This window comes from Streptomyces sp. NPDC002851 (assembly GCF_053591935.1).
Window position 1 is genome coordinate 56280 of sequence record NZ_JBSFUT010000002.1, and the last position, 55791, is coordinate 112070.

A 55791-nucleotide genomic window follows, 5' to 3' on the forward strand; every position below is an offset into this window, starting at 1 on the left:
CGGCCGGCCGCCCGGCCCAGCCGCGACCCGTGAGGGCCGCGACCAGGCGGGAGGCGGTGGGGAAGTCGGCCGTATCGAACCGCACGACCTCGATGCCCCGGCGGGTCAGCTCCTCGATCACCGGGTCACACGTGGCGTCCGACCGGTTGGTGACCACCAACACCGTCCCGTCGGCGGCTACCACAGGTCGGTACCGTCCCCGTCCGTGCCACTGCCCGAACCGTCCGGGGTGGTCTCGGTCTTGGTGTCCCCGTCGAGCAGCGCGTGCCAGGGGTTGCCCTCGGCGGTCACGCTGATCTGCAGGGCATCGCTGTAGCCGCCGGATGCGGGCGGCACGAACGGTGGCGCTTCCGGCGGCGTGAGGAAGCGCATCCCGAACGGGGTGGCAAGTTCGGTCGTGGTCATGCTCGTACCTCCGTCATTTCTGTTGGCCAGGAACGCTCTGGACGGCATCACGCTGTGATGATTTCCCGAAACCCTCGGTCACCGCGACGTCATGGAAGGCGTCCGACAGGCGTCGCTCTAGGGCGTCAATTCGGTGTCACTGAAGGGGTGTTGGGGCTAGCCTGGAACGCATGACAGTGACCGTCACGGAACCGAACGACTCCCTGCGCGCCATTCGTATAGCGATGCGCATGAGTCAGGAGGACTTCGCGAAAGCCCTGCGCCGGGCAGGTGTGGAGCTGGACGAACCCAACGAGGCCAGCAAGCGACTCGTGCAGCGTTGGGAGTCCGGCGTAAGCCGCTCACCCCGTGGGGTGTACGTCCGGGCGTTGGAGCACGTCACAGGCCGCGCCATCGAGGACCTTGGTTTCAGACTGGGAGTCATGGCACGAGTGCACGACGACGGAGCAGGTGGGCACGATATGGACCCTGGCCCGGAAGGCGTGGCCGCGGCGTCCGTGGACGCCGACGCCGCGACAGCAGCGCAGGAGCAGTACGGCGGAGTCTGGATGTCCCGGTACGAGTACTTCTCGTCGGGGCGAGACAGCATGTACGAAGGCAAGCACTACGTGGTGCTCGTGCAGACCGGTAACCGGCTCACGGTCCGGAGCCTGCCCGGAGCGAGCAGCAACCCGGACAGCCCGCTCACCATTGATCTGACATTGGAGCGGTCCGTGGTCACCGGTTCATGGACCGAGCAGACAGCATCTGACGGCTATTACCAGGGCGCCCGCTATCACGGCGCGGTCCAGATGCTCGTGGAGCCGACAGGACGGCGCATGGCCGGGAAGTGGGTCGGGTTCGGCAAGGATTTCGACGTCAACACGGGCCCGTGGGAACTGCGGCTCATGGACCCGTCGATGAGCAAGGCGACGCTGGAGCGGTACTCCCGTCCTCCGGAGTAGGCGGTGGTGCCGGGTGTCCCACGCAGCTGCGGGGCCGACCACCGGGGCGGCGATCCGCCTCGCCGAGGCGTGAGAGGAGACCCACGGTGGCAGACCATGACCTGTCCGCGGTGGCCCGGTTCCTGCACGAAGCGGGGACGCTCAAGCAGGCCAGGCGTACCGGCTGGTGGATGGCCGGGGTCCGGGACCCCGAGAGTGTGGCCGAGCACTCCTGGCGTACCGCTCTGATCGCGTCGGTGATCGCCAAGCTGGAAGGCGCGGACCCGGCGCGCGCCGCGTTCCTGGCGGTCTGGCACGACTCGCAGGAGACCCGCACCGGCGATGTGAACCACCTGAGCAAGAAGTACGCCGAGGGCGCCGACCCGAAGGCCGTCACCGCCGACCAGACGCGGGGCATGCCCGAGGTGCTCGCGTCCACCGTCCGGGAACTCGTCGCGGAGTACGAGGCCAAGGAGTCCGCCGAAGCCGTCTGCGCGCGCGACGCCGACAAGCTGGAATGCCTGCTGCAGGGCATCGAGTACAAGGCCCAGGGCTACCAGAGCGCACAACGCTGGATCGACAACAGTCGCGGGCGCCTCACCACTGAGACCGCGAACCGCCTCGCCGACGAACTGCTCGCCGTGGGGCCACTTGACTGGCTGCGTACGGCTATGGGGGAGGAGCTGCGCTGACCTGGTGCTGCGGGCCGCCCCTGCGAGAGGAGTACGCATGACCACCCCGGAGATCACCGTCGAGCTCCTGGACGGCCCCGCCTCCGCCCGAGCCGAAGCCGCGTTCCGGGTGGTGTACGCCGAGGTGTTCGCCGAGGAGCCGTACAAGGAAACGCCGGAGGCGGTGGACGCCACCTTCCGTCGTTTCGGCTCCCAAGTCCGTAAGGCGACCTTCCGCGCCGCCCTCGCCCGCACGGGCGACGGTGAGCCGGTCGGTATCGCTTACGGCCACCCGCTCAGCCCCGCCACCGACTGGTGGGACCGGCTCACCACCCCCGTACCCGACGAGCTGCGCCGGGAGGACGGGCGGCGGACGTTCGGGCTGATGGAGTTCGCCGTGCGGGCGCCGTGGCGGCGCCTCGGTGTGGCCCGGCGGCTGCACGAGGCGGTGCTCGTCGGCGGCGCGGAGGAACGGGTCCTGCTCAACGCACGGCCGGACGTCGAGGCGGCACAGGCCGCCTACCGCTCCTGGGGGTACCGGAAGGTGGGCGAGGCCCACCCGTGGGAGGGCGCGGACTTGCACGACGTGATGGTCCTCGACCTGCACCGGACGGCTCCGTAAGGCTGACCGCCCGAGCCCTCGGCCTCCGCACCGGGTACCTTCAGGCGGCGTACGTGATGCCGGAAAGAAGAAGGTGACCCCACCGTGAGCGCAATCGTGCGGCCCGCACCCGAAGGAGCCGACGCCTTCGGGACCGGAGCGTTGCGGCGGGCCGTGCTTGACGCATGGGCGGCCGCTCCGGCGCGGTTCCGGGAGGACGCCAATGCCGAGGAGGATCTCGCGCTTGGTGGCTACCGGGATCGCCTTGTCGTCGAGCTCGCGCAGAACGCCGCCGATGCCGCCGCGCGCGCCGGCGTGCCGGGGCGGCTGCGGCTCACCCTGCGGGACGGGGTTCTCGTCGTCGCCAATACCGGGGCGCCGCTCGACGCGGCCGGGGTCGAGTCGCTCAGTACGCTGCGGGCCTCTGCCAAGCGGGATGCCGAGCGTGGCGCGGCTGTCGGGCGGTTCGGTATCGGGTTTGCCGCCGTGCTTGCCGTCAGTGATGAGCCCGCCGTGCTCAGCCGTAGTGGTGGGGTGCGGTGGTCGCTCGCCGAGGCTCGCGTGCTCGCGCAGGAGGCCGCCGCCGACCGCAGCCCCGGGCTCGGTGATGAGCTGCGGCGTCGCGACGGGCATGTGCCGCTGCTGCGGCTGCCGTTCGCGGCCGAGGGGACCGCCCCGGAGTCGTACGACACCGTTGTGATCCTGCCGCTGCGGGACCAGGCCGCCGAGGCGCTGGTCGAGCGGTTGCTCGCGGACATCGACGACTCCGTGCTGCTCACCCTGCCCGGGCTGACCGAGATCGTCGTCGAGACCGCCGGGGGCACGCGCACGCTCACCCGCGATCACGACGGGCCGTACGCCCGGGTCGTCGACAGCGAGCGCGGCACCACCCGCTGGCGGACCGTCGAGCGCAACGGCGCGGTCGAGCGCGCGCTGCTCGATGACCGGCCCGTGGAAGAGCGGCTCCGCCCGCACTGGTCGGTCACCTGGGCCGTGCCTGTCGACGCCGACGGCGCGCCCGCCCGGCCGCGCACCGCGCCCGTGGTGCACGCGCCCACGCCCAGCGATGAGCCGCTCGGCGTACCGGCGCTGCTCATCGCCTCGTTCCCGCTCGACTCGACCCGGCGGCATGTGGCGCCGGGCCCGCTCACCGACTTCCTCGTGCGGCGCGCGGCCGAGGCGTATGCCGAACTCCTCGCGGACTGGCGGCCGGTGAGCACCGGCACCCTCGACCTGGTGCCCGGGCCACTCGGTCAGGGCGCCCTCGACGGCGCGCTGCGGGCCGCGGTCCTGGAACTGCTTCCTCGCACGGCCTTCCTGGCCCCGGCCGCACCGCTCGTACGGGAACTCGTAGCGGATGCGGATGAAGAAGCGCAGGCGCAGGCGGAGGCGGAGGCGCAGGCGGAGGGTGAGGACGGGGAACGGCCCGTCGCGCTGCGGCCGTTCGAGGCCGAGGTGGTCGAAGGTGCGGGCGCCGCCACGGTACGGGTGCTCGCCGAGGTCCTGCCGACGCTGCTGCCCGCCGGGCTCGAGCGCCGCGTGGAGTTGCGCACGCTCGACGTCGGGCGGGTGCCGTTGCAGGACGCCATCGACCGGCTCGCGGGCATCGAGCGGGAGCCGGGCTGGTGGCGGCGGCTCTACGACTCGCTCGCCGGGGTCGACCCGGACCGGCTCTCCGGGCTTCCGGTGCCGCTCGCGGACGGGCGGACCACCATCGGGCCCCGGCATGTGCTCCTGCCCGGCGCCGAGACGCCCGAGGGCCTGGGGCGGCTCGGCCTGAAGGTCGCGCACCCCGATGCCGCGCACCCGCTCCTGGAGAAGCTCGGCGCGCTGCCCGCCACGCCCCGCGCGGTGCTCACCACGCCGCAGGTGCGGGCCGCGGTGGCCGCGTCCCTGGACGAGGACACCTGGGACCTCGGCGACGAGCAGAACCTGGGCGCCGAGGAACTGGCCGACCTGGTCCTGACGTTGGTCCGCGACGCCGGGCTCGCCCCCGGCGACGAGCCCTGGCTCGGCGCGCTCGCCCTGCCCGACGACGCGGGCGAACCCGCCCCGGCCTGCGAACTCGTCCTTCCCGGCAGCGACTTCCACCGCGTGATGCGCGAGGGCGAACTCGGCTGCGTCGACGAGGAGCTCGCCTCCCGGTGGGGCGAGCAGCCCCTCGCCGCCTGCGGGGTGCTCACGAACTTCGCCCTGGTCCGCGCCACGGACGTGGTCCTCGACCCGGACGAACTGGAGCCGCGGGACACCGACTTCGTCGAACCCGACGACGCCGGGCTGCTCGACGCCGTCGACGTATGGTGCGAGGACATCCTCGACCAGCTGCCCGACACGCCCGTGCCGCCGGTGGCCACGGAGCTGGTCGCGGTCCGTGACCTCGATCTGGTCGACGACGACTGCTGGCCGCAGGCGCTCGCTCTGCTCTCCCGGCCGCCGCTCCGGGATGCGCTCACCCAGCAGGTACGGGTGCTGCTGCCCGACGGCACGACCGAATCCGTACGCCCCTACACCGCCTGGTGGCTGCGCGGCCACCCGGTCCTCGACGGGCGTCGGCCCGCGGGCCTGCGCGCGGCCGGGGGCGACTCGCTGCTCGCCGGGCTGTACGAGGAGGCGGACGCGACCGGCTTCGAGGACGAGCAGGTCCTTCGCGCCCTCGGCGTGCGCACCTCGGTCCATGCCCTCCTTGAGGAGCCGGGCGGCGCGGCGGAACTCCTCGGCCGCCTCGCCGACCCGAAGCTGTATGTGTCGAGCCGACAACTGCACGGCCTGTACGGTGCGCTGGCCGCCCTGGACCCGGAGCAGGTGACGCTGCCGGACGAGCTGCGGGCCGTGCGCGACGGGGTGGTGACGGTGGTCGACGCCGCGGACGCGGTGGTCGCCGACGCCCCGGACCTGCTGCCGCTGGCCGCCGGGCTCGGGCTCCTTCCGGTGGCGCCGTACCGTGCGGCGGACCTCGCGGAGCTGCTCCAGGTGCGACGGCTCTCGGAGGCGGTACCTGCGGACGTCACCTCCGGCGCGGGCGTCCTTAGGGAGGTGCCGGAGCCGGTGCGGGTCCTACTCGGGTCCGCGACCCCGTCGACGTATGTCGAGCACGGGGAGCTGACCGTCTCCGGCGGCACGGAACTCGACTGGCGCCGCACGCCGGACGGGGTCGTGCACGCGGCGACGTTCGAGGGTGTGGCCGCCGGGCTCGCGTGGGCTGCTGGGCAGTGGCCGCGGCGGTTCGAGGTGGCGGCGTTGCTCGAAGATCCTTCGCGGACCGAGGAGTTGGCTCGGGATCGGTGGTTCGACTGAGGGTTGGCACCTACGCCGGAACCCGTCGGTCCACCCACCGGAACGCGAACTCGATCGTCAGCGCCGCGACCACGGCTATCCCCACCGCGGCCCACGGCATCGTCGTCCCCACGAGGCGCAGCTTGAAGAAGTCCTGGAGCCAGGGCACCACCATCACCAGGAGGAAGCCGAAGCCCATCGTGCCGATCAGGCCGAGGCGCCACCAGGTGTACGGGCGGGCGATGATGGCCAGGACCCAGATGGCGACCAGGAAGAGCGTCAGCGTCGCCGCGCTGGTCTCTGCCGCCCGCGCGCCCGGGCCCTCGTAGTGGTGCCGGGCCAGGAGGTACGTCGCGAAGGTCGCGAGCGCCGCGACCATGCCGCCGGGGATCGCGTACCGCATCACCCGCCGGACGAAGTGCGGCTTGGCCCGTTCCTTGTTGGGGGCGAGGGCCAGGAAGAAGGCCGGGACGCCGATCGTCAGGGTGGAGAGCAGCGTCAGGTGCCGGGGCAGGAAGAGGTATTCGACCTGGGTGCAGACCACGAGCAGGGCGAGCAGGACCGAGTAGACCGTCTTCACCAGGAACAGCGTCGCCACCCGCGTGATGTTCCCGATGACCCGCCGGCCCTCCGCGACCACCGAGGGCAGCGTCGCGAAGCTGTTGTTCAACAGGACGATCTGGGCGACCGCCCGGGTGGCCTCCGAGCCCGAGCCCATGGAGACGCCGATGTCCGCGTCCTTCAGGGCCAGGACGTCGTTCACGCCGTCACCGGTCATCGCGACCGTGTGGCCGTTGGACTGAAGCGCCCCCACCATGTCCCGCTTCTGCTGCGGCGTGACCCGGCCGAACACCGCGTGGTCATCGAGGGCCTGGCCCATCTCCTTCTGCTCGGTGGGCAGCGTGCGCGCGTCCACCGTGCGGTCCGCGCCGGGCAGAGCCAGCTTGCCGGCTACCGCGCCGACGGAGACCGCGTTGTCGCCGGAGATCACCTTGGCGTTGACGTTCTGCTCCTCGAAGTACCGCAAGGTGTCCGCCGCGTCCGGGCGCAGCCGCTGCTCCATCACCACCAGGGCCGTGGCTCGGGCGTTCTGCGCTACCGCCGGGTCGTCCAGGTCCCTGAGGCCGCGGGCGAGGAGCAGCACGCGCAGGCCCTGTTCGTTCAGTGACCCGATCTCTTCGAGCGCCGGGTCGCCGTCCGGGAGCAGCACGTCCGGCGCGCCGAGCAGCCAGGTCGAGGTCTCGCCGTCGCCCTCGCTGAAGCTGGCGCCGCTGTACTTGCGGGCGGAGGAGAAGGGCAGCGACTCGATGCAGCGCCACTCCTCGCTGTCCGGGTAGGCCTCGATGATCGCCTGGAGCGACGCGTTGGGCCGCGGGTCGGACTCGCCGAGCGCGCCGAGCACCTTGCGTACGTACGTATCGTCGGCGCCGCCCACGGTGCGCAGCTCGGTGACGTCCATGCCGCCCTCGGTGAGGGTGCCGGTCTTGTCGAGGCAGACGGTGTCGACCCGGGCCAGACCCTCGATCGCGGGCAACTCCTGCACCAGGCACTGTTTCCGGCCGAGCCGGATCACGCCGATCGCGAAGGCCACCGAGGTCAGCAGTACAAGGCCCTCGGGGATCATCGGGACGATGCCGCCGACGGTGTAGGCCACGGCCTCGTTGAACTGTTCGTTCTGGGCGACCAGTTGGGAGATGACCAGGCCGATGGAGGTCGGGACCATCAGCCATGTCACGTACTTGAGGATCGTGGAGATGCCGGAGCGCAGCTCGGAGTGGACGAGCGTGAAGCGCGAGGCCTCCTCGGCGAGCTGCGCCGCGTACGCCTCGCGCCCCACCTTCGTGGCTGTGAACGCGCCGCCGCCCGCGACCACGAAACTGCCGGACATCACCGGCTCGCCGGGCCTCTTCAGGACCGGGTCGGCCTCGCCGGTGAGCAGCGACTCGTCGACCTCCAGGCTGTCGGTCTCGACGCACGCGCCATCGACGACGATCTTGTCCCCTGGCCCGATCTCGATGAGGTCCCCGAGCACGATCTCGGAGGTGGAGATCTCGGCGGCGATGCCGTCCCGGCGCACGGTGGGCTTGGCCTCGCCGATCACCGCGAGGTTGTCGAGGGTCTTCTTGGCGCGCAGCTCCTGGATGATGCCGATCCCGGTGTTCGCGAGGATCACGAAGCCGAAGAGGGAGTCCTGGATGGGCGCGACGATCAGCATGATCACCCAGAGGACGCCGATGATGGCGTTGAAGCGGGTGAAGACATTGCCGCGGATGATGTCGACGGTGGAGCGACTGCTGCGCACCGGTACGTCGTTGACCTCGCCGCGGGCGACCCGCTCGGCCACCTCGGCGGCGGTGAGTCCGCGCGCGGGCGTCGGCGGTGGCACGGGGTGGACAGGGTCGAGCTCGGCCCCGGCGTCGATGGCGGGCCCGCTGCCCCCAGGCTCGGGTCCGTCCGTGTCGATGTGTGCCCGCTGAGTCATGGTTCCGACGGTACGGGCGGAGGGACCCGTTCACCTGCCGAGTGGCCCGGAATCAGGGTGAGCTCGGGGTGCCGTCAGGGTCGGGTCAGGGGCGCGATCAGGGCTGCGGTCGCTGCGCCTCGCGCTCTGCGGCGTGCCGCTTGAGGGCGGCGTCGCGCTTGCGCACGTACCAGATGCCGACCACCCCGAGTCCGGCCCCGGCCAGGCAGGTCCAGATCCACCACGTGTGCCCGTGCTCGTCGAACCAGCCGTAGAACGGGAGCTGGACGAGGAAGAGGACAAACCAAAGGATCGTGCCGCCGGTGATGGTGGCGACCACGGGGCCCTCCAGGGGCTCCGGCGCCTCGTGCTTGGGTGATCCCGTTGAAGATCCGGTCATGGGGACAGCTTACGAGGGGGCGTTCCGGCCCCTCGTGCCGCGTACGGACTGGCTGACTCGCCAGCTGGTCTACGCGCGGAGATAGCGATTTTGCCCTGATGTATTCATACTGAATCGGCTTGACTCTGGCTGCTTTTATTCGTACGAAGACACAAGGTAACCGCTGCATGTCCGTCCCGGCCCTCGACCGCCACTTCAAGATCTCCGAGCGGGGGTCGACGCTTGCCCGAGAGGTGCGCGGCGGTTTCGCGACCTTCTTCGCGATGGCGTACATCATCGTGCTCAACCCGATCATCCTCGGCAGCGCGAAGGACATGTACGGCCACCAGCTGGACAACGGGCAGCTGGTCACGGCGACCGCGCTGACCGCCGCGTTCTCCACGCTGCTCATGGGCGTCATCGGCAATGTGCCGATCGCGCTCGCCGCCGGGCTCGGCGTGAACACCGTGGTCGCGTTGCAGCTCGCGCCCCGGATGAGCTGGCCGGACGCGATGGGCATGGTGGTGCTCGCCGGTTTCGTGGTGATGCTCCTGGTCGCCACCGGGCTGCGGGAGCGGGTCATGAATGCCGTGCCGCTCGGCCTGCGCAAGGGCATCGCCATCGGTATCGGCCTGTTCATCATGCTGATCGGGCTCGTCGACTCGGGCTTCGTCTCGCGCGTCCCGGACGCCGCGCAGACCACCGTGCCGCTGCAGCTCGGCGCCGACAACGCCCTCAACGGCTGGCCGGTCCTGGTCTTCGTACTCGGCGCGCTGCTCACGGTCTCGCTGCTCGTGCGGAAGGTGCCGGGCGCGATCCTGATCTCGATCGTGACGATGACGGTCGTGGCGATGGTCATCAACGCAGTGGCCGACGTGCCCTCCTGGGGGCTGACCACCCCGAAGTGGCCGGGCAATCCGGTGTCGGCCCCGGACTTCGGCCTCGTCGGTGAGGTCAGCCTCTTCGGCGGCTTCGAGAAGGTCGGCCTGCTCACCGGCCTTCTGTTCGTGTTCACCGTGCTGCTCTCCAGCTTCTTCGACGCCATGGGCACGATCATGGGCGTCAGCGACGAGGCCGGTCTGATCGACGAGGACGGCTATATGCCGGGCATCAACAAGGTGCTGTTCATCGACGGCATCGCCGTCGCCAGCGGCGGCGCGACCTCGTCCTCCGGCACGACCTGCTTCGTGGAGTCGACGGCGGGCGTCGGCGAGGGCGCGCGTACCGGCTTCGCGAACGTGGTGACCGGCGGGCTCTTCGTACTTGCGCTGTTCCTCACGCCGATCGCCACCATGGTGCCCTCGCAGGCGGCGACGCCTGCCCTGGTCGCGGTGGGCTTCCTGATCCTGTCCGGCTCGATCGGCGCGATCGACTGGAAGGACTGGACGGTCGCGATCCCGGCGTTCCTGACGATGGTGATGATGCCGTTCACGTACTCGATCACGAACGGCATCGGCATCGGCTTCGTCACCTTCACCGTGCTGCGGCTCGCGGTGGGCCGCGGCCGCGAGGTGCCGGTCGCGATGTACGCGGTGTCGGCGATCTTCGCCTTCTACTACCTGATGCCGGCGCTGGGTCTTACGTAAGGCCGTAGAACTTCTCGGTTTCCTCGACGGCCGTCTTGAAGCGCTCGTCGAAATCGTCGCGGATGAGCGTCCGGACCACATAGTCCTGGACGCTCATTCCTCTTTTCGCCGCATGGCCCCGGAGCCGGTCGAGCAGCTCTCCGTCTATGCGCAGGCTGAGCACGTTGGTCCCCATGTGCTCAGGGTTGCCGGAGCGCCGTCGCCGGTGTGTCACTTTCCGGAGCGGGCTCACTCATATGGGTGACTTGCGGCATGCGGGGCCTCGAAGGTGGCAAGAAAACGAGCTGGTCTTTAGCAAGGTTAATGAGGTAGTCTAACGACTATGCCGGACCTCTCCCATGGCGACAACGCAGCCGCCGTGAACTCCCTGCGCTCCGCGATCATGCGGCTCAGTCGCCGACTGAAGCACCAGCGGGTCGACGAGTCGCTGAGCCCGACCGAGATGTCGGTGCTCGGCACCCTCGCCCGCTGCGGCTCCGCCACGCCGGGCGAGCTCGCCCGCAAGGAACACGTACAGCCGCCGTCCATGACCCGCATCGTGGCGCTGCTCGAAGCCAAGGGACTGGTCAGGCTCGAGCCGCACCCGGAGGACCGCCGCCAGAAGGTGGTCAGCCAGACCGAGACCGCCGAAACGATGCTGGAGCAGAGCCGCCGCAAGCGGAACGCCTGGCTGGCCGGTCTCGCCGAGGACCTGGACGACGACGAGTGGGCGAAGCTCCGCGCCGCCGCCCCGGTCCTGGAGAAGCTCGCGCACCTGTAAGCAGCCGTACGCGCTGAAGAAGCAGCCGTACGCGCTGAAAGCCGTAAGTACTTAAGGAGGCGAACTCTTTTGAGTACGGGATCCGGAGCAGACTCCGCCCCCGCACCAGCCACCCCCGATCCGAACGACCGCCCCGACCCCGGCACCGACGCCGAAACCGCCCGCAAGCAGGGCATGTTCAGCTCCCTGAAGATACGGAACTACCGGCTCTTCTGGACCGGACAGATCGTCTCCAACACCGGCACCTGGATGCAGCGCATCGCCCAGGACTGGCTGGTGCTCAGCCTGACCGGATCGTCCTCCGCCGTCGGCATCACCATCGCGCTGCAGTTCCTGCCCATGCTGCTCTTCGGGCTCTACGGCGGCGTCCTCGTCGACCGCCTGCCCAAGCGCAAGCTCCTCTTCGTCACGCAGTCCGCGATGGCCCTCACCGGCGCCGCCCTCGGTGTGCTCACGCTCGCCGGACAGGTGCAGGTCTGGCACGTCTATCTGACCGCGTTCCTGCTCGGCCTGGTCACCGTCGTCGACAACCCGGCGCGGCAGTCCTTCGTCGCCGAGATGGTCGGCCCGGACCGGCTCGCCAACGCCGTCAGCCTCAACTCGGCGAACTTCCAGTCCGCACGCCTCGTCGGCCCTGCGGTCGCCGGTGTCATGATCACGGCCGTCGGCAGCGGCTGGGCGTTCCTGCTCAACGGCCTCTCGTTCCTCGCGCCGCTGGCCGGCCTTGCCCTGATGCGCACCTCGGAGCTGCACCGCGTGGAGCGGGCGCCGCGCGGCAAGGGGCAGCTCAAGGAGGGGCTGCGGTATGTCGCCGGGCGGCCCGAGCTGATCTGGCCGATCGTCCTGGTCGGGTTCATCGGCACCTTCGGCTTCAACTTCCCGATCTGGCTGACCGCGTTCGTGGACGACGTCTTCGGCGGCGACGCGGGCACGTACGGCCTGCTCAACACCCTGATGGCGGCCGGTTCCCTGGCCGGTGCGCTGCTCGCCGCGCGGCGCGGCGCCTCGCGCCTGCGGCTGCTCGTCGGCGCCGCGCTCGCCTTCGGCCTCCTGGAGATCGTCGCCGCGGTCGCGCCCGCGTTCTGGCTCTTCGCGGCGCTGCTCGTGGTCATCGGCATGCTGGGCCTGACGGTGAACGTCACGGCGAACTCCAGCGTCCAGATGGCCACCGACCCGGTGATGCGGGGCCGCGTCATGGCCCTGTTCATGATGGTCTTCACCGGCGGTACGCCCCTGGGGGCACCGATTGTCGGCTGGGTCACGGACACGTACGGCGCCCGGATCGGGTTCGCCGTGGGCGGGGTGATCTCGGCCCTGGCCGCGATGGTGGTCGGGCTCGTCCTCGCCCGGGTCGGTGGCCTGCGCGTGAAGGTCGGCATGCACCACGGGCACCCGCGGGTCCGCTTCGTGCCGCGGGAGCGGCTGGCCACGGCGGCGTGACGACGGCATGACGACGGCATGACGACGGCATGAGGTAAAGGCGGGCCCCACTTAAGTAGGGCCCGCCTTTAAGTCCGGCCAGTAATGGGACCGGCCTTTGGGCCCGCCTTAAATAGAGGCATGAGACTCTTCGCCGCCGTGTTGCCGCCCGCGCCCGCCGTCGCCGAACTCGCCGTCATCACCGAGGAGTTGCGGCAGCTGCCCGGCGCGGAGCGGCTGCGCTGGACCGAACCGGAGAGCTGGCACTTCACGCTGGCCTTCATGGGCGAGGTCCCGGACGACGTCGTGCCCGCGCTGTGCGAGCGCCTTGCCCGGGCCGCCCACCGCACCGAGACCTTCGGGCTCGGGCTCGGCGGTGGCGGGCGCTTCGGGGACCGGGCGCTGTGGGTCGGCGCCGACGGGCACGCCGAGGAGCTGCGACGCCTTGCCGCGCGGTCGGTCGCGGCCGGGCGCAGGGCGGGGCTCAGGATGGCGGGGAACCACCGCTTCACGCCGCATCTGACGCTGGCGCGCAGCCGTAGGGGCGGGCTGAACCTTCGGCCGTACGTCGAGCAGCTCGAGGGGTTCGTCGGTACGCCGTGGACGGTCGATGTGCTCAGCCTGGTCCGCAGTCACCTGCCGGAGAGTGGGGTGCCGGGGGAGAAGCCGCGGTACGTGGAGGTCGAGCGGTGGCCGCTGCGCGCCGCCGAGTAGCTGCCGGTTAGTCTCGATACGTGAACCCGAAGACCCGTAACCAGATCATGGCCGGTGTGCTCGTGCTGATGTTCGTCGTGGTGGCTGTGGCCTCTGCGATGGGCTGAGGTTCGTTTTCTTTCCCCAGCCCCGCCCCTTCCCGTAACTGGGGGCGCTGCCCCCAGACCCCCGCTCCTCAAACGCCGGAGGGGCTGGAATGTCAGCCCCTCCGGCGTTGGCGTCACCAGGCGAACGCCTCCGGCGACGGCCCCGGACCCGGGAAGATCTCCTCCAGGCCGGTGAGCACCTCTTCGCTCAGCTCGGTCTCCACCGCGCGCAGCGCCGAGGCCAGCTGGTCGGGGGTGCGCGGGCCGACGATCGGGCCGGTGACGCCGGGTCGGGTGAGCAGCCAGGCCAGGGCCGCCTCGCCGGGCTCCAGGCCGTGCTTCTCGAGCAGGTCCTCGTACGCCTGGATCTGCTCGCGCGTCTGCGTCTGGGCGAGCGCCTCCGCCGCCCGGCCGGACGCCCGCCGGGTGCCCTCGGCCTGCTTCTTCAGGACGCCGCCGAGCAGCCCGCCCTGGAGCGGGGACCACGGGATGACGCCGAGGCCGTACTCCTCGGCGGCCGGGATGACCTCCATCTCGGCGCGGCGCTCGAAGAGGTTGTACAGACACTGCTCGCTGACCAGGCCGACCATGCCCTGCCGCGAGGCGACCTCGTTGGCCTGAGCGATCTTCCAGCCGGGGAAGTTCGAGGACCCCGCGTAGAGGATCTTCCCCTGCTTGATCAGCACATCGATGGCCTGCCAGATCTCCTCGACCGGGGTGTCCCGGTCGACGTGGTGGAACTGGTACAGGTCGATGTAGTCGGTCTGAAGCCGCTTGAGCGAGGCGTCCACGGCGCGACGGATGTTGAGCGCCGAGAGCTTGTCGTGGTTGGGCCAACTGGGGCCGTCCCCGGCCATGTTGGCGTACACCTTGGTGGCGAGTACGACCTTGTCGCGGCGGCCACTGCCACGCGCGAACCAGTTGCCGATGATTTCTTCCGTACGGCCTTTGTTCTCGCCCCAGCCGTAAGCATTGGCGGTGTCGAAGAAGTTGATCCCCGCGCCGAGCGCGGCGTCCATGATCGAGTGACTGTCGGACTCGTCGGTGAGCGGCCCGAAGTTCATGGTGCCGAGGACGATGCGGCTGACCTTGAGTCCGGTGCGTCCTAGCTGCGTGTACTTCATGGTTGTACAGCGAACTTGGTGGAGTGCGCTCTAGGCAAGTGTCACTTGCGGTCGCGTGGGAACTTGGTGGTGTCGAGGGTGAGGTCGAGGAGGGTGTGGGTCAGGTCGATCTGCTCGCCGAAGTCGTGCTTCGATACGGCGAAGTAGTCACCGTTCCTGGGGTCGGTGTAGACGTGGCATTGGCCCTCGTACGGATCGGCGATGAGGTAGACGGGGACACCTGCCTCCGCGTACGCGGCCTTCTTGGGACCGTAGTCGTTCATCCCCGTACCGCGTGAGATGACCTCGGCGATGAACTCGACGTCTTCGTAGCGCCAGCGGTCCTCGCTGTCCGGCTCTGCCCCGTCGCGGAACTTCGCCATGTCCGGGCAGAAGCCGTTCTGGTAGCCGGGGAAGTCGATGCGCACGTCCGTCATGATCAGTGCATCCCGGCTGAACCTGTCTTCCAGCGCGTGCAGGATCCCCCGAATGTTCTGCCAGTGCACATTTCGCTGCGGCACCACGTGGATGGCCCCCTCGACGACCTCTGCCTTGTAACCCTCGGGGACCATCCGCTCGATGAGCTCGAACAACTCGTCCAAGCGCTCGGCGCTGTCGTTGGCCATCTCGATCCTGTCTTCGAGAACAGTCACTGTGGCGCTCCTCCCCGGCCACAAGCCCATTGCCTGTGCCCGCGCAGTACAACGATAAGCACGGTGACAAGGTCACGGGCGAACCGAACGCCTATGCGGAGTATGCCCCTCCAAGCCCCCAAGCCTGATGCAGCGCGTCCGCGAAGGCCCCCGCCAGCTTGTGTTCCCCAGAGGCGTTGGGATGCGTCCCGTCGTACGTGTCGACGTTGAAGTCGTACGACGGTGGGACCGAGGCGAGCAGGAGCGGGGAGCGGTCCGTGTCGAGGTCGGCGACCGCCTTGGCCAGGAGTTCGTTGAAGCGGGTGGCCTGCTCGGCGAACGAATCGTCCGTCGCCACCCGGATGTTGGGCAGCACCGGAAGGACCGCCGCCGCGATCCGCGGGTTCGCCTCGCGGGCCTCCGCTACAAAAGTACGGACGTTCGCGGCCGTCTGCTCGGCGTCCGTATAGAAGCCGAGGTCGATCAGGCCGAGGGAGATCAGGAGCAGCGTCGGGCGGTGCTCGGTGACCGTCTCGCGGATCAGCGGGGCCATGTGCAGCCAGCCCTCGCCCCAGCCCGCCAGGTGGTGGCGCGGGAAGGCCGGGTCGACGCCGGGCGCGTACTCGTACGAGACGGGGGCTTCGGCCGCCTGGTCGTAGAGCGTCTCGCGCGGGCCGACGATGCGGAACGGGGCGTCGTACGAGGCGCGCAGGTGCTGCCACATGCGGTACCGCCAGGTGTGTTCGCCGGCGCTGCCTATGGTCATCGAGTCGCCGACGAAGAGGAGCCTGAGCATCCGCTCATCATCGTCGATCCCGGTAGGGCGCCGCGCTGCCGGGCATGTGAGGCTGCCCACGTACGGCGAACGGGCCGGAGGGCGGGCTGGCAGGCTGGGGTCATGCGTTCACTTGTGGGTACGGCAGCCGCCACTGGTGTGGGTACGGCAGCCGCGGCCGCCCTCGTGCTGCTCGGCGCCGCGGGCCCGGCGGCCGCGGCCGACGACAACGAGGGGTTCGCCATCAAGGATTCCCGTATCACCGAGTCCAGCGGCCTCGCCGCCAGCCGCGCGCACCCCGGCATCTACTGGACGCACAACGACAGCGACGACGGTTCCCGCGTCTACGCCGTCGACTCCCGCACCGGCCGCACCGTCGCCACCGTGACGCTCGCGGGCGTGGGCGCCGCGCGCGACGTCGAGGCGATCTCGGTGGGCCCGGACGGGAACGTGTACGTCGGTGACATCGGGGACAACCTCGGCGGCACCTGGGACCACGTGTGGATCTACCGCTTCCCCGAGCCGAAGCGGCTCAAGGACACCACGGTCAAGGCCACGCAGTACGTGGTGAAGTACGCGGACGGCGCCCGGGACGCCGAGGCGCTGATGGTGCACCCGAAGACCGGGCGGGTGTATATCGCGGACAAGAAGAGGGACGGGGGCGGAGGGCTCTACGAGGGCCCGCGCGAGCTGTCCACCTCCGGGACCAATGTCTTCCGTCGGATCGCCGACATCGACCTGTGGACCACCGACGGCGCGTTCTCGCCGGACGGCGACCGCCTGGTGCTGCGCAGCTACTTCGACGCCAAGTCCTATACGTGGAAGGGCGGTCGGGCCGCGTACGAGGGCCGGGTCGACGTGCCGTTCCAGCGTCAGGGCGAGTCGGTGGCGTACGCCCCGGACGGAAAGGACCTGATGTTCGGGTCGGAGGGGGAGGGGAGCGAGGTGGAGCCGTTGCGGGCGCCGGGGGTCACGGAGGACGGGGGTACGGGCTCAGGGCCGGGTGCTGACTCCGGCTCCGGCTCCGGCTCTGGTTCCGGTTCCGGTTCCGGCTCGGGTTCTGGGACGGCCACACGTGGCGCGGGCGACAACTCGGGCGGCAGCAGCGGGAGTTCCGACTTCACGACCGGGGCCATCGCCCTCGGCCTGGTCGTCGCCGCGTTCCTCGGCCTGAAGCGGATGCTGCGGCGCGATAAGTCCTAGGCGCGACAGGTCCCAGGCACGACAAGTCCTAGGAGGACGTGCGGCCCTCGACCAGGCGCCCGAGCCCGTCGAGCAGCCGCTGCAGACCGAACGCGAAGTGGTCGAATTCGCTGCCGAACGTCTCCTCCGAGAGCTGGGCGAGCAGCGGGAACTCGCCGGTCTCCATGGCCTTTTCGAGGAACGGGGTCTGGCCGCCCCAGAACTCCTCGTCGCTGAGCCCGGTGTCGCGGGCCGCCTCCACCGCGTCGATCTCCATCCGCGCCATGCCGGAGGCGAAGCTCTGCACCGCCAGGATGACCGACAGCATCTCGGGGTCGGTGAACCCCATCGTGCGCAGCGGCCCCAGGCACACCTCCAGGCTGCGCAGTGAGCCGGGGCCGAGCACCGAGCGTGCCTGGTTGACCCGGAGCAGCCAGGGGTGGCGGCGGTACAGCTCCCGGTGGGCGTGGGCCATGGCCTCGACGGCGGCCCGCCAGTCCAGATCGTCCGCGGTCTCCGTGGCGTCCTCGCCGTACACCCGGTCCAGCATCAGGTCGAGCAGCTCGGCCTTGCCCGGCACGTACCGGTAGAGGGACATGGTCCCGGTGCCGAGGTCGGTCGCGAGCCGCCGCATCGACACCGCCGCCAGGCCCTCAGCGTCGGCGATCCCGATCGCGGCCGTCACGATCCGGTCCAGGGTCAGGCCGGGCTTGGGGCCGCGGGTGGGGCGCTCGCCGGTGCCCCAGAGGAGCTCCAGGCTGCGCTTGATGTCGCCGCTGCCGCTGGTCGCGGTCGCGCCGTGCGCGGCAAGTCCCTTCGCCGGTCCGCCGGATGATTCGGCCGCCGGTCCCTTTGTGCTGCTCATGGTGGCCAGCGTAGTCGCTTCCACGTTAATTGGGTACGGCGTACGCGCAATCGGGTACGCTGTACTCAGTTAGCGTCAGTGTCCGAGTGCCAGGGGGAGAACCCGTGAACGACCAGACATCCACCTACGCCGTGCGGGCCGAGGGCCTGCGCAAGAGGTACGGCGAGAAGGACGCCCTCGACGGCTTCGACCTCGCCGTGCGCCGCGGCACGGTGCACGGCCTGCTCGGGCCGAACGGCGCGGGCAAGACCACCGCCGTACGCGTCCTGGCCACGCTGATCCGCCTCGACGGCGGGCGCGCCGAGGTCGCGGGCGTGGACGTGGCCGCGCGGCCGCGCGCGGTGCGCCGCCGGATCGGTCTCACCGGGCAGTACGCCGCCGTGGACGAACTGCTCACCGGGCGGCAGAACCTGGAGATGTTCGGCCGCCTCTTCCACCTGGGCGGCCGCCGGGCGCGGCTGCGCGCCGGGGAGCTGCTTGAGCGGTTCGACCTGGTGGACGCGGCGGACAAGGGCGTGGGCGGGTACAGCGGCGGCATGCGGCGCCGCCTCGACCTCGCCGCGTCGATGATCCTCGCGCCCGATGTGCTCTTCCTCGACGAGCCGACGACCGGGCTCGACCCGCGCGGCCGCGGTGAAGTCTGGGAGTCCGTGCGGGCGTTGGTGGCGGGCGGTACGACGGTGCTCCTGACCACCCAGTACCTCGACGAGGCCGACAAGCTGGCCTCCCGTATCACCGTCATCGACCAGGGCCGGGCCATCGCCGACGACACCCCGGACGGCCTGAAGTCCGCGGTGGGCGGCGACCGGATCGAGGTCGTCGCCGAGGTGGCCGATCTGTCCGCGGTGGTGAAGGCGGTGGCCCGTGTGTCGGCGCCCGGCACCGAGCCGGAGACGGAACCGGCCGACGGCCCGAGCGGTGAGCAGCGGGTGCACGCACCGGTCGCGGACCGCGTCGCCGCGCTGACGGACGTTGCCCGCACCCTCCAGGACCAGGGCGTCGCGGCCCAGGACATCGGCCTGCGCAGGCCCAGCCTGGACGACGTGTTCCTGAGCCTGACCGGCCACCGGTCCGGCTCCGCGCCCGCCGAGCCGGAGGTGACGGCCGCATGAGCACAGTCGATCTCGGGGTGGATGCCCGGCGTGGCGCGCTCTTCTGGGCGATCGTCGACAGCTGGAACGTGGTCCGCCGGAGCCTCACCCACTACCAGCGGCAACCCTCGTACGTCGCCTGGCAGCTGGGCTTCCCGATCATCTCCGTACTGCTGTACGGCTATGTCTTCGGCGGCGCGATGAAGCCGCCGGGCGGCGAGGGCGGCGGCAGCTACCGGGACTTCCTGATGCCGGGCATGTTCGTGATGACGATGACCTTCGGCTTCATGAACACCGCGACGACCGTGGTGACGGATGCGAGCAAGGGCGTCATCGACCGGTTCCGCTCCATGCCGATGGCACCGTCCGCGGTGGTCACCGGGCGCGGGGTCACCGATCTCGTCCTGGCCTGCGCGGAGTTGGCGATCCTGGCGGCCACGGCGTTCGCGATGGGCTGGCGCACGGGCGGCTCCTTCGGCGAGGCCGCCGCGGCCTTCGGGCTGCTTCTCCTGCTCCGCTTCAGCCTGATCTGGCTGGGCGTCTGGCTCGGGCTGCTCGTACCGAGCCCGGAGGCGGCCGGGGGCCTCTACGCGGTGGTCTTCCCGGTCACGATGATCTCCAGCATCTTCGTGCCGACGGCGTCGATGCCGGGGTGGCTGGGCACGGTCGCCGCCTGGAACCCGATCTCGGCGACCGGTACGGCGGCGCGGGAGCTGTTCGGCTTCCCCATGCCCGGCGGTGGCGGGGGCGGCGCGGCCTGGCCCGAACAGCACGCACTGCTGATGGCGGTGGTGTGGCCGCTCGTACTGACGGCGGTGTTCCTGCCGCTTGCGGTGCGGCGGTATCAGGGCCTGGGCCGCTGAGGCGTCCAGGCATCCCACCCGGTCAGGATGTGTGCGGCGCACATCCTGACCGGGTTTCCGCGCCCGATGGGGCCGACTCCCTGTCAATCGTTCATTTATCAACGACACTTACCGTAATGCCGTTCATACACGACCATGGTCGGGGGGCGGCATGGCGTTGCGTATTCACTTCACGGCCGAGGACTTGGCGCGTACGACAGTGGCCGCGCGGCCGGACGTCATGTGGGAGCTGACGCTCAGCCTCCACCGGCTCCAGCTGCCGAGGTCCGCCGCCCGCTGCAGACCCTGGCTCGGACACGTACGCGACCGGCTGCGCAGACGCGATCTGCGCGGCGTACTACGGCTGCTGACCACGCTCGTGCCGCCGCGCGGCGACTTTCCGGACTTTCTCACGCCGCCGGGGCAGCCGGACTTCGGCGGCGCCCTTGAGCTGATCAGCGGCGCCGGGCGGCTGCCGCTCGCGCGGGACCTCGAGATGGTGTTCCGGCGGCGTGAACGCCCCGCATGGGTAAGACAGTTGGCCGATGGCGACCGCGAGCGCCGACGGGAGCTCGTGCGGGCGCTCACCGTGTACCACCGCGAGCTGGTCCGCCCCTGTCTCGCCGAACTGGACGAGACGGTCTTCGCGGAGCGCGCGGTGTGCGGACGGCGCGTCCTGGACGGCGGGGTCGGGCGGCTGCTCGGCACGTTGTCGCCGACGGTCCGGTGGACGTGGCCCGTGCTCAGCACCGAGTATCCGGTCGACCGGGACCTGCGTCTCGACGGGCGCGGCATCACGCTCGTGCCGTCCTTCTTCTGCGCGACGCCGGTGACGCTCATCGACCCCGGGCTGCCGCCGGTGCTCGTCTATCCGGTCACGGAGGGTGCGCCCGGGGCGCGGGCGTCCGCTCCGTCCGGCGGCGCGGACGGCCTGGCCGCGGTGCTCGGCCGCACCCGCGCGCAGGCGGTCCGGGCCCTCGCCCAATCCTGCTCGGCCTGCTCGACCAGCGAACTCGCCCTGCGTATCGGGGTGTCCGTGGCGAGCGCCAGCAGGCATGCGGCGGCGCTGCGGGATGCGGGACTGGTCACCAGTAAGCGGCAGGGCGGTGAGGTGCTGCACATCGCGACCCGGCTGGGGGAGGAACTGGCCGGAGGCGGGCGGGAGTTGACGCCGTTGTCCTAGCTCCTGAGTCCTGGCTCCTGCGGCGGAGGCAAAGGGTCCGTTTGCATCCGGGTGCAATCCCCTGTCCGGGGCGGGGGTGCCCCCTCTCCAATGGCCATGGCCACACCAAGTGGCGTACCGCAACGGGGAGGGAAAGAAGTGAAGCGACGCATAGCCGTGGTGCTGGGAGGGATCCTGGCGGCGGGCGCGCTGAGCGTGCCGACGGCCGCGGCGGAGGACCCACCGGACAACCGGCCGGACTTCAAGGCGCCGTTCTCGTGCGGCCAGACGTGGGCGATGTTCACCTACGAAGGCCACGGCCCCGGGGACGGCAGCCAGGAACAGAAGCGCGTCGACATGCAGTGGACGGAGGGCGACACGGAAGGGGCCGATGTCGTCGCTTCCGCGGGCGGCAAGGTGTCGCACGTCGAGCCCGGCGGGGTGCACATCGACCACGGTGACGGCTGGTTCACCCAGTACCTCCACATGAGCGACCGCGTGAAGGAGGGCGCCACGGTCAAGACGGGCGACTGGATCGGCACGGCGAGCAACGTGGGCACCGGAGTCGCCCACCTCCACTACCAGCAGATGTACGACTTCGACGGCAACGGTTACCCCACCGAGGGGGAGCAGACCGGCGGGCCGGACGAGCTCGTGTACCCGGTCCTCCAGGGCAAGGAGTACCGGCTCACGCCGGGCAACGGGGAGAACCTCAAAAGCACCAACTGCGACGGCGATGGCGGCGAGCCCGACCCCGAGCCCGAACCGGAGGCCACCACCCTCGCCTACACCGGCGACGAGAGCATCTCCAACGGCTCGGACGCCGAGCTCTCCGCCGTCCTGAAGACGGAGGAGTCGGACGAGCCCGTCGAGGACCGCGAGGTCGCCTTCGAGCTCGGCGACGGTGACTCCGCTCAGACCTGCGAGGGCGAGACGGACGACAAGGGCAAGGCGAGCTGCACGGTCGAGGTCGCGGACCAGAGCCTGACGGACGACGGCACGGTGCCGCTCACCGCCACCTTCGCGGGCGACGAGGCGTACCTGGAGTCCAAGGACACCGCGGACCTCAAGCTCCAGCACGTGCAGGGCCGCGCCTACGGCATCGCCGCAGAGGTCCCGCTCCCGCTGCTCCCGCTGCGCATCGACCCGAACCCGGACACCGGCACCGTCCGCACGGCGGAGGCGGAGACCAAGGGGCCCGAGTGCGCCGAGAGCGTCAACGCGGTCGTCCTGAACGCCGACGCGCTCTGCGCCGAGGTCGCCACCAAGGTCGGCCCGAGCAGCGCCGCGTCGACCGCCACCGTGGCCGACGCGAACATCGGCCTGCCCGGCCTCCCGGTCATCGGCATCTCCGGTCTGACGTCCACATCGACGAGCAGCTGCACGGCGTCGGCGGGCAGCGTCAGCCTGGAGCTGACGGTCGGCGGCACCCCCATCGAGATCCCGGACACCCCCGGCTACGAGGTCGACCTCGGCCTCGCGGGCAAGCTCGTGGTCAACGAGCAGATCCCGGTGGAGGGCGCCGACCAGGGCCTTACGGTCAACGCCGTGCACCTGACGACGCCCGCGGGTGCGGATGTGGTGATCGGCTCCAGCACGTCGAGCGCGCACGACTGCGCGTAGCGCGTTTAGCGTGTGGCACGACTGCACGTGGCACGTAGCGCCTGGCACGACTGCGCGTGGCACCTAGCCGTACGCAGGCAGAGCTTCGCCCCGCCGAGCAGCGACTCGGCGGGGCGAAACGCGTCACTCGGACGCCGCGGTCCGTACGGCTCTGTACGGGTCCTTACGGAGCCGTACGGTCAGAGCTTCTCGATGACGTAGTCGACGCACTTGGTGAGTGCCTCGACGTCGGCCGGGTCGATGGCCGGGAACATGGCGATGCGCAGCTGGTTGCGGCCGAGCTTGCGGTACGGCTCGGTGTCCACGATCCCGTTGGCGCGCAGGGTCTTGGCGACGGCGGCGGCGTCGACGCTGTCGTCGAAGTCGATGGTGCCGATGACCTGCGAGCGCTGTGCCGGGTGGGTCACGAACGGGGTGGCGTACTTGGCGTCCTCGGCCCAGCCGTAGAGGGTCCGGGAAGAGGTGGCGGTGCGGCGCACGGACCAGTCCAGACCTCCCTGCCCGTTGATCCAGTCGAGCTGCTCGGCGAGCAGGAAGAGGGTGGCGAGGGCGGGGGTGTTGTACGTCTGGTTCTTGCGCGAGTTGTCGATCGCGGTGGGCAGCGAGAAGAACTCGGGCACGTGCCGCCCGGAGGCGTGGATGCGCTGGGCGCGCTCGATGGCGGCGGGGGAGAAGACGCCGATCCACAGGCCGCCGTCGGAGGCGAAGGACTTCTGCGGGGCGAAGTAGTAGACGTCGGTCTCGGTGATGTCGACGGGCAGACCGCCCGCACCGGAGGTGGCGTCCACGAGCACGAGCGATCCCTCGTCGGCACCGGGGACCCGCTTGATGGGGGCGGCGACACCGGTGGAGGTCTCGTTGTGCGTGTACGCGTATACGTCGACGCCTGCCTCGGCCTGCGGGTCCGGGTGCGTTCCGGGCTCGCTCTGGATCACGGTGGGCTCGGCGAGCCAGGGCGCGAGCTTGGCGGCCTTGGCGAACTTGGAGGAGAACTCACCGAACGACAGGTGCTGGGACTTGTTCTCGATGAGCCCGTGGGTCGCAATGTCCCAGAAGGCGGTGGAGCCACCGTTGCCGAGGATGACTTCATACCCCTCGGGCAGCTGGAAGAGGCTCTGCACACCCTCGCGCACGCGCCCGACCAGGTTCTTGACCGGGGCCTGGCGGTGGGAGGTGCCGAGCAGGGAGGTACCGGTGGCGGCCAGAGCGTCGAGCGCTTCCGTACGCACCTTGGAGGGGCCCGCGCCGAACCGGCCGTCGGCGGGCTTGATGTCAGCGGGAATCTGGATCTCAGCCACCCCGCGAGCCTATCGGCTCGGGCCGCCGGGGGTGCTCGGGGTCCATGGTGCGAGACGGGGTGTCCGTGTGGCGCAGGGGTACGCAGAGATCAGGCCCTGTAGCCCTCCGTGCACCCCTCCGTATAACCCTCCGCCTTGAAGACACCGGAAGACGACCAGGGAACGGCGCACGGCCCTATGTGCTCGGGGTCGGGGCAGAGCAGGCGGAGGAGCGCGTCAAGCACCTCGCGCGCCTCCCGCTCGGAGACCGCGAGCCCTCCGGCACGCACCTCGTACACATCACGTCCCGCGGCATCCCGGCCGGGGTGCTCGACCCGCCATTGCTCGGGCAGCTCCTCGTACAGCTCGGCCACGGTGAACGGTTCCGCACCAGCGTCGTCGGCCGGGTCACCCGACCCCTCCGACCCCTCCGGCTCGGCCGGTTCCTGGCTCCCCACGCTGTCCAGGGTCCAGGCGGGGACCCGCTCGGCGAGTAGCTCCCCGGCCCGGGCCAGCAGAGAGTCGAGCTGCTCGCGGGTGGCGTAGACGCCTATGCGCAGCTCCCACACGTCAGGCGCGTCGGTCATCGCGGCTCCTGCTCGGTCTTGTCCTTGCAGTGAACTATCCCTCGTGTCAGGGCAGGTGAGGAACAGGAAGCGGCAGAACTCGGGGATAGATCAGGGATGCCCGTAGGAGGTAAGGCCTCCGTGCGGCAGGACCGCCCAGGTGCGGGTGGCGGGCCCGGGTTCGCGGGCCGGGCCGAAGCCCCAGTCGCCCTCGCAGGCCTTCGCTACGCAAGCCAGGACGCGGAGGGTTGCGCGGCGACGGGTTTCGCAGGCGGCGGCGAGGTGGTGGTTGGTGTGCCTGGGATGGTCGTCGTAGACGATCACGCGTAGGGCGTCGTCACGGTAGCGGAGGGACAGGTAGATCTCGGGCGTTGCCGTGAACTGGCCTGCGTAGGCGACCAGTTCGCCAACCGCTTGCAGCGCGGCGGGTTGAGCGGCTTGCAGGCTGTGGGCCGTCAGGAGCGTACGGGTGGCGGCGCGGGCGATGGCCGGGCTGGTCGGGGCGGTGGGGAGGGTGAGGCTGTAGGCGAGGGTCGCGGGACTCGGGGGCTGTGTCGTGTCGTACGCGGGTGCTGCGGGGCAGGCGGTGACGGTGGGGCCTTCGGCGGTGACGAGCGAGAGGACGGTCATGGGGCAACTCCCTTGTGTGGGGGTGAGGTTGTGACGGTGGCTCTGTCCCTGGGCAGGCCGAGGGGTGCGCTTCCGTCACGGTGTCTGTGACTGGTGCGTCACTCACTGTAGGGGGATTGGTGGTCCATGTGCTACCTGCTTCGCGTAATTAGGGGCACCGATAGACTTCCCGTGAACGTCGAGGAGGGGAACGCATGCCACCGAGGACCGCCCCAACTCAGCGCCAGAAACGGCTTGGTGCTGAGGTGCGGAAGATCCGGACGGCCGCAGGCATGTCCATCGAGACGGCCGCCGGGTTGCTCGGCATCGACCGCAGCAACATCTCCAGCATCGAGTCGGGCATCCGTGCCATCAGCCCCGAGCGCGTACGCACGCTGGCCTGCAACTGTGAGTGCTCAGACCAGGAATACGTCGATGCGCTTGCGCAGATGGCTGGTCGGAAGACACGGGGATGGTGGGAGCGCTACCGGGGCAGTCTGCCCGCAGGGCACCTCGACATCGCCGAGGCGGAGTGGCACGCCAAGCGGCTGCGCGGCGCCAACTTCGTGCACCTGCCGGGCATTCTCCAGACCAGCGATCACGCACTCGCTGTGTTCCGGACGAATGTTCCGCCGATGTCCGATCACGAGGTGGCCTTGAGGGTGGCCCACCGTGTGGAGCGGGCGCAGATTCTGGGTGGCGGCGATCCGATGCCGTATGTCGCTCTCATCCACGAGGCCGCACTGCGGATGCGCTTCGGGGGTCGCAAGGTCGCTCGTGCTCAGTTGGAGCACCTGCTCGGTGTCTCCGAGCGGGGGAACGTGACGCTTCGAGTCGTTCCATTTGAGGCCGGAGCGTTTCCAGGGGCGGGCGCGACCGTGTTCTGCGCCGAAGGGCCGGTTCCGGCTCTGGACACCGTCCAGGTCGATAGCGCCCTCGGCCCGGAATTTCTCCACCAGGAGTCACAGCTCTCCAAGTACAGGGGCCAACTTGACTGGTTGGAACGCCTGGCGCTGTCGCCTGAGGACACACGCGACTTCATCCGAACCGTTGCCGACGACTTGTGAGGGGTACCCGATGACTGAGATCAACTGGGAAGAGCCGTTCTGCGCGGAGTCCTCCGCTTGCTTCCGCCTGGGTACGGACAGCGAAGGCAACGCCTACATCGCCGTATACGGAGCCGAGGACATGTATCTCACGGACAGTCGCGATGCTCTGCGGCAGTTGATCCTCGACGTAAAGGCCGGGAAGGCCGATCACCTTCTGTAGGAGGCGCCGTGATGGCCGACATCAACTGGGAAGACTCGTTCTGCACGGAGGGCTCCAGCTGCTTCCGCCTGGGCACCGACGCCGAAGGCAATGCGTACGTCGCGGTCTCCGGGGCTGAGGATACGTATCTCACCGATAGCCACGACGCCCTGCGCCAGATGATCCGCGACATCAAGGCAGGCAAGGCGGACCACCTGCTGTAGCAGGCGTAAAAGCGATCCGGGCGTGGGCCGGGCAGGGGCCTTTCGTCATGCCCTGTCAGCGAGGGCCCGAGCCGCGTCCAGCACCATGTGCCAGGGGTACGCGTTCGGTCGTCCCTGGCCGGGCTGGTTCGGCACAAATCCGCCTTCCCCGTAGAGCACCGTCACGCCCATCTCGCGGAGCTCTGCAACGCTCCGGTCGAGGGCCCGGTGTTGCGCGTAGGCGGCGTTTACGCAGGGCATGGTCACGGTCGGGATCCGCTTGCCTATGCCCTCGGCCACCACCCCGACGACGAACTTGTCCGTGAGGCCGAGCGCCCACTGGTTGATGCTGTTGAACGTCGCAGGTGCGAATGCGACGACGTCTGCCTTCGGCCACACGTCCGGCTCTCCGGGCAACTTGTACTCGGAGCGAACCGGGTGGCCGGTCAGGGCGGCCAGGTCGTCAAAGCGCGGCGCGAGCCACCGGGCCGCGGTCGGCGTCAGGCCCAGGCACACGTCCCAGCCGCGGGCCTGCGCATCTTCAACCACCCTCGCCACGTCGAACACCGGCGGCGCAGCCGAACAGAACAAGTGCAGCGTCCTGGTCCTCGTCACTTGGCCTATCCGATCACATACGGGGCGATCGAGGTCCAGCGCTCAACGCGCGGGTACCGTTCCAGATGACGAGTCAGGAAGGGAGGCCGGTATGCCCTTTCCCACGACGAGCACACTGGCGCTCGGATCCGACGGCAGTGGAAACTCGCGCACCTGACCCAGCGACAGCTGACCCAGCGGCTGCCCTCAGGGGTATGGGCGCTGGCTGATTCAAGTTCCCGACGGGCATGTGTTCTTGACTGCTCACTGCGGCCGAGGAATCGTCATGCAAGGTGCTGCAAGCGGCGAGATGCCGGAGGTGGGCATGACGTTACGGTTCGTCGGGATTGATCCGGACACAGGGAGGCAGGGCTCCCCCACGGTGTGGGTCGACGAGGAGCGTGCAGAGTTGGTCTTCCAGGGCTGGAAACCCAGCGCTGGACTGGAAGCAGAGTGCGCGGCGACCGAAGTCCCAGGGCATGCGGTCGGGATTCCGGAGAATGAGGCCGTTGTGCGGGTCCCGGCCCGCATGGTGGCGATGATCAGGGAGGCGTGCGATGTCGCAGAGCGACGAGCCCGGCTTTGAAGAACTGCTCGCTGCTGCCCAGCGGTCCGCCTGTCACCTGGAGATGCGCGACGTCTACGGCGTCGGTGATGAATCCGAGGATTTTGAGCACTGGCGCCGTACCGGGGAGCGCGACACCGACCCCACCTCGGAGTACTGGACACCGTGGGTCGACTTGATCGGCCGCACGGTTGGCCGGGGTGTCACGGTCCGAAGGGCGCGCATCGTCTCCGAGCCGGTGAGTGAGTACATCAGGTACGAGCACGCCGGGGCCTCGGTCAACGTGCACGCAGGGGAAGACGTGCGATGGCTGCCCCGGCGGCATGCCTCGGCCATCGCACTGCCCGGCAACGACTTCTGGCTCTTCGACCGCAGCGCCGTCCTGTTCAACCACTTCTCTGGCGACGGCAATTGGTCCGAGCCGAAGTGGGAGGTACGCACCGAGCCGACTGTTGTCCAGCTCGCCGCGAGAGCCTTCGAAGCGGTGTGGGAGCGTGGGATACCGCACGAGAAGTACACCGTCTGATCCGAACGACCGAAGAGCCAGCCGCCTATGACCGCTTCGCCCTCGTCCGCTGCCCAGGCTGCCCGTGAACGCCTCGCGAAACAGCTTCGGGAGATCCGCCTGGACGCAGGGTTGACTGGTGAAGAGCTGGCTCTTCGGTGTGGTTGGAGTCCCTCGAAGCGGTCCCGGATCGAGAACGCCAAGACGCCGCCTTCAGACGCCGATGTACGGGCCTGGTGCGCGGCCTGCGGCGTCGAGAGCCAAGTTCCGGATCTGATCGCGGCCAATCGCCAGGCCGACCAGATGTATGTGCACTGGAAGAAGCTGCACCGTCACGGCATGCGCCGCGCCCAGGACGAAGTGCTGCCGCTGTACGCACGGACGCGCCACTTCCGGATCTACTGCTCCAACGTCGTCCCCGGCATCCTCCAGACCGAGGCGTACGCAACCGCCCTGCTCTCGACCATCGCCCGCTTCCAGGGCACCCCGGACGACGCTCCTGAGGCCGCCGCGTCCCGCATAGAGCGGTCCAATACGCTGCACGAGGGTGGCCACACCTTCGCGTTCCTGCTGGAAGAGACGGTTCTGCGGTACCGCATAGGCGACGCTGAGACCATGGCCGGACAGCTCGGCTACCTCCTGGCGGTCATGGCCCTGCCGAACGTCAGCCTCGGCATCATCCCGTTCACCGCACCCCGCCACATCTGGCCGCTCGAAGCCTTCTACCTCTTCGACGACCACCAGGTCAGTACGGAACTGCTGACCGCCGAGGTGAACGTCACCGCTCCCAGCGAGACGAGCGTCTACGCCCACGCATTCGCGGGCCTCTCCGAGATCGCTGTCCATGGAGCCCCGGCGCGGGACTTGATCACGAATGCCGTGGCCGCCCTCGGGTGATTCGCGTGCAATTCGATGCAAGAACATGGAGATTCAACCAGCCACGCTCCTAGCGTCGTTGGCATGGCGAGCAGCATCAGGGTCTACACGATCCGAACCGAAGAGACCTGCACCAGCGTGCGGACGCTGTACACCGGCCAGTTCTGCTACCGGTGCGACCGGACGACGGACGAGCCGGTCGTCGTCAACGTGATCCATGCGGCCAGTGGCCCCGGGCACACCGTCTACGCCTGCCCCAAGCACGCGCCGCGCGCGGCCGCCGTCGTACCCCCGGCCGCAAGGCTCGACGTCGCTGTGCGGAACGGGCCCCACGGTCGTAGGTCCTGAAGCCCCGCACCGGCCGCCATTCCCTGGCAGGACCGCGACCGGTGACGGGTGGGCCCGCAAGAGGGCCCGTGCATGTGCACGACGGCGCGAGGACGGGCCTCGTGCCGCAGAGCGCACCTGGAGGTCACCATGCGCGAGTTACGTGAGCCGGTCAAGGCCGACCCCGAGGACGACGACGGACAAGGCGGCAATGAGACCGGCGGCTGCGGCGACGGTGACGGCTGCGGCCGCAATTGATCGCCGGACAGTGAAGTAACTCCCAAGGGGCGGCGCGTCGTTGGCCGCCCCATCCTCCGCAAGTACATGCACCCGGAGAGACCCACTCTCATGCGACACCATCACGGCTACACGTGGCTCGGCACGGGTTTCGGAACGATGCGGGACGGTCCTCGCCGGGTAGGCCACCCCGAGTTCTCCTCGTCCGGGGTGCCGCCTCTGGAGCTCGCCCACTGGCTCCTCAAACCCGCCCACTTCGTGATGGGCACCTGGACCGACCCCCGGGAAGCAGCAGCGTGGTTCGGTCGCAAGGCCCGCGAGCACGTCGATGCCTTCATTGATTCCCACGACCGTAGCTCCCTTGACGCGAAGATCATCGTGGTAGCGGAGGCCGTGGCCTACGGCGAGGATGTCGCAGGCGGATGGTGGATGAGCGGACAGCGGTTTCTCGCCGTCCACCTCATCGCCTGCTCCCCGCACCGGTTTCGTCCCGAGTACGTTTGCCCGGTCCCGAACCGGGTGCCAGAGAGTAGGTAGTAGCTAGTAGAGGGAGATGACGTGGCGGAAGGTCGGAGCAAGACTTGGGAAGAGCTGCATCAAGAAGGAATGGGGCCAACCCAGGAAGCTTTTCTGGAACTTGTCGAAAGGACTCAACACACGCTGCACTACTGCCCGCAGGTGATCTGGGGAAATCTCCAGACTCCCGACTACGTGCGAGCGATGCTCCGTCTCGTCGTGGACTTCCTTGAGGTGCCGGACGACATCGAGGCCGGCGTGCGGGCCCGCACGGCACGCGCAGAGCTGATCGGTAAGGGCGATCGGACCTATCACGTCCTTCTCGGACAAGATGCGTTGCGTACGAACATCGGTGGGCCGGAGGTCATGCGCGGCCAGCTCACCCGGCTCCTTGAGGCATTCGACCTTCCTGGCCTGAAGCTCGGCATCATTCCTGATCGGGCCGAGCGGTACGTATTCCCCGGCAACTCGTTCGGCATCTTCGACGGCGTCAGGGTCGAGATCGAGCTGTTCGGTGACAGCCCGACGCTCACCGATGAGAAGCAGGTCGCGGCGTATCAGAAGGCGTTCAGGCTCTTGGAGCGGAGCGCGGTGTACGGCGCGGAGGCCAAGGCCATCGTCTCAGCGGAGTTGAACGCGCTCGGCGATCCGGACCGCGGATGGGGCCCCTGAGGCCGACACCGACGCCCCCGCGCCCCGGGCCTGACCCGGCCGACCCACAGCGCGGAACGCGCGCGGCGGTGCGCACCAGCCGCCCAACTGACCGCAAACGGGCTCGGGTACAGTGCCCGCCCGTGTCCATGACTAACTACATATGCGAGCCTGGGCAAGGGCGAACTGCCAGGTGGTGCACCTTGGGTGCGACCTTCCTGACCCTCCTGGTGATGGTCCTCCTGCCGCCGCTCCTGGTGCGGGCGGGCGTTGTCGGTGACGGCTGGTGCTTTACGGCCTTCATGGCGCACATCGCCGCCGCCACGGTCTACCTGGTGGCCACCACCCCGCGGCGGCCCGAAAGGCGGGGCAGCCTGCTGACCGCCCGCACCCTGTTCGGCCGCCGCACCGTTGACCTGAACCGGCTGACCAGGGTCCGGCACCTGATGATTCCCGGCCAAACCAGCTCCGCCTCGGTGGACTGGCTGCTGCTCACCGATGAGCACGGCGTCCGTCTCGCCGTGCAGGAGCCCCGTCTAGGCGCCAACAACTCCGTCGACAAGGCCATAGCGCGGATCGTGCTGTCGCCGTCCAGCCGCGTCCGCGTATCCCGCGGGGCCAGGGAGCGGCTGCGGCCGGAGGAATACCGCCCCGGCTCCTGCCTGGGGATGGTGGCCAAGGGCCTTTTCTGGGCCGTGCTGGTGTGTGCCGTCGTCGGTGGGGTGGGGATCGCACTGCTCATGGTCAGCATCTCGCTGGCAGGGGTGGTCTGACGGCCACGGCGGGCAGTTCACGTCAGCCCGCCGAATCAGCCCGCCGAATCAGTCCGCCGAATAGCGAGCGTGCCTTCCACGCGTGTCCCCCGCCCCTCCGGGCACCCTGTTCCGCATGGGCCTCCACGACGAGCACGAGCTTGAGCACGCACTTCGCACGGCGGTGCGCGGCGAGGTGGACTTCTCCACCACCGCCCGCGCCCTGACCACCATGGACGCCTCCAACTACCGCCGCGTCCCCCTCGGCGTGGTCGCCCCACGTGACGCCGAGGACGTGGCCGCCGCCCTCGCCGCCTGCCGGGAGCACGCCGTGCCCGTCGTCGCCCGGGGCGGCGGGACCTCCATCGCAGGGCAGGCCACCGGGGTCGGCGTCGTCCTCGACTTCATGCGGTACATGAACCGGATCCTCCACGTCGACGCCGAGGCCGGGGCCGCCGTCGTCCAACCCGGCGTCGTACTGGACGAGCTCCGCGCAGCCGCCGCGCCGCACGGCCGTACCTTCGGGCCCGACCCCTCCACCCACAGCCGCTGCACCCTCGGCGGGATGATCGGCAACAACTCCTGCGGGTCCCACTCCGTCGCCTGGGGGACCACCGCCGACAACGTGGAGCGGATCCACGTCCTGACCCCCGACGGTGCCGCCCATGATCTCGCCCGCGGGGAGGGGTGGGGCGCCGCCCCGGAGGGTCTCCAGGCCCTGGTCGAGGGGGAGTTGGAGCTGCTCCGGACCGGGTTTCCGGAGCTGCCTCGGCGGATTTCCGGGTACGCCCTCGACTCCCTCCTGCCCGAGCGCGGGGTCGATCTCGCCCGGGCCTTCTGCGGGAGCGAGGGGACGCTCGGGGCGCTCACCGAGGCGACCGTCAAGCTCGTCGAGGTGCCGGGGGCCCGGGTGCTCGCCGTGCTCGGGTACGGAGACGAGAGTGCTGCTGCCGAAGCCGCCGCTGAGCTCCTGCCATACAAGCCCCTGACCGTGGAGGGCATGGCCGTCGATCTCGTACGGGGTGCTCGAGGGCTGCCCAAGGGCGGGGCGTGGCTCTTCGTCGAGGTCGGGGGTGGCACGCCCGGTGAGGCTCGGGCCCGGGCCGAGACGCTCGTACGCGGTGCCGATGCCCTGGACGCGCTCCTCGTCACCGACCCCGCCCGGCAACGCGCCCTCTGGCGGATCCGGGAGGACGCCTCCGGGACCGCCACCCGGATGCCCGACGGGAGCGAGGCGTGGCCCGGGTGGGAGGACTGTGCGGTGCCACCCGCGCGACTCGGCGCGTACCTGAGGGAGTTCCGTGCGCTGCTCGCCGAGCATGAGCTGCGCGGCACGCCGTACGGGCACTTCGGGGACGGGTGCATTCACGTGCGGATCGACTTCGATCTGATGAGTCCCGGCGGTGTCGGGCGGTTCCGGAGGTTTTCTGAGGATCTTGCCGAGATTGTCGTCGCGCACGGTGGGTCGCTCTCCGGGGAGCACGGGGACGGGCAGGCCCGGGCGGAGCTGTTGCCGAAGATGTACGGCGATCGGCTCGTGCGGCTCTTCGAGGAGGTCAAGGGGGTGTGGGATCCGCATGATCTGCTCAATCCCGGGATGCTCGTGCGGCCCGTGCCGCTGGACCACAATCTGCGGTTCGCTTCGCTGCCGCGCGATCCCGTGCCCGTCGTCTTCGGGTACCCGCACGACGGTGGGGACTTCTCCGCCGCCGTACGACGGTGTGTGGGCGTCGCCAAGTGCCGTAATACGTCCGTCGGTTCCGGCGGTGTCATGTGTCCGTCCTTTCGTGCCACAGGGGATGAGCAGCACTCCACCCGCGGGCGGGCCCGGCTCCTGCACGAGATGCTCGCGGGCGAGGTCATCGAGGACGGGTGGCGGTCCGAGGAGGTGCGCGGGGCCCTCGACCTGTGTCTGTCCTGCAAGGGGTGCCGGTCCGACTGCCCCGTCGGGGTCGACATGGCCACGTACAAGGCCGAGTTCCTGCACCAGCACTATCAGGGGCGGCGCAGGCCCGCCGCGCACTACTCGATGGGGCGCCTTCCGGAGTGGCTGCGGCTCGCCGCGCCGCTCGCGCCGCTCGTGAACCTGGGCACACGCGTGCCCCCGCTCGCCTCGCTCGGCAAGCGGCTCGGCGGGATCGCGCCGGAGCGGGAGATTCCACGGCTTGCTCCGCGGACGTTCCGTGGCTGGTTCGGGACCCGGCGTGGGACCCGGCGTGGGGGCCGGCGTGGGGGCCTCGACGGTGCTCGGGCCACCGTGTGGCTCTGGCCCGATACGTTCACCAATCACCTCTCGCCCTCGGTGGGGCGCTCGGCGGTACGGGTCCTGGAGGCGGCCGGGATCGGTGTCGCGCTGCCACCGCGCGGCGTCTGCTGCGGACTGACGTACGTCTCCACCGGGCAGCTCGACCGCGCCCGCGAGGTCATGCGCCGCACCCTGGACCGGCTCGACCGCGTACCCATCGACCGCCAGCCCCTGGTCGTCCTGGAACCCAGCTGCGCCGCCGCCCTGCGTACCGACCTGCCCGAGCTGCTCGGCGACGACCCCCGGGCCGGGCGGGTCGCCGACTCGGTCCTCACCTTCGCCCAGGCCCTGGAGGAACTGGCCCCGGACTGGGCCCCGCCCCGCCTGGACCGCCCGGCCGTCGGCCAGACCCACTGCCACCAGCACGCCGTGCTCGGGGAGTCCGCCGAGCGGCGACTCCGTGAACGGGCCGGTCTGGAGGGCGAGTTGAGCGGCGGATGCTGCGGGCTCGCCGGGAACTTCGGGTTCGAGGACGGGCACTACGACGTCTCCCGCGCCTGCGCCGAGGAGCAGCTGTTGCCCGCGGTGCGGTCCGCGCCGGAGGGCTCGGCCGTCCTGGCCGACGGGTTCTCGTGCCGTACGCAGCTGGAGCAGCTGGCCGGGGTGCGGGGACGGCACCTGGCGGAGGTGCTTGCGGAGGGCCTGGGCGACCCGGGCGCGTAAGCTCCAAAAGGACTTTACGTCCCTGACGCTGGTCCAGTACATTGCCCGGGCAAGTCTACGGTAATGAACTTCTAGGACGGCGCCCCGTGAACGCAGGCCAGCGCATCGACGTGCCCACGACGGGGCCCGCTGCTACTCCCACGACGACGGCCACGGCCGCCACGGCCACGGCCGCCACGGCCACGGCCGCCACGGCCACGGCCGCCACGGCCACCGCTTCCACCGGCAGCGGTGGCCAAGGACTCCGCGGCGGTCTCCGCGGCGGCTCGCTCGGCCCGGTAGGACTCGTCCTCGCCGGATGCGTGTCCGTGCAGTTCGGCGGGGCGCTCGCGGTGACCCTGATGCCGCGGGCCGGGGCTCTCGGTGTGGTGACGATCCGGCTGGTCGCGGCCGCGGTCGTGCTGCTGCTCCTCTGCCGTCCGAAGCTGCGCGGCCACTCCCGCGCCGACTGGGGCACGGTGATCGCCTTCGGGCTCGTCATGGCCGCCATGAACGGGCTGTTCTACCAGGCCGTCGCCCGCATCCCGCTCGGCCCGGCCGTCACACTCGAAGTGCTCGGCCCGCTCGCCCTCTCCGTGCTCGCCTCACGCCGCGCCGTCAACGCCCTGTGGGCGGCGCTCGCACTCGCAGGCGTCGTCCTGCTCAGCGGCGGGGGCTACGGCGGGCTCGACCCCGTCGGTGCCGCCTTCGCGCTCTCGGCGGGCGCGATGTGGGCGGCGTACATCGTCTTCAGCGCCAAGACCGGGCGCCGGTTCCCGCAGGCCGACGGGCTCGCGCTCGCGATGGCGGTCGGTGCCGTATTCATGCTGCCCCTCGGACTCGCCGAGTCCGGGAGCAAGCTCTTCGTGCCGAGCACCCTCGCGCTCGGCGCGGGCGTCGCGATCCTGTCTTCCGTACTCCCGTACACCCTCGAACTCCTCGCCCTGCGCCGCCTGCCCGCCTCCACCTTCGCGATCCTGATGAGCCTGGAACCCGCGATCGCCGCGACGGCGGGTTTCCTCGTCCTCCACCAGGCGCTGTCCGTAACGGACGCCCTGGCCATCTCCCTCGTCATCGCGGCCAGCATGGGGGCGGTACGGACTCAGGTGGGCCGGGGCCGGGGCCGGGGGCGGGGGCGGGCCGAGGCGTGAGGCCGCGGGGTGCCGGGGCCCGAACGGGGGCCTGGGGCCATCTCGACCGCCGTTGTGAACGCCCCCCGTTGTGAACGCACCGCGCTGTGAACGCAAAGCAGAGCACTTTCTCCCTTTCGACGTATAACGAGCGCCGGTTGTGCGCTCCCCTATGCGATTTCACAGCATTGCGCGACCTTCGCTCCTGATCCTTTGGTCGGTGAAAGAGAAATCAGGGTATATGCGTCCTCGCCCTGCGGATAAACGCAAGGTCTTCGATGAAACGCTTCTCTTTCGATCTATAGAGTGACCGCATCTGCAATGGGTTGAGGGGCAGTTGGAATATCCGCCTCAATGGGTCAGGTATCCGTTCCCTGGACTGAGGAGAGAACCTCGTGTCTGTCCGTGCGCCCATGTCTGTGTCTGCCCCTCGTATCTCTCGTATCTCTCGTATCCCTCGTATCCTCGCCGTGGTCGCGAGCACGGCCGCTGTGTGTCTGTCGGCGTCGCCTGTCGCGGGGGCTGCCGCGCCGGGTACCGTACCGGCAGCCGCTGCCGCCGGGGTGTCGTGCCAGGCCGGCGGCCAGGCGTCCTTCTCCCCGGGGCTGCTGCCGGCGCCTCCCCGGGACACGAATGTGCAGTACACCGGGCAGGACCGCTCGTGCGCGGGTATGAGCCCGGGCGGCAGTGAGATCGCCACGGCGAGGTTCAACGGCTCGTTCAACGCGCCGATGTCCTGTGTGGTCGGCGGCGGCGATGTGCCGACCCCGGGCACCGGCACGATCGAGTGGAAGACCAAGAACGGCAAGACCCTGCGCAGCACGCTGTCGATCACCATCTCCGGCCAGATGTTCAACGAGGCGACGGTCGACGGCACCGTCACCGACGGCGCGTACGTGGGCGCCAAGGTGAACGGCAAGTTCCGGGTCGACCTGGTCAAGGAGGGCATCAACTGCGCCGCGCAGGCCCTCTTCGGTGGCCTGAAGTCCGCCCCGTTCGACGGCTCGTTCACCATCACCGGCTGACGTCCTCGGCGGCCGTCGGTCGCCTTTCCTCTCCCCTTCCTCTCCCCTTCCTCTCCGCTTCCTCTCCGCGTGGCGGGCCCGGCAGCCAGTCGGGTCCGCCACGCGGCATCCACGTATACGTGGCACCGACGGGGCTCCATGTCGGACGACAACGAATACACCGGCGACGGCCAGGGGAACGATGCGGCCGACGAAGGGGGAGAACTCGGCGAGGGGGAAGACTCAGACGGCGAAGCGATCCCTGTCGAGCGCCACCGCCGCATCTCCAAATGAAATGACCTCTACGGCGGGCTGGTTCGCCTTCAAATCTCGCAGTTGATCGGTTGGACGCCGCCCATCGAGCGCAGAAGGGTATACCGTTTCTGCTCGTAGTTATAGCGCCAGTAGGCGACCGTGAATCTTCCCGACGGGATTCCTGAGTAGTTGCTGGTCTTGTGCTCCACGTAGTACGTGGCCCACTGCCAGGTAACCAGGTTTGTGCGCCAGTTGGACGCCGTGACCTCCCCGCTGTAGAGGCCGTACCAGTCGTATTCGTCTGTGCCGGGCCCGTCCTTGTAACCAAAGGCGATGGCGCCGTGGTAACAGGTCATGTATAGGGTAGGAGCGCCTGCCCTTTGACCCGTTGCCATATACGGAGTCTTTTTCTCCTTCTCCTTGCCCGTCTCTTTCGGCTTCGGCTTCCCCTTCGGCTTCGGCTTCTCCTTCGCCGAACCGCCGTCCACCTTCTGCGGCTTTCGGCCCCCGGACGTCAGCGCCTGCTTCTCCCCGTCCTCCGCGGAGGGCTGCTGAATCTCCCCGACCTCACCGGGCTCAGCGTCCTCCTCGCCGGTAACTGGCTTCTCCTCGCCGGTAACCTCGCCCGGCTCGGCCTCCCCAGCCTCGGTTTCTCCCCCTTCCTCACCAATGATCTCGCCGGGTTCGCGGTCCTCGTCCTCGCCCTCCTCGGGCCCCTCATCCTCGTTCGTGACCTCGCCCGGCTCGGCCTCGGATGCGCCCTCGGCATCTCCTTCCGGTGGCACTTCCTCGTCACCGGGGCTCTCCGCCTCCGCCTCCGGCGCCCCGTCGCCCTCCTCCTCGGTCTCCTCGTTCTCCTCGGTTTCCTCGCTTTCCTCTGCTGGTGGTTGCTCTTCCTCTTCGGCAGCGTTCTTCTCCCCGTCGGAGTCTTCATCCGCCGGCTGGTCGTCCTCCCCGTTTATTTCGGTTTCTCCCTCGACTTCGGTGTCAGGTTCGTCCGCGTCAGCGTCTTCACCGCCTTCCCCGGTAGCCGCCGACTCGTCCTCGCTCTCCTCTGGTGGCCACTCTTCCTCGGCTTCTTGCTGCCCCTCGGGCTCGTCGACGCTCTCTTCCAGAGGCTCGTCCTCGGCTACGGCGTCCTGCTCGCCCTCGTCGCCCTCGTCGTCCTCGGCGCTCTCCTCCGGGGTGTCTCCCTCGTCGGAGCCTGCGGTCTCGGTCTCGGTGTTCTCCGCCTCGTCGACGGGGCTCTCCTCGCCCTCGTCGTTCTCCAAGTCGTCTTCGCCGTCGGCTGGTTCGGACTCGCCGGAGGCTTCCATCCCGTCGTCGGTCTCGCCCCCTTCCTCACCCTCGCCGGTGTCCTCGTCAGTCGGTTCGGCGTTCTCTTCGTCGGTGGGTGAGTCCTGGTCCGTTGTCTCGTCTACGGCCGGTTCCTCGGAGTCCGGGGCTTCCTCGGTTTCGTCTTCATCCGATTCGGCGGAAGGCTCCGCCTCACCGTCGTCGCCAACCGCCTCCTGACCCTCGTCCTCTGACAAGTCCTCGGCGCCTTGCGGCTCTTCGCCTTCGTCCGAGTCCCCGCTGTCCGGAACATCCTCTTCCTCAGGAGCATCCTCGGCGTCCGGGACGGTGTCCTGGTCTCCTGCCTCCTCACCGTCCCCTTCGTCGCTTCCGGAGAGCTCGTCGCCGGGGTCGGGCTCCTCACCTTCCGGGCCTTCCTCACCGCTCTCGTCGGAGCCCTCCGTAAACTCGTCCGCCGCCCCTTCGGCTCCCTCCTCGTCCGTGCTCTCTTCGGCCCCCTGTTCCTCTTCCGCTACCTCGGGGTCCTCTTCGCCGGAGGATGCGTCCTCGGCCTCAGCGTCCTCCGGCAGGTCTTCGTCCTCCGGCAGGTCTTCGCCGCTCTCATCCGGGGCTTCCTCCTCGGGCCCGGCTTCCTCAGGTGCCTCTTCTTCCATGAGGTCTTCGCCCTCATCAGAGGGCGGTTCGTCCAGCGGCATGTCTTCCCCGTCCTCGTCGGGGGCGGGTTCCTCTTCGTCCGCTGGTTCCTCCATTGGCTCGTCCTGCGGCATGTCCTCCCCGCCGCCTTCGTCGAACCCGCCGTCGTCGAACCCGCCGCCCTCGGGGGGCGGTTCGCCCTCGCCCTCGCTGCCGACGAAATCCCCGTCCTCGTCGGCCATGTCCTCACTGCCCTGGCCCACTTCCTCGTCCAAAGCTGCACTCCTTCCACGCCGTGCGGCGTTCTCCGCAGCGGCCCTATCGGGTCCACACCCCGAGCGCCCTCCAGGGCATCGCCGTAGAGGTGCTCGGTGTGCTCGCACGCGTGCAGTGCTTCCCGATCGCCGTGAGCCGAGTACTCGCTGAGCAGAAGGAACGTTTAGGGCTCACCTGTTGGTGGGAACTCAGCGCGCGGTCGGCATGCGGCACGAGCATGGTGGTAGCGGTACCTCCAAGCCCGTCGCCAATGGCCGCGGCTCGCCAGGCCGCTCGTCGGTCTTGCCGACTCCGATCCCGTAGTTCCGGACTGTCTGCGGGTTGTCGATCGAGTCGAGTAAGGCGTCGGCCGTCGTCCGAACGGTCAACACCCGCCCGGCCGGCAGCTCAGCTCCGGTCAACAATCCAAGCACGCTTGCTTGTTTCCGGCGGTAATGCCATGCTCCCCACACCGACGTCCCGTGTGGGGAGTGCGCCGTGTCCGACCCCGTGTCCGTGTCCGTGCTCGACGACCTTCGTGACGAATCCGCTGAAGTGGACGGTCTGGTGGGGGAGTTGAGGCCCGATCAGTGGGCCCGGCCCACCCCCGCCGAAGGCTGGACCATCGCCCACCAGATCGCCCACCTCGCCTGGACCGACCAGGTCGCGCTGCTCGCCGCCACCGACCCCGACGGCTTCGCCGGAGAGGTCGAGAAGGCCCTCGCCGCGCCCGCGTCGTTCGTGGACGACGGGGCCGCCGAAGGGGCCGCCCTGCCGCCGGACGTGCTGCTCCAGACGTGGCGTTCCGGGCGTAACCGGCTCCAGGAGGTCCTGCGCGCGCTGCCCGACGGCGCCCGGATTCCCTGGTACGGGCCCCCGATGGGCGTCGCCTCCATGGGGACCGCCCGGCTCATGGAGACCTGGGCGCACGGGCAGGACGTCGCCGATGCCCTCGGGGTCCACAAGCCGCCCACCGCCCGGCTGCGGCACATCGCGCACCTCGGCGTGCGGACCCGGGACTTCGCCTTCCGCACACACGGCCTTACCCCTCCCGCCGAGCCCTTCCGGGTCGAACTCGCCGCGCCCGACGGCGACGTATGGGCGTACGGGCCCGAGGACGCGGCGCAGCGCGTGACCGGATCCGCGTACGACTTCTGTCTGCTCGTCACCCAGCGGGCGCACCCCGATGACCTCGACGTACGGGCCGACGGACGCGATGCCGCGCGGTGGCTGGACATCGCTCAGGCCTTTGCCGGGCCGCCCGGTAAGGGGCGGACGCCCGGCGACACGGCGCCCGGCGACACGGCGGGCGGCCGGGCGTGAGCGGCGTGCTCCGGATCGGCAACGCCTCCGGGTTCTACGGCGACCGGATCGATGCCCTCCGCGAGACGCTCACCGGCGAGCCCGCGCTCGACGTCGTCACCGGTGACTATCTCGCCGAGCTGACGATGCTCATCCTCGGCCGCGACCGGCTTCGCGACCCCGGCCTCGGCTACGCAAAGACCTTTCTGCGGCAGTTGGAGGAGTGCCTGGGGCTCGCGCGGGAGCGCGGGGTGCGGATCGTCAGCAATGCCGGAGGGCTCAATCCGGCTGGACTTGCCGCGTGCGTACGGGAGTTGAGCGGGCGTGTGGGTGTGCCCGTGCGGGTCGCGTACGTCGAAGGGGACGATCTCCTGCAGCGCGGTGGCTGGGGCGATGGGGTCCTGACCGCCAACGCCTACCTCGGCGGGCACGGCATCACCGCCGCCCTGCGTACCGGGGCCGACGTCGTCGTCACCGGCCGGGTCACCGACGCCGCCCTCGTCAGCGGGGCCGCCGCCGCGCACTTCGGGTGGGGTCCGGACGCGTACGACCGGCTCGCGGGGGCCGTGGTCGCCGGACATGTGCTCGAGTGCGGGACCCAGGCGACCGGGGGGAACTATTCCTTCTTCCGGGGGCATGACGTCCGTCGCCCCGGGTTCCCGTTCGCGGAGATCGCCGCCGACGGTTCCGCCGTCATCGGTAAGCACGACGGCACCGGCGGGTTCGTCGACCCCGGCACCGTCACCGCGCAGCTGCTCTACGAGACGGCCGGCGCCCGGTACCACGGCCCCGATGTGACCGCGCGGCTCGACACCGTACGCATCGCAGCGGCCGGGCCGGACCGGGTGCGGATCGACGGCGTACGCGGTGAGGCGCCGCCGCCCACCCTCAAGGTCGGCCTCAACCGGCTCGGCGGCTACCGCAACGAGGTCGTCTTCGTGCTCACCGGGCTTGACATCGACGCCAAGGCCGCGCTGGTGCGGGAGCAGATCGAGGATGCCTTCGCGCGGTCCAAGTCGCGCCCGAGGGAGGTGCGTTGGGAGCTCGCCCGCACCGACCGCGCCGATGCCGACACCGAGGAGACCGCCTCCGCGCTGCTGCGGCTCGTCGTCCGCGACCCGGACCCCGAGGCCGTCGGCCGGGTCGTCTCCGGGGCCGCCGTCGAGCTGGCGCTCGGCAGCTACCCCGGCTTTCACGTCACCGCCCCACCCGGAAAGGGCGCGCCGTACGGGGTGTTCGAGGCGGCTTACGTCGGGCAGGGCGAGGTCGAGCATGTGGTCGTACTGCCTGATGGGCGGCGGGAGACCGTGCCCGCGCCCGCCGAGACCGCGGCTCCCGACGACCGGCCCGTGCCCGAGCCGCCACTTCCCGCGCTTCCCCCTCTTCCCTCGATCCTTGCGGCGGCCCCTACCCGCCGCGCCCCCCTGGGCGCCATCGCCGGAGCCCGCAGCGGCGACAAGGGCGGGGACGCCAACGTCGGCGTATGGGTGCGGACGGAAGAGGAGTGGCGCTGGCTCGCCCACACCCTCACCGTCGAGACCTTCCGCGAACTGCTCCCGGAATGCCGGGACTTGACCGTCGTACGTCATGTCCTGCCGAACCTGCGCGCCCTGAACTTCGTCGTCCAAGGGCTGCTCGGCGAGGGCGTCGCCGCCCAGGCGCGGTTCGACCCGCAGGCCAAGGGCCTCGGCGAGTGGCTGCGCTCCCGCCACCTGGACATCCCGGAGGTATTCCTTTGAACCCTCCCCCGGCCGAAGCAGGGGGATTCCTGGCTCACGTCGCCTGTCAGGCCGACGGCCTGCGAGGTCTTACACGATCAACACCAGCCGGGTTGGAACCAGCCCGGTTTGGTACTGCAAGCAAGGGAGTTGCTGTGCTGGCTTGGTTCTCGCTCAGCGCAATGAAAAGCCTACCGTCTGTAGCCGGAGGCGTGCTGTGACGGTGCTGCCGTCCGCCCTCGACCCCGCGAGCCCCGAGTACACCGAGCGCCGCGAGGCCATGCTCGGCAAGCTCGACGAGCTGGCCGCCGAGCATGCCAAGGCCCTCGCGGGCGGCGGCGAGAAATACGTCGAACGGCACCGGAAGCGCGGGAAGTTGCTCGCCCGGGAACGCATCGAGCTGCTCCTCGACCCCGATACGCCGTTCCTCGAACTCTCCCCGCTCGCCGCCTGGGGCAGCGCCTCCCCCGAGTACACAGTGGGCGCCGCCATGGTCTGCGGCATCGGTGTGGTCGAGGGCGTGGAGTGCTTGATCACCGCCAACGACCCGACCGTACGCGGCGGCGCGAGCAACCCGTGGACCCTGAAGAAGGCATTCCGGTCCCATGAGATCGGGCACGCCAACCGCCTGCCCTCCATCCACCTCGTGGAGTCCGGCGGCGCCGACCTGCCCTCGCAGAAGGAGATCTTCATTCCGGGTGGGGCGCTGTTCAAGCACCTCACCCAGTCGTCGGCCGCCGGGATCCCGACCGTCGCCGTGGTCTTCGGCAACTCCACCGCGGGCGGTGCGTACGTGCCCGGCATGTGCGACCACGTGATCATGGTGAAGGAGCGGGCGAAGGTCTTCCTCGGCGGCCCGCCCCTGGTCAAGATGGCCACCGGCGAGGAGAGCGACGACGAGTCGCTGGGCGGCGCCGAGATGCACGCCCGTACGTCCGGGCTCGCGGACCACCTCGCCGCCGACGAGCCGGATGCGCTGCGCCAGGCCCGCCGGGTCGTCGCCCGGCTCAACTGGCGCAAGGCGCATGCCGATCCGGATCCGGTTGCCGTACAGCCGCCCAAATACGACCCGGACGAACTGCTCGGGATGGTGCCGGAAGACCTGAAGACCCCGTTCGACCCGCGCGAGGTGATCGCCCGGATCGTGGACGGGTCCGATTTTGATGAGTTCAAGCCCTTGTACGGTTCGAGTCTCGTCACCGGGTGGGCGCGGCTTCACGGCTACCCCGTCGGGATCCTCGCCAACGCCCAAGGCGTGCTCTTCAGCGAGGAGTCCCAAAAGGCCGCCCAGTTCATCCAGTTGGCGAATCAGCGCGATATCCCGCTCCTCTTCCTGCACAACACCACCGGCTACATGGTCGGCAAGGAGTACGAGCAGGGCGGCATCATCAAGCACGGCGCGATGATGATCAATGCGGTCTCGAACTCGCGCGTGCCGCATCTGAGCGTCCTCATGGGGGCGTCGTACGGCGCCGGGCACTACGGCATGTGCGGGCGCGCCTACGACCCCCGGTTCCTGTTCGCCTGGCCGAGCGCCAAGTCGGCCGTGATGGGGCCGCAGCAGCTCGCGGGCGTGCTCTCGATCGTCGCCCGGGCGTCCGCGGAGGCCAAGGGGCAGCCGTACGACGAAGCGGCCGACGCCGACCTGCGCGCCATGGTGGAGCAGCAGATCGAGGCCGAGTCGCTGCCGATGTTCCTGTCCGGGCGGCTCTACGACGACGGGGTCATCGACCCGAGGGACACGAGGACGGTCCTGGGCCTGTGCCTGTCCGCGATCCACACGGCTCCGGTCGAGGGCGCCCGCGGCGGCTTCGGCGTCTTCAGGATGTGAGGCAAGTAACCATGATTTCCAGGCTGTTGGTGGCCAACCGTGGTGAGATCGCCTGCCGCGTCTTCCGCACCTGCCGGGATCTCGGCATCGCCACGGTCGCCGTGTACTCCGACGCCGACGCGGACGCGCTGCACGTACGCGAGGCCGATACGGCGGTACGCATCCCGGGTGCGGCCCCCGCCGGATTGTGCGGCGGCGCGAAGCGCCTCGATGAGGGGCGGCGGTCGGGTGACGGGCGGGCGTATCTCCGCGGCGACCTGATCGTGAACGCCGCGCAGGCCGCGGGCGCCGACGCGATCCACCCCGGGTACGGCTTCCTCTCCGAGAACGCCGACTTCGCGCGGGCCGTGACGGACGCGGGCCTGCGCTGGATCGGGCCGCCGCCGGAGGCCATCGAGGCGATGGCGTCCAAGACGCGGGCCAAGGAGCTGATGGGAGTCCCGTCCCTTGCGGTAGACGGCCTGACCGCCGCCGACCTGCCCGTACTCGTGAAGGCGGCCGCGGGTGGCGGCGGGCGCGGCATGCGCGTCGTACGCGAAATGGGGGACCTGGAGGGGGAGTTGGCGGCCGCGCGGGCCGAGGCCGCTTCCGCCTTCGGGGACGGAGAGGTGTTCGTCGAGCCGTATGTCGAGGGCGGGCGCCACGTCGAGGTGCAGATACTCGCCGACGCGCACGGCACCGTATGGCCGCTCGGCACCCGGGACTGCTCCCTTCAACGCCGCCACCAGAAGGTCATCGAGGAGGCGCCCGCGCCGGGCCTCGCGCCCGGGCTCGTCGAGTCCTTGTACGCGATGGCGGTACGGGCGGCCAAGGCGACGGCGTACGTCGGCGCGTGCACGGTCGAGTTCCTGGTCGGGCCGGACGGCGACGCCCAGTTCCTGGAGATGAACACCCGGCTCCAGGTCGAACACCCCGTCACGGAGGCCGTGTTCGGGCTCGATCTGGTCGCTCTGCAGCTCGCCGTCGCCGAGGGCGAGCCCCTTGCCGCGGAGCCGCCCGCGCCCCGCGGGCACGCGGTGGAGGCGCGCCTGTACGCCGAGGACCCGGCGGCCGGTTGGGCCCCGCAGACCGGCACCCTGCACCGGCTCGCGGTCCCCGGGGCCCGCCGCGAAGCGGCTGATGGCCACCTTCGGCTGGACACCGGATACACCGACGGAGACACCATCGGCGTGCACTACGACGCCATGCTCGCCAAGGTGATCGCGTACGCCCCCACGCGCGCGGCCGCGCTGCGCAAGCTCGCCGGGGCGCTTGAGCGGGCCGACGTACACGGCCCGGCCACGAACCGGGACCTCCTTGTCCGTTCCCTGCGCCACGCCGAGTTCGCCTCGGGACGCATGGACACGGGCTTCTACGACCGTCACCTCGACGAGCTGACCGCCGCCGCCCCCGACCCGCACGCGCCGCTCGCCGCCGCGCTCGCCGACGCCTGCGGCCGCTCCCGGTTCGGCGGCTACCGCAATCTGCCGTCGCAGCCGCAGGTGAAGCGGTACCGGACGGAGCCGGACGGGGCCGAGTGGGAGGTGCGGTACGCGCACACGCGGACCGGCTTCTCGGCCGACGGGGTACGGGTCGTCGAGGCCCGCCCCGGTCTGGTGGTGCTCGAAGCCGAGGGCGTACGGCGCCGGTTCGCCGTATCCCGCTACGGCTCCCGGGTGTACGTCAACGGCACCGCGCTCACCGCCCTGCCCCGTTTCCCGGACCCGGCCGCGCATCGGGACCCCGGTTCGCTGCTCGCCCCGATGCCCGGCACCGTCGTCCGGGTCGCCGACGGCCTTGCCGAAGGCGCCGCGGTCACGGCCGGGCAGCCGCTGCTCTGGCTGGAGGCCATGAAGATGGAGCACCGCATCGCCGCTCCGGTCTCCGGCACCCTCACCGCGCTCCACGCCGAGCCCGGCCGCCAGGTCGAACTCGGCGCCCTGCTCGCCGTCGTACAGGAGACCCAGGAGATCCAGGAGGACACCCCATGAGCCCTGTCGTACGTCCGGCCATCGAGACCGAAGAGCACAAGGCCCTGCGCGCCGCCGTGGCCGCACTCGGAAACCGCTACGGCCGCGACTACATGACGAACGTCGTCCGCTCCGAATCCCACCCCGACGAGCTGTGGGCCGAGGCCGCCAAGCTCGGCTATCTCGGGGTCAACCTGCCCGAGGAGTACGGAGGCGGAGGCGGCGGCATCGCCGAACTGTCCATCGTCCTGGAGGAACTGGGCGCCGCAGGCAGCCCGCTCCTGATGATGGTCGTCTCCCCGGCGATCTGCGGCACGGTCATCGCCCGCTTCGGAACCCAGGAGCAGCAGCGCGCCTGGCTGCCGGGGCTCGCGGACGGCAGCCGCACCATGGCCTTCGGCATCACGGAGCCGGACGCGGGCTCCAACTCGCACCGCATCACGACGACGGCGCGCCGCGACCAGGAGACGGGCGACTGGCTGCTCACGGGCCGCAAGGTCTTCGTGTCCGGCGTGGACATCGCGGACGCGACGCTGATCGTGGGCCGGACGGAGGACGCGCGGACGGGCAAACTGAAGCCATGCCTGTTCATCGTGGACAGGGAAGCGGCGGGCTTCCAGTTCAACCGGATCGACATGGAGGTCCAGGCCCCCGAGAAGCAGTTCGAGCTGGTCCTGGACGAGGTGCGGCTCCCCGCGGACGCGCTCGTCGGCGACGAGGACGCGGGGCTGCTCCAGCTCTTCGCCGGGCTCAACCCCGAGCGGATCATGACGGCGGCGTTCGCGGTCGGGATGGGGCGGTACGCGGTCGCGCGGGCGGTGGCGTACGCGAAGGACCGCACGGTCTGGAAGCAGCCCATCGGCGCCCACCAAGCCATCGCCCATCCCCTGGCCCAGGCCCATATAGACCTGGAACTGGCCCGGTTGATGATGCAGAAGGCGGCGTACCTGTATGACGCGGGCGACGATGTGGCGGCCGGGGAGGCGGCCAACATGGCGAAGTTCGCGGCGGGCGACGCATGCGTGAAGGCGGTCGACCAGGCGGTCCACACGCTGGGCGGCAACGGTCTGACCCGCGAATACGGCCTAGCGTCCCTGATCACGGCGTCCCGGGTGGCCCGGATCGCTCCGGTGAGCCGGGACATGATCCTGAACTATGTGTCCCATCAGACGCTCGGGCTGCCGAAGTCGTACTGAGCCCGCCCCCATCCCCCACCCCTCGGGCCCCCGCCCGCCAGAGTGGGCCGTCAGCCGACGGTCGCTCCTACCGTCCGTGCTGCGCCTCGGCGAGCTCGGGGCCGCGCTCCCTCCCGGGAGATACAGCCGTTCTCCTCGCCCCCGCCGATGAGTAGGCCGCCGAGCACCGCCTCGCGCTGTACTGAGCAAGTGGGGCCGACGGTCTATTTGCCCCTGGTTCCTGACACCGGCGTGTCGTATGACTGAGCGGTCCGTCCTGGTTCCTGCGCGCCCCGCTCACGGACGGATCAGGTCTTGCGGGGCTATCTGCTGTCCGTTGGCGGCATCGATGAAGACATCGCTGTTCCCCACGCCCATCATCCAGACGGGTCGCCATCCCTCGTGCTTGACGTTCTGGGCGAGGAGCACCGCCGCCTCGACGGACTTGCCGGTGGCCTCGTGCGCGAGTTGCGCCGCCCTGTCACGGGTGATGGTGACCGCGGGCAGCACGGGATCCTTCACGGCGCGGGCGGTGAAGTTGAGGATTCGCCCTGCGGAGGTCACGGTGACGTTCAGGCGCAGGGGCATCATGAGGCCCTTGCTGTAACGCCGGTAAGAGATCATGTAGACGGCGGTATCGCCCGTACCACTGACGCGGACGGTCCGCTTCGCTCCCCTGACCTCTTCAGAAAACCACTTCTCGGCGAATCGGGCCCCGATTACCGTGGCCTGCTCTTTTCCTAGCGGTCCGGGTTCGGCCTTGTTGTCGGTGAAGGCGGCCTGCTCCAGCTTCTTCTCGGGCCACCAGCCGGAGATCTCCCCCTGGTCGGTGATCGCCGTGACGACCCGGTGCCCGGCGCGTTTCTCGATGGCCGTCTGCTCGACCTGGACCTGATCGCCGAAGACATCCGTGGCCGCCTCGGAGATCCAGTCGTCCGCGTCGATGAGTTGCTGTTGCTCAGCGTCGAGGCCCGGCCGTTCGGACACGGGGGTGTAGGAGGTGACCTGCGACTGGAACATGACGGTCAGGGTCAGGCAGCCGACCGAGGCCAGCGCCGCGCCCCAGTAGATGTCCTTCCGCAGCTGCCACGTTCCCCGTTCAGCTCCCCGGAGCCACGCCATTGCTGCCAGCGAGCCGAGCAGGGCCCCGGTGGTGTTGGCCACCAGATCGGTTGTGCTGCAGGAGCGGCCGATGGAGCTCACGGCCTGCACGAACTCGACGGCGCCGCTCGCGACACCGGCGCCGACCGCGACCGTGAGGGGGCGCCGGAAAACGAGTACGGCGAAGAATGCGACCGGAACGAACAGGGCGACGTTCAGCCACGCGCTGGAAGACTGGAGCAGTTGGGGCCATGGCGCGCTCGCGTCGCAGATGGCTTTTTGGCCGACGGGACCGCCCTCGGTGGGAAGCAGGGTCACCGTGACGATGCCGGCGACACTCGCCGCGCACAGGACGCGTACGAGCACGGCCTTTCGACGCATCCGGGCGACCACAGCTGTGGGAACCCCGAGAATCAGGGCGAGGATGCCGAACGACAGCAGCAGGCCGGGGACGGCCCCGATGGACGCCTCGATCACGAGCGACCCTTTCACGAGGGCAAGGTAGGACCCCAGTTGGAGGGGCCCTACCTCACGAAACCACCAACTGACTCAGCAGAAAGACACGTTGGGCGTGTAGTACTTGCCCGTGGAGGCATCCAGCAGCCCAGCGGCATCGCAGTCCGGGGCCCAACGGGCAATGGACCTGGCGCCGAAGGAGTGGTCGATCGTTCTGCCCTTCGTCACCGTCTTCTTCGGGCTGCTCATCACAGCGTTCTCGGTCGACATCTTGAGGTAGGCGGTGATCTTGCTCCCGCCGGTCTTCTTGTAGCTGGTGGCGGCGTAGAAGACACTCGAGTTACCGGAGACCACGGATCCGTTTCGCGCCTCGAAGTACAGCGTCCCGTTGCTCAGCTTGGTGCTGGTCGTGCCCCCGGTGCCCGCGAAGGCGGTTCCCGCACCGGCGAATGCGAGTGCCACCGACAGGCCAGCAGCTGCCAGGCCACGGCTACGTCGAGTTGACGTGGTTCCTCCCCTTGTCCATGCGAATCGAGATGCAAGTCAGGGCAGACAGGGGTTCTGTGCGCAGGAATGGTCTTCAGCGCGCCTCGACGTCCTGGTCAAGACGTCGCGCGCAGCCCCCCGTGTGACCGACTTGTACGCCCATCGCGCCACAGCGCGTCTCGCCGGTCCGGTCCAGACCAGCAGGCGTGACGATCAGCGTAGGTCGACCGGTCGAGCCTGGATCACCCAATGACTCAACACGATCATGAAGTGGAAGGCCCCCGGGAGGGGTGTTGCACCCCGACCACTCCGCAGTAGCCGCGAAGTGGAAGGAATGCTGAAGTTGCCAGGGATAGACCGGAATGGCTTGTTCTGTTCGAATCACGCTGGCCAGGAATCCAGCAACCGCAGGCCGAAGTCTGGTGAAAATCACCGTTCGTGACCTCTTCCGCGCACGGTTGCCGGGGTGAAGCTGGACGAATCCGACGGCTGAGACCACAACTGGCGCGAATACGCCGGGCCAAGCGCGGCCGATGCGCGCCTCTCCCCGATCGACTGCGCCGCTTAACCATGCCTAGAGCAGGGCGATAAGGTCGCGCATGCGTTGCTCAGTCCGTTGATCAGCCGATCCCTGCTGAGGCGTTCCTTTGCGTGGTGCGGCGTTCAGGCGCGTGGCCCGAGGCGTGGAGCCAGCGGTGGACGGGCCCGCGACAGCAAGCAGCAGGCGGGCCCGGTACTGACCAGCACTGTCGAGAGGTGGCAGGCATTCATCGCGAGTGTGGTCGACGGGGCGTTCGGCGAGCTGTAAGCGCTGCTCGCAGGCATCCGTACCTACGATCCAGGTGCCCCCAAGTCGGATTGCTTCCGGCGCGTAAGGGGGCGCTTTCGCATGGGACACCGGTCCTCGGGCTGCCCCCTAGGGCAAGAACCATGCACGCTTGATTGCTTCCGTGTGTGCTGCGACCCTCCGGGTGGGTAGGGAGAGAACCCCACCGTCCAGCCGCACCCGCACCCGCACCCCCACCCGCACCACGCACCTCGCACGGCCCCGGCAACCCCCCCCTGGGAGGTCCCCGTGTTCAGCAGCGAGTACGCAGACGTCAGCCCCGTAGACCAGCCCATCCACGACGCCGTCCTGGGCCACGCCCACACCCGCGGCGACACCCCCGCCCTCATCGACGGCCTCACCGGCACCACCCTCACGTACCGCCAACTGGACACCCAGCACCGCCGCCTCGCCGCCGCATTTACGGACGTGGGCGTCGCGAAGGGGGATGTGCTCGCGCTGCACAGTCCCAACACCCTCGCCTTCCCCACCGTCTTCTACGCCGCCACCCGTGCCGGCGCCGCTGTCACCACCGCCCACCCGCTGGCCACCGCCGAGGAGTTCGCGCAGCAGCTGCGGGACTCGGCGGCCCGCTGGATCGTCACCGTGTCGCCGCTGCTCGATACCGCCCGTCGTGCCGCCGAACTCGCGGGCGGCGTACGGGAGATATTCGTCTGCGACCGGGCAGACGGACACCGTTCGATACCGGACCTCGTGAGCGCCGCCACCGCCGCCGCGACCCCTGAGCCGGACCTTGCCCTCGACCCGGGCACGGACCTCGCCGCCCTGCCGTACTCCTCGGGCACCACCGGCATCCCCAAGGGCGTGATGCTCACCCACCGGTCGATCGCCACCAACCTCGCCCAGCTCTACCCGATGCTGCCGCTCGGCCCGGGCGAACGCATCCTCGCGGTGCTCCCCTTCTTCCACATCTACGGCCTCACCGCCCTGGTCAACGCCCCGCTGCGGAACGGCGCCACCGTCGTCGTGCTGCCCCGCTTCGACCTCGACGCGTTCCTCGGTGCCATCGAGAAGCACCGCATCACCGCCCTGTTCGTGGCCCCGCCCATCGTCCTGGCGCTCGCCAAGCACCCGGCCGTCGCCGAGTACGACCTGTCCTCGGTCCGCCGCGTGATCAGCTCCGCCGCCCCGCTCGACGCCCGGCTCGCCGAGGCCTGCGCGCGGCGGCTCGGGCTGCCCGCCGTCGTCCAGGGGTACGGGATGACCGAGCTGTCGCCCGTCTGCCACCTCGTACCGGACGACGCGCCGAACCCGCCGCCCGGCACCGTCGGCAAGCTCATCCCGGGCACCGAGATGCGCCTCGTGTCGCTGGACGACCCCGGCCGCGACGCCGCGCCCGGCGAGCGCGGCGAGATCGCCATCCGTGGGCCACAGGTCATGAAGGGTTACCTGGGGCGGCCCGACGCGACCGCCGAGATGATCGACGCGGACGGCTGGCTGTACACCGGCGACATCGGCCAAGTCGACGACGAGGGCTGGCTGTTCGTGGTCGACCGGGTCAAGGAGCTGATCAAGTACAAGGGGTATCAGGTCGCCCCGGCCGAGCTCGAAGCCCTGCTGCTGACCCACGACGGCATCGCCGACGCCGCCGTCATCGGCGTGTACGAGCCGGACGGCACCGAGATCCCCAAGGCGTACGTCGTCCCGCAGCCGGGCAGTTCCCTGAAGGCGGACGAGGTCATGGCGTACGTCGCCGAACGCGTCGCCCCGTACAAGAAGATCCGCCGCGTCGAGTTCATCGCGACCGTGCCGCGGGCGGCGAGCGGCAAGATCCTGCGCAGGCAGCTGCGCGACCGGCCGCAGCCCGCACCGGCCGAAACCACCGCCACCGACGCTGCCGCCGAAACCACCGCCACCGATCCTGCCGCCGCCACGGCCCCTGCTCCCGAAGGGAACCCCCACGCATGACCCAGCTCCAGATGACCGAGCACCGCGGCGTCACCACCCTCACCCTGGCCGCGCCCGAGAACCGCAACGCCCTGTCCGCGGGGCTCGTCGGAGCGCTCGCCGAGGCCCTCACGGACTGCGCCAAGGACCCGGACGTACGGGCGGTCGTCCTCACGCACACCGGGAGCACCTTCAGCGCGGGCGCGGACCTGAAGGAGCCGCCGAGCCCGTACACCTTCGTGGAGCTCCTTCGGCAGCTGGTCGAGCTGCCCAAGCCGGTCGTGGCCCGGGTCGCGGGCCATGCGCGGGCCGGTGGGCTCGGGCTGCTCGGCGCCTGCGACATCGCGCTGGCCTCGCGGGAGTCGGATTTCGCCTTTACAGAAGTACGGATCGGGGTTGCCCCCGCGGTGATCTCGCTCCCCCTGCTGCCCCGTATGGACCCGCGCGCGGCCGCCCGCTACTACCTCACCGGCGAGCGCTTCGACGCCCCGGCGGCGGCCGCGACCGGGCTGATCACCGAGGCCGCGGACGACGTGGACGCGGCCGTCGAGACGGTGCTCGACGCGCTGCGCAAGGCGGCTCCGCGGGGCCTGGCGGAGGCCAAGCGCCTGGTGACGGCTAAGGTCCTGCAAGCCTTCGACGAGCACGCGGAAGACCTGGTGCAGCGCTCGGCCTCGCTGTTCGCGTCCCCCGACGCCCGCGAAGGCATGACCGCATTCCTCGAACGACGGGATCCTGTGTGGGTGCTGTGACTTGGACGAACGATGGTGTCGGACGCGATGGCCGCGAGCCCAAACAGGACCGCAGCCGCGCCACCCGGCGACGGCTCCTGGAGGCCGCCGTCGCCTGTCTGGCCGAGCACGGCTGGTCGGGCTCCACGGTGACCGTCGTCGCCGAGCGGGCCGGGGTCTCGCGGGGTGCCGCACAGCACCACTTCCCGACCCGCGAGGACCTGTTCACGGCCGCGGTCGAGTACGTCGCCGAGGAGCGGTCGAGCGCGCTGCGGGCGGTCGCCGCGCAGAGCCGCAAGGCCGTCGTGGCGGCCCTGGTCGACCTCTACACGGGCCCGCTGTTCCGGGCCGCCCTGCACCTGTGGGTCGCCGCCTCCAACGAGGACCAGCTGCACGCGCGCGTGACCGAGCTCGAGGCCCGCGTCGGACGCGAGTCCCACCGCATCGCCGTCGAACTCCTCGGCGCGGACGAGTCCCGCCCCGGCGTCCGCGAGACCGTCCAGGGCCTCCTCGACATGGCCCGCGGCCTGGGCCTGGCCAACCTCCTCACGGACGACGGGGTGCGACGCCGCCGGGTGGTGGCCCAGTGGGCGGAGATCATCGACCAGGCGCTCGACTGAGGTGCTCGACCAGCGTCCTGGAGAGAACTCCCTCAGGGCGCCAACCGCTCCACCCGCCACACAGCCTCCGCCCCTTCCCCCGCCTCCCGCACATACCGCAACCGGTCATGCAGCCGATTCGACCGCCCCTGCCAGAACTCCACGCTCGACGGCACCACCCGGTACCCACCCCAGTGCGGCGGCACCGGCACCTGTGAACCCTCCGGATAGCGCGCCTCGAGCTCCGCGTACGCCCGGTCAAGGGCCTCGCGCGAGTCGAGTACCGACGACTGCGCGCTCGCCCACGCCCCGAGCTGCGAGCCGTGCGGCCGGGTGCGGAAGTACGCCGCCGTCTCGTCCCGCCCGGTGCGCACCGCCGTACCCGTGACGATTACCTGCCGGGCGATCGGGTGCCAGGGGAAGAGCAGCGCGACCGCCGGGTTCGCCTCGATCTCGCGGGCCTTGCGGGACGCGTAGTTGGTGTAGAAGACGAAGCCCCGTGCGTCGTACGCCTTGAGCAGGACCGTACGGGAGCTGGGGCGGCCCTCGGCGTCTGCGGTCGAGACGACCATCGCGTTCGGCTCGTAGAGCGTGCCCTGCTCCGCGGCCGTCGCCGCCGCGAACCAGCGGGCGAACTGCTCCATGGGGTCCTTGGCGAGGTCCTCGTCGCTGAGGCCCTCGGCCCGGTACGCCGCCCGCATGGCGGCGGGGTCGTGGGGATCGGCGGGCAGCGCGGCGCCCGGGGCGCCGTCGTCGGGGGAAGGGCCAGGGCCGGAAACGTCACCGGAAGCGTCAACGGAGTGATCGGTCACGCCGCCATCTTGCCGCACTTGGTGGACAGTTACCGCCCCTGTGTGGCACTGAGTGCCGCTGGGGCTCCCAAAAAATGGCACTAAGGGATATCGTCGCGAGACACCCGCTGCTGGCTGGATGACCTGACGTCGCACGGGGCATCACCGGGGTACCGGTCAGGACGCCGGACCCCAGGCACTGCCGGACCCGGCCGCGGTCCGTACAAACTTCGCAAGAAGGTCCGCAAGACGGTCCGTACCAACACTCCGCAAGACCAAGGCAATTGTCTGTCGCCCTACCTCATGAGGAGCCGCCTGATGTCCGACTTCGTACCCGGGCTCGAGGGAGTCGTCGCGTTCGAGACGGAGATCGCCGAACCCGACAAGGAAGGAGGCGCTCTCCGCTACCGCGGAGTGGACATCGAAGACCTGGTGGGCCACGTCTCCTTCGGGAACGTGTGGGGCCTCCTGGTCGACGGGTCCTTCAACCCCGGTCTGCCGCCCGCCGAGCCGTTCCCGATCCCGGTGCACTCCGGCGACATCCGGGTCGACGTCCAGTCCGCGCTCTCCATGCTGTCGCCGGTCTGGGGCCTCAAGCCGCTGCTCGACATCGACGCGGCGCAGGCCCGCGACGACCTGGCCCGTGCCGCCGTGATGGCGCTCTCCTTCGTGGCCCAGTCGGCCCGCGGGCGGGGCCTGCCGATGGTGCCGCAGCGCGAGATCGACAAGGCGTCCACGGTCGTCGAGCGGTTCATGCGCCGCTGGCGCGGCGAGCCCGACCCCAAGCACGTCAAGGCGGTCGACGCCTACTGGACCTCGGCGGCCGAGCACGGCATGAACGCCTCCACGTTCACCGCCCGGGTCATCGCCTCCACCGGCGCCGATGTGGCGGCGGCCCTGTCCGGCGCGGTCGGCGCGATGTCCGGGCCGCTGCACGGCGGCGCGCCCTCCCGCGTCCTCGGCATGATCGAGGAGATCGAGCGCACCGGCGACGCCACCGCCTACGTCAAACAGGCCCTCGACAAGGGCGAGCGCCTGATGGGCTTCGGCCACCGCGTCTATCGCGCCGAGGACCCCCGGGCGCGCGTGCTTCGCCGTACCGCCAAGGAGCTCGACGCCCCGCGCTTCGAGGTCGCCGAGGCCCTGGAGAAGGCCGCGCTCGACGAGCTGCACAACCGGCGCCCGGACCGGGTGCTCGCCACCAACGTCGAGTTCTGGGCGGCGATCGTCCTGGACTTCGCCGAGGTACCGGCGCACATGTTCACGTCGATGTTCACCTGCGCCCGCACCGCCGGGTGGAGCGCGCACATCCTGGAGCAGAAGCGCACGGGGCGCCTTGTGCGCCCGTCGGCCCGCTATGTGGGGCCGGGTCCGCGCGGCCCGCAGGAGGTCGAGGGATACGAGGAGAGCACGGTCGGCGCGGCCAGCGCCGCCTGAGACGCGAGTGCCCTCTGATCAAGCCCTGAGCCTCTGAACAAGCCCTGATAGCGCTGAACAAGCCTTGAGAACGAGCCTGAGACGCAGACGACCCGCGGGCCATGGTTTCTCCGGATGCGCAGCTCGTACGCGTACGGAGAAAGCCGGCCGGACGTACCGGCGGCCCGCGGGTCGGGTGACTGCAATGGGATTGGGCCGGCTGCGCGCATCGTTCGCGCGCTGGTCCGGCACCGCACATGGTGCGACGACGGGCCGCTAGCCCGCAGTCACCTCACGCGTCCGGTTTCCATACATCTGCCGAACCACCTCCCTTCTCGTGTGCCCCACACATTAGGAACCCCCGTCGGGCGGTACAACCGATTTTTCTTTCACCAAACCCTGTGTGGGCTGCGTCACGTTCCAGTTGAATGATCCTGGCGGTACATGCCGCCAGGCGTACTCGACCTGCAGGGGGTGGCCAGGTGAGTGCTTCCCGGCACACT

Annotated in this window: 55 protein-coding genes (2 of these 55 running past the window's edge); 38 read left to right on the top strand and 17 right to left on the bottom strand. The window is 70.0% G+C overall.

Annotation, left to right across the window (positions count from 1 at the left end):
- On the bottom strand, positions 1-184 hold the 5' portion of the coding sequence (gene tgmB / locus ACWD10_RS02100) for an ATP-grasp ribosomal peptide maturase (RefSeq protein ID WP_451085995.1). The gene continues 776 nt to the left of window position 1, outside the view; the window shows 184 of its 960 coding nt (coding positions 1-184); it begins with the start codon at positions 182-184; the stop codon falls past the left edge of the window.
- Complete coding sequence (tgmA, locus tag ACWD10_RS02105) at positions 178-405, bottom strand: putative ATP-grasp-modified RiPP (RefSeq protein WP_451085997.1); 228 nt, start codon at positions 403-405, stop codon at positions 178-180. The genes tgmB and tgmA overlap by 7 nt, the downstream gene beginning before the upstream one ends.
- Before the next feature lie 170 nt (positions 406-575).
- On the opposite strand from tgmA, the gene ACWD10_RS02110 reads away from it, so the two are divergent.
- From ACWD10_RS02110 to ACWD10_RS02125, 4 genes are all read left to right on the top strand, one after another.
- Positions 576-1349 (top strand): helix-turn-helix domain-containing protein, encoded by a 774-nt coding sequence (locus ACWD10_RS02110; protein WP_451085999.1) that lies wholly within the window; start codon positions 576-578, stop codon positions 1347-1349.
- A gap of 86 nt (positions 1350-1435) precedes the next feature.
- Entirely contained in the window at positions 1436-2020 is a 585-nt protein-coding gene (locus ACWD10_RS02115; RefSeq protein ID WP_451086001.1) for an HD domain-containing protein, read from the top strand.
- Between the two features lie 37 nt (positions 2021-2057).
- On the top strand, positions 2058-2621 hold the full coding sequence (locus tag ACWD10_RS02120) for a GNAT family N-acetyltransferase (protein ID WP_451086003.1): 564 nt from the start codon (positions 2058-2060) through the stop codon (positions 2619-2621).
- 84 nt (positions 2622-2705) lie between these two features.
- Positions 2706-5894 (top strand): sacsin N-terminal ATP-binding-like domain-containing protein, encoded by a 3189-nt coding sequence (locus tag ACWD10_RS02125; RefSeq protein WP_451086005.1) that lies wholly within the window; start codon positions 2706-2708, stop codon positions 5892-5894.
- A 10-nt stretch (positions 5895-5904) separates the two neighbouring features.
- Here the strand turns inward: ACWD10_RS02125 and ACWD10_RS02130 are convergent, their stop codons facing one another.
- Positions 5905-8355, bottom strand: a complete 2451-nt coding sequence (locus ACWD10_RS02130) for an HAD-IC family P-type ATPase (protein ID WP_451086007.1) — start codon at positions 8353-8355, stop codon at positions 5905-5907.
- A 97-nt stretch (positions 8356-8452) separates the two neighbouring features.
- Entirely contained in the window at positions 8453-8734 is a 282-nt protein-coding gene (locus ACWD10_RS02135; protein WP_451086009.1) for a DUF2530 domain-containing protein, read from the bottom strand.
- Between the two features lie 167 nt (positions 8735-8901).
- Between ACWD10_RS02135 and ACWD10_RS02140 the strand changes: the two genes are divergently transcribed.
- Complete coding sequence (locus ACWD10_RS02140) at positions 8902-10299, top strand: NCS2 family permease (protein WP_451086011.1); 1398 nt, start codon at positions 8902-8904, stop codon at positions 10297-10299.
- On the opposite strand, the gene ACWD10_RS02145 is transcribed toward ACWD10_RS02140, so the two are convergent.
- A complete protein-coding gene (locus tag ACWD10_RS02145; RefSeq protein WP_451086013.1) occupies positions 10292-10474 on the bottom strand; it encodes a ribbon-helix-helix protein, CopG family in 183 nt (60 codons plus the stop codon). The two genes, ACWD10_RS02140 and ACWD10_RS02145, sit on opposite strands and share 8 nt — an antisense overlap.
- A 147-nt stretch (positions 10475-10621) precedes the next feature.
- Between ACWD10_RS02145 and ACWD10_RS02150 the strand changes: the two genes are divergently transcribed.
- The 3 genes from ACWD10_RS02150 (at position 10622) to thpR (ending at position 13192) form a co-directional block, all read left to right on the top strand.
- Positions 10622-11059, top strand: coding sequence for a MarR family winged helix-turn-helix transcriptional regulator (locus tag ACWD10_RS02150; protein ID WP_451086015.1), 438 nt, complete (start codon positions 10622-10624; stop codon positions 11057-11059).
- 69 nt (positions 11060-11128) lie between these two features.
- Entirely contained in the window at positions 11129-12499 is a 1371-nt protein-coding gene (locus ACWD10_RS02155) for an MFS transporter (protein WP_451086016.1), read from the top strand.
- A gap of 120 nt (positions 12500-12619) precedes the next feature.
- Positions 12620-13192 (top strand): RNA 2',3'-cyclic phosphodiesterase, encoded by a 573-nt coding sequence (gene thpR / locus ACWD10_RS02160; protein ID WP_451086018.1) that lies wholly within the window; start codon positions 12620-12622, stop codon positions 13190-13192.
- 220 nt (positions 13193-13412) lie between these two features.
- Here the strand turns inward: thpR and ACWD10_RS02165 are convergent, their stop codons facing one another.
- The 3 genes from ACWD10_RS02165 to ACWD10_RS02175 form a co-directional block, all read right to left on the bottom strand.
- Positions 13413-14402: an aldo/keto reductase gene (locus ACWD10_RS02165; RefSeq protein ID WP_451086020.1), complete on the bottom strand. Its 990-nt coding sequence runs from the start codon at positions 14400-14402 to the stop codon at positions 13413-13415.
- Positions 14403-14443: 41 nt separating this feature from the next.
- Entirely contained in the window at positions 14444-15034 is a 591-nt protein-coding gene (locus ACWD10_RS02170; protein WP_451086022.1) for a Uma2 family endonuclease, read from the bottom strand.
- A 91-nt stretch (positions 15035-15125) separates the two neighbouring features.
- The gene (locus ACWD10_RS02175) at positions 15126-15809 is read right to left on the bottom strand and encodes a GDSL-type esterase/lipase family protein (RefSeq protein ID WP_451086024.1); all 684 of its coding nucleotides are present in this window, start codon (positions 15807-15809) and stop codon (positions 15126-15128) included.
- Between the two features lie 102 nt (positions 15810-15911).
- Between ACWD10_RS02175 and ACWD10_RS02180 the strand changes: the two genes are divergently transcribed.
- The gene (locus ACWD10_RS02180; RefSeq protein WP_451086026.1) at positions 15912-16991 is read left to right on the top strand and encodes a hypothetical protein; all 1080 of its coding nucleotides are present in this window, start codon (positions 15912-15914) and stop codon (positions 16989-16991) included.
- A 28-nt stretch (positions 16992-17019) separates the two neighbouring features.
- On the opposite strand, the gene ACWD10_RS02185 is transcribed toward ACWD10_RS02180, so the two are convergent.
- Positions 17020-17835 carry a TetR/AcrR family transcriptional regulator gene (locus ACWD10_RS02185; RefSeq protein ID WP_451086028.1) on the bottom strand — a complete coding sequence of 272 codons (816 nt, stop codon included), beginning with the start codon at positions 17833-17835 and terminating at the stop codon, positions 17020-17022.
- Between the two features lie 104 nt (positions 17836-17939).
- Here ACWD10_RS02185 and ACWD10_RS02190 point away from each other — a divergent pair, with 104 nt between their 5' ends.
- The 4 genes from ACWD10_RS02190 (at position 17940) to ACWD10_RS02205 (ending at position 22553) form a co-directional block, all read left to right on the top strand.
- Positions 17940-18947: an ATP-binding cassette domain-containing protein gene (locus ACWD10_RS02190; RefSeq protein WP_451086030.1), complete on the top strand. Its 1008-nt coding sequence runs from the start codon at positions 17940-17942 to the stop codon at positions 18945-18947.
- Complete coding sequence (locus ACWD10_RS02195; RefSeq protein ID WP_451086032.1) at positions 18944-19789, top strand: ABC transporter permease; 846 nt, start codon at positions 18944-18946, stop codon at positions 19787-19789. Before ACWD10_RS02190 ends, ACWD10_RS02195 begins: the two co-directional genes overlap by 4 nt.
- Positions 19790-19940: 151 nt before the next feature.
- A complete protein-coding gene (locus tag ACWD10_RS02200; protein WP_451086034.1) occupies positions 19941-20951 on the top strand; it encodes an ArsR/SmtB family transcription factor in 1011 nt (336 codons plus the stop codon).
- A gap of 138 nt (positions 20952-21089) precedes the next feature.
- On the top strand, positions 21090-22553 hold the full coding sequence (locus ACWD10_RS02205; protein ID WP_451086036.1) for a choice-of-anchor P family protein: 1464 nt from the start codon (positions 21090-21092) through the stop codon (positions 22551-22553).
- 179 nt (positions 22554-22732) lie between these two features.
- Here ACWD10_RS02205 and serC read toward each other — a convergent pair whose 3' ends face one another.
- From serC to ACWD10_RS02220, 3 genes are all read right to left on the bottom strand, one after another.
- A complete protein-coding gene (gene serC / locus ACWD10_RS02210; RefSeq protein ID WP_451086038.1) occupies positions 22733-23851 on the bottom strand; it encodes a phosphoserine transaminase in 1119 nt (372 codons plus the stop codon).
- An 89-nt stretch (positions 23852-23940) separates the two neighbouring features.
- Complete coding sequence (locus ACWD10_RS02215; RefSeq protein ID WP_451086040.1) at positions 23941-24417, bottom strand: hypothetical protein; 477 nt, start codon at positions 24415-24417, stop codon at positions 23941-23943.
- 90 nt (positions 24418-24507) lie between these two features.
- A complete protein-coding gene (locus ACWD10_RS02220; protein WP_451086042.1) occupies positions 24508-25026 on the bottom strand; it encodes an ATP-binding protein in 519 nt (172 codons plus the stop codon).
- A gap of 194 nt (positions 25027-25220) precedes the next feature.
- On the opposite strand from ACWD10_RS02220, the gene ACWD10_RS02225 reads away from it, so the two are divergent.
- Genes ACWD10_RS02225 through ACWD10_RS02235 form a run of 3 tightly spaced genes read left to right on the top strand, consistent with a single transcriptional unit; the run spans position 25221 to position 26477 of the window.
- Positions 25221-26072: a helix-turn-helix domain-containing protein gene (locus ACWD10_RS02225; RefSeq protein WP_451086044.1), complete on the top strand. Its 852-nt coding sequence runs from the start codon at positions 25221-25223 to the stop codon at positions 26070-26072.
- A 10-nt stretch (positions 26073-26082) separates the two neighbouring features.
- The gene (locus ACWD10_RS02230; protein ID WP_451086046.1) at positions 26083-26274 is read left to right on the top strand and encodes a hypothetical protein; all 192 of its coding nucleotides are present in this window, start codon (positions 26083-26085) and stop codon (positions 26272-26274) included.
- 11 nt (positions 26275-26285) lie between these two features.
- Entirely contained in the window at positions 26286-26477 is a 192-nt protein-coding gene (locus ACWD10_RS02235) for a hypothetical protein (RefSeq protein WP_451086048.1), read from the top strand.
- 45 nt (positions 26478-26522) lie between these two features.
- Here the strand turns inward: ACWD10_RS02235 and ACWD10_RS02240 are convergent, their stop codons facing one another.
- On the bottom strand, positions 26523-27071 hold the full coding sequence (locus tag ACWD10_RS02240) for a flavoprotein (RefSeq protein WP_451086050.1): 549 nt from the start codon (positions 27069-27071) through the stop codon (positions 26523-26525).
- A gap of 304 nt (positions 27072-27375) precedes the next feature.
- On the opposite strand from ACWD10_RS02240, the gene ACWD10_RS02245 reads away from it, so the two are divergent.
- The 11 genes from ACWD10_RS02245 to ACWD10_RS02295 all read left to right on the top strand — a co-directional run bounded on the left by ACWD10_RS02245 (position 27376) and on the right by ACWD10_RS02295 (position 36854).
- Positions 27376-27636 carry a hypothetical protein gene (locus ACWD10_RS02245; protein ID WP_451086519.1) on the top strand — a complete coding sequence of 87 codons (261 nt, stop codon included), beginning with the start codon at positions 27376-27378 and terminating at the stop codon, positions 27634-27636.
- On the top strand, positions 27608-28141 hold the full coding sequence (locus ACWD10_RS02250) for a DUF6879 family protein (protein ID WP_451086052.1): 534 nt from the start codon (positions 27608-27610) through the stop codon (positions 28139-28141). The genes ACWD10_RS02245 and ACWD10_RS02250 overlap by 29 nt, the downstream gene beginning before the upstream one ends.
- Before the next feature lie 27 nt (positions 28142-28168).
- Positions 28169-29017, top strand: coding sequence for a helix-turn-helix domain-containing protein (locus tag ACWD10_RS02255; protein ID WP_451086054.1), 849 nt, complete (start codon positions 28169-28171; stop codon positions 29015-29017).
- A gap of 63 nt (positions 29018-29080) precedes the next feature.
- Entirely contained in the window at positions 29081-29344 is a 264-nt protein-coding gene (locus ACWD10_RS02260) for a hypothetical protein (protein WP_451086056.1), read from the top strand.
- Positions 29345-29647: 303 nt separating this feature from the next.
- Entirely contained in the window at positions 29648-30097 is a 450-nt protein-coding gene (locus ACWD10_RS02265; RefSeq protein ID WP_451086058.1) for a hypothetical protein, read from the top strand.
- 21 nt (positions 30098-30118) lie between these two features.
- Positions 30119-30748, top strand: coding sequence for a DUF5753 domain-containing protein (locus ACWD10_RS02270; RefSeq protein ID WP_451086060.1), 630 nt, complete (start codon positions 30119-30121; stop codon positions 30746-30748).
- 182 nt (positions 30749-30930) lie between these two features.
- A complete protein-coding gene (locus ACWD10_RS02275) occupies positions 30931-31500 on the top strand; it encodes a hypothetical protein (RefSeq protein ID WP_451086062.1) in 570 nt (189 codons plus the stop codon).
- A 115-nt stretch (positions 31501-31615) separates the two neighbouring features.
- Positions 31616-34447, top strand: coding sequence for an FAD-binding and (Fe-S)-binding domain-containing protein (locus ACWD10_RS02280; RefSeq protein ID WP_451086064.1), 2832 nt, complete (start codon positions 31616-31618; stop codon positions 34445-34447).
- 86 nt (positions 34448-34533) lie between these two features.
- Positions 34534-35577, top strand: a complete 1044-nt coding sequence (locus ACWD10_RS02285) for an EamA family transporter (protein WP_451086065.1) — start codon at positions 34534-34536, stop codon at positions 35575-35577.
- Between the two features lie 614 nt (positions 35578-36191).
- A complete protein-coding gene (locus ACWD10_RS02290) occupies positions 36192-36581 on the top strand; it encodes a hypothetical protein (protein WP_451086067.1) in 390 nt (129 codons plus the stop codon).
- A gap of 138 nt (positions 36582-36719) precedes the next feature.
- Positions 36720-36854 (top strand): hypothetical protein, encoded by a 135-nt coding sequence (locus ACWD10_RS02295; protein WP_451086069.1) that lies wholly within the window; start codon positions 36720-36722, stop codon positions 36852-36854.
- Positions 36855-36883: 29 nt separating this feature from the next.
- Here ACWD10_RS02295 and ACWD10_RS02300 read toward each other — a convergent pair whose 3' ends face one another.
- Complete coding sequence (locus ACWD10_RS02300; protein ID WP_451086071.1) at positions 36884-39019, bottom strand: hypothetical protein; 2136 nt, start codon at positions 39017-39019, stop codon at positions 36884-36886.
- Positions 39020-39497: 478 nt separating this feature from the next.
- Between ACWD10_RS02300 and ACWD10_RS02305 the strand changes: the two genes are divergently transcribed.
- From ACWD10_RS02305 to ACWD10_RS02325, 5 genes are all read left to right on the top strand, one after another.
- On the top strand, positions 39498-40322 hold the full coding sequence (locus tag ACWD10_RS02305; protein WP_451086073.1) for a TIGR03084 family metal-binding protein: 825 nt from the start codon (positions 39498-39500) through the stop codon (positions 40320-40322).
- Entirely contained in the window at positions 40319-42040 is a 1722-nt protein-coding gene (locus ACWD10_RS02310; protein WP_451086075.1) for an acyclic terpene utilization AtuA family protein, read from the top strand. Before ACWD10_RS02305 ends, ACWD10_RS02310 begins: the two co-directional genes overlap by 4 nt.
- Before the next feature lie 196 nt (positions 42041-42236).
- Complete coding sequence (locus ACWD10_RS02315; RefSeq protein ID WP_451086077.1) at positions 42237-43850, top strand: acyl-CoA carboxylase subunit beta; 1614 nt, start codon at positions 42237-42239, stop codon at positions 43848-43850.
- Between the two features lie 11 nt (positions 43851-43861).
- Entirely contained in the window at positions 43862-45820 is a 1959-nt protein-coding gene (locus tag ACWD10_RS02320) for an acetyl/propionyl/methylcrotonyl-CoA carboxylase subunit alpha (RefSeq protein ID WP_451086079.1), read from the top strand.
- Positions 45817-46995: an acyl-CoA dehydrogenase family protein gene (locus tag ACWD10_RS02325; RefSeq protein ID WP_451086081.1), complete on the top strand. Its 1179-nt coding sequence runs from the start codon at positions 45817-45819 to the stop codon at positions 46993-46995. Before ACWD10_RS02320 ends, ACWD10_RS02325 begins: the two co-directional genes overlap by 4 nt.
- 276 nt (positions 46996-47271) lie before the next feature.
- Here ACWD10_RS02325 and ACWD10_RS02330 read toward each other — a convergent pair whose 3' ends face one another.
- Both ACWD10_RS02330 and ACWD10_RS02335 read right to left on the bottom strand, forming a co-directional pair.
- Positions 47272-48567 (bottom strand): VanZ family protein, encoded by a 1296-nt coding sequence (locus ACWD10_RS02330; RefSeq protein ID WP_451086083.1) that lies wholly within the window; start codon positions 48565-48567, stop codon positions 47272-47274.
- Between the two features lie 57 nt (positions 48568-48624).
- Entirely contained in the window at positions 48625-48993 is a 369-nt protein-coding gene (locus ACWD10_RS02335; RefSeq protein WP_451086085.1) for a hypothetical protein, read from the bottom strand.
- A 640-nt stretch (positions 48994-49633) separates the two neighbouring features.
- Between ACWD10_RS02335 and ACWD10_RS02340 the strand changes: the two genes are divergently transcribed.
- The 4 genes from ACWD10_RS02340 to ACWD10_RS02355 all read left to right on the top strand — a co-directional run bounded on the left by ACWD10_RS02340 (position 49634) and on the right by ACWD10_RS02355 (position 53102).
- Positions 49634-49825: a DUF397 domain-containing protein gene (locus tag ACWD10_RS02340; RefSeq protein ID WP_451086087.1), complete on the top strand. Its 192-nt coding sequence runs from the start codon at positions 49634-49636 to the stop codon at positions 49823-49825.
- Between the two features lie 267 nt (positions 49826-50092).
- Positions 50093-51772, top strand: coding sequence for a 4-coumarate--CoA ligase family protein (locus tag ACWD10_RS02345; RefSeq protein ID WP_451086089.1), 1680 nt, complete (start codon positions 50093-50095; stop codon positions 51770-51772).
- The gene (locus ACWD10_RS02350; RefSeq protein WP_451086091.1) at positions 51769-52503 is read left to right on the top strand and encodes an enoyl-CoA hydratase family protein; all 735 of its coding nucleotides are present in this window, start codon (positions 51769-51771) and stop codon (positions 52501-52503) included. Before ACWD10_RS02345 ends, ACWD10_RS02350 begins: the two co-directional genes overlap by 4 nt.
- The gene (locus ACWD10_RS02355; RefSeq protein ID WP_451086093.1) at positions 52491-53102 is read left to right on the top strand and encodes a TetR/AcrR family transcriptional regulator; all 612 of its coding nucleotides are present in this window, start codon (positions 52491-52493) and stop codon (positions 53100-53102) included. The genes ACWD10_RS02350 and ACWD10_RS02355 overlap by 13 nt, the downstream gene beginning before the upstream one ends.
- Before the next feature lie 32 nt (positions 53103-53134).
- Here the strand turns inward: ACWD10_RS02355 and pdxH are convergent, their stop codons facing one another.
- A complete protein-coding gene (gene pdxH / locus ACWD10_RS02360) occupies positions 53135-53782 on the bottom strand; it encodes a pyridoxamine 5'-phosphate oxidase (RefSeq protein WP_451086521.1) in 648 nt (215 codons plus the stop codon).
- A 408-nt stretch (positions 53783-54190) separates the two neighbouring features.
- Here pdxH and ACWD10_RS02365 point away from each other — a divergent pair, with 408 nt between their 5' ends.
- Positions 54191-55309 carry a citrate synthase 2 gene (locus ACWD10_RS02365; RefSeq protein WP_451086095.1) on the top strand — a complete coding sequence of 373 codons (1119 nt, stop codon included), beginning with the start codon at positions 54191-54193 and terminating at the stop codon, positions 55307-55309.
- Between the two features lie 461 nt (positions 55310-55770).
- On the top strand, positions 55771-55791 hold the beginning of the coding sequence (locus tag ACWD10_RS02370; protein ID WP_451086097.1) for a PAS domain-containing protein. 1401 nt of this gene lie beyond the right edge of the window; the window shows 21 of its 1422 coding nt (coding positions 1-21); the start codon lies at positions 55771-55773; its stop codon lies off the right edge, out of view.

What these genes read in the sequence shown, in the direction of transcription:
- ACWD10_RS02320 (WP_451086079.1), top strand. Translation starts at nt 43,862, where the DNA reads ATGATTTCCAGGCTGTTGGTGGCCAACCGTGGTGAGATCGCCTGCCGC.
- ACWD10_RS02295 (WP_451086069.1), top strand. Translation starts at nt 36,720, where the DNA reads ATGTCGGACGACAACGAATACACCGGCGACGGCCAGGGGAACGATGCG.
- ACWD10_RS02255 (WP_451086054.1), top strand. Translation starts at nt 28,169, where the DNA reads ATGACCGCTTCGCCCTCGTCCGCTGCCCAGGCTGCCCGTGAACGCCTC.
- ACWD10_RS02175 (WP_451086024.1), bottom strand. Translation starts at nt 15,809, where the DNA reads ATGCTCAGGCTCCTCTTCGTCGGCGACTCGATGACCATAGGCAGCGCC.
- ACWD10_RS02215 (WP_451086040.1), bottom strand. Translation starts at nt 24,417, where the DNA reads ATGACCGACGCGCCTGACGTGTGGGAGCTGCGCATAGGCGTCTACGCC.
- ACWD10_RS02280 (WP_451086064.1), top strand. Translation starts at nt 31,616, where the DNA reads ATGGGCCTCCACGACGAGCACGAGCTTGAGCACGCACTTCGCACGGCG.
- ACWD10_RS02145 (WP_451086013.1), bottom strand. Translation starts at nt 10,474, where the DNA reads ATGGGGACCAACGTGCTCAGCCTGCGCATAGACGGAGAGCTGCTCGAC.
- ACWD10_RS02250 (WP_451086052.1), top strand. Translation starts at nt 27,608, where the DNA reads ATGTCGCAGAGCGACGAGCCCGGCTTTGAAGAACTGCTCGCTGCTGCC.
- pdxH (WP_451086521.1), bottom strand. Translation starts at nt 53,782, where the DNA reads ATGCGGGCGGCGTACCGGGCCGAGGGCCTCAGCGACGAGGACCTCGCC.
- ACWD10_RS02265 (WP_451086058.1), top strand. Translation starts at nt 29,648, where the DNA reads ATGCACCCGGAGAGACCCACTCTCATGCGACACCATCACGGCTACACG.
- ACWD10_RS02185 (WP_451086028.1), bottom strand. Translation starts at nt 17,835, where the DNA reads ATGAGCAGCACAAAGGGACCGGCGGCCGAATCATCCGGCGGACCGGCG.
- ACWD10_RS02325 (WP_451086081.1), top strand. Translation starts at nt 45,817, where the DNA reads ATGAGCCCTGTCGTACGTCCGGCCATCGAGACCGAAGAGCACAAGGCC.
- ACWD10_RS02150 (WP_451086015.1), top strand. Translation starts at nt 10,622, where the DNA reads ATGCCGGACCTCTCCCATGGCGACAACGCAGCCGCCGTGAACTCCCTG.
- ACWD10_RS02220 (WP_451086042.1), bottom strand. Translation starts at nt 25,026, where the DNA reads ATGACCGTCCTCTCGCTCGTCACCGCCGAAGGCCCCACCGTCACCGCC.
- ACWD10_RS02230 (WP_451086046.1), top strand. Translation starts at nt 26,083, where the DNA reads ATGACTGAGATCAACTGGGAAGAGCCGTTCTGCGCGGAGTCCTCCGCT.
- ACWD10_RS02165 (WP_451086020.1), bottom strand. Translation starts at nt 14,402, where the DNA reads ATGAAGTACACGCAGCTAGGACGCACCGGACTCAAGGTCAGCCGCATC.
- ACWD10_RS02235 (WP_451086048.1), top strand. Translation starts at nt 26,286, where the DNA reads ATGGCCGACATCAACTGGGAAGACTCGTTCTGCACGGAGGGCTCCAGC.
- ACWD10_RS02140 (WP_451086011.1), top strand. Translation starts at nt 8,902, where the DNA reads ATGTCCGTCCCGGCCCTCGACCGCCACTTCAAGATCTCCGAGCGGGGG.
- ACWD10_RS02350 (WP_451086091.1), top strand. Translation starts at nt 51,769, where the DNA reads ATGACCCAGCTCCAGATGACCGAGCACCGCGGCGTCACCACCCTCACC.
- tgmA (WP_451085997.1), bottom strand. Translation starts at nt 405, where the DNA reads ATGACCACGACCGAACTTGCCACCCCGTTCGGGATGCGCTTCCTCACG.
- ACWD10_RS02130 (WP_451086007.1), bottom strand. Translation starts at nt 8,355, where the DNA reads ATGACTCAGCGGGCACACATCGACACGGACGGACCCGAGCCTGGGGGC.
- ACWD10_RS02135 (WP_451086009.1), bottom strand. Translation starts at nt 8,734, where the DNA reads ATGACCGGATCTTCAACGGGATCACCCAAGCACGAGGCGCCGGAGCCC.
- ACWD10_RS02180 (WP_451086026.1), top strand. Translation starts at nt 15,912, where the DNA reads ATGCGTTCACTTGTGGGTACGGCAGCCGCCACTGGTGTGGGTACGGCA.
- ACWD10_RS02245 (WP_451086519.1), top strand. Translation starts at nt 27,376, where the DNA reads ATGACGTTACGGTTCGTCGGGATTGATCCGGACACAGGGAGGCAGGGC.
- ACWD10_RS02110 (WP_451085999.1), top strand. Translation starts at nt 576, where the DNA reads ATGACAGTGACCGTCACGGAACCGAACGACTCCCTGCGCGCCATTCGT.
- ACWD10_RS02195 (WP_451086032.1), top strand. Translation starts at nt 18,944, where the DNA reads ATGAGCACAGTCGATCTCGGGGTGGATGCCCGGCGTGGCGCGCTCTTC.
- ACWD10_RS02260 (WP_451086056.1), top strand. Translation starts at nt 29,081, where the DNA reads ATGGCGAGCAGCATCAGGGTCTACACGATCCGAACCGAAGAGACCTGC.
- ACWD10_RS02200 (WP_451086034.1), top strand. Translation starts at nt 19,941, where the DNA reads ATGGCGTTGCGTATTCACTTCACGGCCGAGGACTTGGCGCGTACGACA.
- ACWD10_RS02365 (WP_451086095.1), top strand. Translation starts at nt 54,191, where the DNA reads ATGTCCGACTTCGTACCCGGGCTCGAGGGAGTCGTCGCGTTCGAGACG.
- ACWD10_RS02120 (WP_451086003.1), top strand. Translation starts at nt 2,058, where the DNA reads ATGACCACCCCGGAGATCACCGTCGAGCTCCTGGACGGCCCCGCCTCC.
- ACWD10_RS02225 (WP_451086044.1), top strand. Translation starts at nt 25,221, where the DNA reads ATGCCACCGAGGACCGCCCCAACTCAGCGCCAGAAACGGCTTGGTGCT.
- thpR (WP_451086018.1), top strand. Translation starts at nt 12,620, where the DNA reads ATGAGACTCTTCGCCGCCGTGTTGCCGCCCGCGCCCGCCGTCGCCGAA.